At 40.8% G+C, this 57,671-nt stretch carries 49 protein-coding genes, 1 pseudogene and 1 riboswitch (1 of these 51 running past the window's edge); of the genes and pseudogenes, 33 read left to right on the forward strand and 17 right to left on the reverse strand.

The features are described 5' to 3' along the window. Window positions 1–367: 367 nt before the first annotated feature. Window positions 368–781: a divergent PAP2 family protein gene (locus tag MMO38_RS07930; protein WP_241323186.1), complete on the reverse strand. Its 414-nt coding sequence runs from the start codon at window positions 779–781 to the stop codon at window positions 368–370. A 19-nt stretch (window positions 782–800) separates the two neighbouring features. Then, window positions 801–1,679: a decaprenyl-phosphate phosphoribosyltransferase gene (locus MMO38_RS07935; RefSeq protein ID WP_241323187.1), complete on the reverse strand. Its 879-nt coding sequence runs from the start codon at window positions 1,677–1,679 to the stop codon at window positions 801–803. Window positions 1,680–1,705: 26 nt separating this feature from the next. Between MMO38_RS07935 and MMO38_RS07940 the strand changes: the two genes are divergently transcribed. Genes MMO38_RS07940 through MMO38_RS07950 form a run of 3 tightly spaced genes read left to right on the forward strand, consistent with a single transcriptional unit; the run spans window position 1,706 to window position 4,177 of the window. Beyond that, window positions 1,706–2,119, forward strand: a complete 414-nt coding sequence (locus tag MMO38_RS07940) for a GtrA family protein (RefSeq protein ID WP_241323188.1) — start codon at window positions 1,706–1,708, stop codon at window positions 2,117–2,119. Further along, entirely contained in the window at window positions 2,120–3,421 is a 1,302-nt protein-coding gene (locus tag MMO38_RS07945) for an FAD-binding oxidoreductase (RefSeq protein ID WP_241323189.1), read from the forward strand. Then, the gene (locus MMO38_RS07950; protein ID WP_241323190.1) at window positions 3,422–4,177 is read left to right on the forward strand and encodes an SDR family NAD(P)-dependent oxidoreductase; all 756 of its coding nucleotides are present in this window, start codon (window positions 3,422–3,424) and stop codon (window positions 4,175–4,177) included. A gap of 186 nt (window positions 4,178–4,363) precedes the next feature. Here the strand turns inward: MMO38_RS07950 and MMO38_RS07955 are convergent, their stop codons facing one another. Further along, the gene (locus MMO38_RS07955; protein WP_241323191.1) at window positions 4,364–5,083 is read right to left on the reverse strand and encodes an SDR family oxidoreductase; all 720 of its coding nucleotides are present in this window, start codon (window positions 5,081–5,083) and stop codon (window positions 4,364–4,366) included. Window positions 5,084–5,461: 378 nt separating this feature from the next. On the opposite strand from MMO38_RS07955, the gene MMO38_RS07960 reads away from it, so the two are divergent. Beyond that, window positions 5,462–6,229: a hypothetical protein gene (locus MMO38_RS07960; protein ID WP_241323192.1), complete on the forward strand. Its 768-nt coding sequence runs from the start codon at window positions 5,462–5,464 to the stop codon at window positions 6,227–6,229. Here MMO38_RS07960 and MMO38_RS07965 read toward each other — a convergent pair. The 3 genes and pseudogenes from MMO38_RS07965 to MMO38_RS07975 form a co-directional block, all read right to left on the reverse strand. Further along, a pseudogene (locus MMO38_RS07965) lies at window positions 6,197–6,699 on the reverse strand (GNAT family N-acetyltransferase). The gene MMO38_RS07960 and the pseudogene MMO38_RS07965 sit on opposite strands and share 33 nt — an antisense overlap. A 39-nt stretch (window positions 6,700–6,738) precedes the next feature. Next, window positions 6,739–6,936: a DUF3565 domain-containing protein gene (locus MMO38_RS07970; RefSeq protein WP_241323193.1), complete on the reverse strand. Its 198-nt coding sequence runs from the start codon at window positions 6,934–6,936 to the stop codon at window positions 6,739–6,741. Next, the gene (locus tag MMO38_RS07975) at window positions 6,937–7,389 is read right to left on the reverse strand and encodes a MarR family transcriptional regulator (protein WP_241323194.1); all 453 of its coding nucleotides are present in this window, start codon (window positions 7,387–7,389) and stop codon (window positions 6,937–6,939) included. Window positions 7,390–7,571: 182 nt separating this feature from the next. Between MMO38_RS07975 and MMO38_RS07980 the strand changes: the two genes are divergently transcribed. From MMO38_RS07980 to lpxC, 9 genes are all read left to right on the forward strand, one after another. Next, complete coding sequence (locus MMO38_RS07980; RefSeq protein WP_241323195.1) at window positions 7,572–8,054, forward strand: glutathione peroxidase; 483 nt, start codon at window positions 7,572–7,574, stop codon at window positions 8,052–8,054. A gap of 222 nt (window positions 8,055–8,276) precedes the next feature. After that, window positions 8,277–9,221: a glutathione synthase gene (gene gshB / locus MMO38_RS07985; protein WP_241323196.1), complete on the forward strand. Its 945-nt coding sequence runs from the start codon at window positions 8,277–8,279 to the stop codon at window positions 9,219–9,221. Window positions 9,222–9,449: 228 nt separating this feature from the next. Then, the gene (murG, locus tag MMO38_RS07990; protein WP_241323197.1) at window positions 9,450–10,547 is read left to right on the forward strand and encodes an undecaprenyldiphospho-muramoylpentapeptide beta-N-acetylglucosaminyltransferase; all 1,098 of its coding nucleotides are present in this window, start codon (window positions 9,450–9,452) and stop codon (window positions 10,545–10,547) included. Between the two features lie 14 nt (window positions 10,548–10,561). Beyond that, window positions 10,562–12,007, forward strand: coding sequence for a UDP-N-acetylmuramate--L-alanine ligase (murC, locus tag MMO38_RS07995; protein WP_004673448.1), 1,446 nt, complete (start codon window positions 10,562–10,564; stop codon window positions 12,005–12,007). Between the two features lie 34 nt (window positions 12,008–12,041). Further along, the gene (locus MMO38_RS08000) at window positions 12,042–12,968 is read left to right on the forward strand and encodes a D-alanine--D-alanine ligase (protein WP_241323198.1); all 927 of its coding nucleotides are present in this window, start codon (window positions 12,042–12,044) and stop codon (window positions 12,966–12,968) included. Between the two features lie 3 nt (window positions 12,969–12,971). Then, complete coding sequence (locus MMO38_RS08005) at window positions 12,972–13,829, forward strand: cell division protein FtsQ/DivIB (protein WP_005194055.1); 858 nt, start codon at window positions 12,972–12,974, stop codon at window positions 13,827–13,829. Between the two features lie 63 nt (window positions 13,830–13,892). After that, window positions 13,893–15,155, forward strand: coding sequence for a cell division protein FtsA (gene ftsA / locus MMO38_RS08010; protein ID WP_004673441.1), 1,263 nt, complete (start codon window positions 13,893–13,895; stop codon window positions 15,153–15,155). A 433-nt stretch (window positions 15,156–15,588) separates the two neighbouring features. Beyond that, window positions 15,589–16,764: a cell division protein FtsZ gene (gene ftsZ, locus MMO38_RS08015; protein WP_004673440.1), complete on the forward strand. Its 1,176-nt coding sequence runs from the start codon at window positions 15,589–15,591 to the stop codon at window positions 16,762–16,764. Window positions 16,765–16,966: 202 nt separating this feature from the next. Continuing rightward, window positions 16,967–17,869 (forward strand): UDP-3-O-acyl-N-acetylglucosamine deacetylase, encoded by a 903-nt coding sequence (lpxC, locus tag MMO38_RS08020; RefSeq protein WP_004673438.1) that lies wholly within the window; start codon window positions 16,967–16,969, stop codon window positions 17,867–17,869. A 98-nt stretch (window positions 17,870–17,967) separates the two neighbouring features. On the opposite strand, the gene MMO38_RS08025 is transcribed toward lpxC, so the two are convergent. Further along, a complete protein-coding gene (locus tag MMO38_RS08025; protein ID WP_005194054.1) occupies window positions 17,968–18,408 on the reverse strand; it encodes a hypothetical protein in 441 nt (146 codons plus the stop codon). Between the two features lie 106 nt (window positions 18,409–18,514). Between MMO38_RS08025 and MMO38_RS08030 the strand changes: the two genes are divergently transcribed. The 5 genes from MMO38_RS08030 (at window position 18,515) to MMO38_RS08050 (ending at window position 25,331) form a co-directional block, all read left to right on the forward strand. Next, entirely contained in the window at window positions 18,515–19,201 is a 687-nt protein-coding gene (locus MMO38_RS08030; protein ID WP_004673436.1) for a M23 family metallopeptidase, read from the forward strand. A gap of 206 nt (window positions 19,202–19,407) precedes the next feature. After that, entirely contained in the window at window positions 19,408–22,125 is a 2,718-nt protein-coding gene (gene aceE / locus MMO38_RS08035) for a pyruvate dehydrogenase (acetyl-transferring), homodimeric type (RefSeq protein ID WP_241323199.1), read from the forward strand. A 2-nt stretch (window positions 22,126–22,127) separates the two neighbouring features. Next, entirely contained in the window at window positions 22,128–24,074 is a 1,947-nt protein-coding gene (locus MMO38_RS08040) for a 2-oxo acid dehydrogenase subunit E2 (protein WP_241323200.1), read from the forward strand. Window positions 24,075–24,207: 133 nt separating this feature from the next. Further along, complete coding sequence (locus tag MMO38_RS08045; RefSeq protein WP_241323201.1) at window positions 24,208–24,489, forward strand: hypothetical protein; 282 nt, start codon at window positions 24,208–24,210, stop codon at window positions 24,487–24,489. Window positions 24,490–24,529: 40 nt separating this feature from the next. Further along, window positions 24,530–24,670: riboswitch (yybP-ykoY riboswitch) on the forward strand. An 85-nt stretch (window positions 24,671–24,755) separates the two neighbouring features. Then, complete coding sequence (locus MMO38_RS08050) at window positions 24,756–25,331, forward strand: TMEM165/GDT1 family protein (protein WP_241323202.1); 576 nt, start codon at window positions 24,756–24,758, stop codon at window positions 25,329–25,331. Between the two features lie 615 nt (window positions 25,332–25,946). On the opposite strand, the gene MMO38_RS08055 is transcribed toward MMO38_RS08050, so the two are convergent. Next, window positions 25,947–28,106, reverse strand: a complete 2,160-nt coding sequence (locus tag MMO38_RS08055; RefSeq protein WP_241323203.1) for a TonB-dependent siderophore receptor — start codon at window positions 28,104–28,106, stop codon at window positions 25,947–25,949. 284 nt (window positions 28,107–28,390) lie between these two features. Here MMO38_RS08055 and guaB point away from each other — a divergent pair, with 284 nt between their 5' ends. From guaB to recJ, 4 genes are all read left to right on the forward strand, one after another. After that, window positions 28,391–29,857 (forward strand): IMP dehydrogenase, encoded by a 1,467-nt coding sequence (gene guaB / locus MMO38_RS08060; protein ID WP_004673427.1) that lies wholly within the window; start codon window positions 28,391–28,393, stop codon window positions 29,855–29,857. A gap of 126 nt (window positions 29,858–29,983) precedes the next feature. Further along, window positions 29,984–31,321 (forward strand): phosphoglucosamine mutase, encoded by a 1,338-nt coding sequence (glmM, locus tag MMO38_RS08065; RefSeq protein WP_130160767.1) that lies wholly within the window; start codon window positions 29,984–29,986, stop codon window positions 31,319–31,321. Window positions 31,322–31,333: 12 nt separating this feature from the next. Beyond that, a complete protein-coding gene (gene pdxH / locus MMO38_RS08070) occupies window positions 31,334–31,990 on the forward strand; it encodes a pyridoxamine 5'-phosphate oxidase (protein ID WP_241323204.1) in 657 nt (218 codons plus the stop codon). Further along, window positions 31,991–33,691, forward strand: a complete 1,701-nt coding sequence (recJ, locus tag MMO38_RS08075) for a single-stranded-DNA-specific exonuclease RecJ (protein WP_241323205.1) — start codon at window positions 31,991–31,993, stop codon at window positions 33,689–33,691. A 44-nt stretch (window positions 33,692–33,735) separates the two neighbouring features. Here recJ and MMO38_RS08080 read toward each other — a convergent pair whose 3' ends face one another. Both MMO38_RS08080 and MMO38_RS08085 read right to left on the reverse strand, forming a co-directional pair. Then, complete coding sequence (locus MMO38_RS08080) at window positions 33,736–34,593, reverse strand: putative porin (protein ID WP_241323206.1); 858 nt, start codon at window positions 34,591–34,593, stop codon at window positions 33,736–33,738. A 203-nt stretch (window positions 34,594–34,796) separates the two neighbouring features. Next, window positions 34,797–35,579, reverse strand: a complete 783-nt coding sequence (locus tag MMO38_RS08085) for a putative porin (protein ID WP_004673417.1) — start codon at window positions 35,577–35,579, stop codon at window positions 34,797–34,799. Window positions 35,580–35,990: 411 nt separating this feature from the next. Between MMO38_RS08085 and prfB the strand changes: the two genes are divergently transcribed. The 5 genes from prfB to MMO38_RS08110 all read left to right on the forward strand — a co-directional run bounded on the left by prfB (window position 35,991) and on the right by MMO38_RS08110 (window position 40,846). Continuing rightward, window positions 35,991–37,086, forward strand: a protein-coding gene (prfB, locus tag MMO38_RS08090; RefSeq protein WP_155757036.1) for a peptide chain release factor 2 whose coding sequence is annotated in 2 segments (ribosomal slippage) — window positions 35,991–36,062 and window positions 36,064–37,086 — 1,095 coding nt in all. Because the reading frame shifts where the segments join, the coding sequence is not laid out codon by codon here. A 184-nt stretch (window positions 37,087–37,270) separates the two neighbouring features. Continuing rightward, window positions 37,271–37,573: a helix-turn-helix transcriptional regulator gene (locus MMO38_RS08095; protein ID WP_034595781.1), complete on the forward strand. Its 303-nt coding sequence runs from the start codon at window positions 37,271–37,273 to the stop codon at window positions 37,571–37,573. Window positions 37,574–37,627: 54 nt separating this feature from the next. Next, the gene (locus tag MMO38_RS08100; RefSeq protein WP_241323207.1) at window positions 37,628–38,692 is read left to right on the forward strand and encodes an alkene reductase; all 1,065 of its coding nucleotides are present in this window, start codon (window positions 37,628–37,630) and stop codon (window positions 38,690–38,692) included. Window positions 38,693–38,819: 127 nt separating this feature from the next. Further along, on the forward strand, window positions 38,820–40,139 hold the full coding sequence (locus MMO38_RS08105) for a 3-deoxy-D-manno-octulosonic acid transferase (RefSeq protein WP_241323208.1): 1,320 nt from the start codon (window positions 38,820–38,822) through the stop codon (window positions 40,137–40,139). Then, window positions 40,136–40,846 (forward strand): 16S rRNA (uracil(1498)-N(3))-methyltransferase, encoded by a 711-nt coding sequence (locus MMO38_RS08110; RefSeq protein ID WP_241323209.1) that lies wholly within the window; start codon window positions 40,136–40,138, stop codon window positions 40,844–40,846. The genes MMO38_RS08105 and MMO38_RS08110 overlap by 4 nt, the downstream gene beginning before the upstream one ends. On the opposite strand, the gene MMO38_RS08115 is transcribed toward MMO38_RS08110, so the two are convergent. Next, window positions 40,826–41,815 (reverse strand): mechanosensitive ion channel family protein, encoded by a 990-nt coding sequence (locus MMO38_RS08115; protein ID WP_241323210.1) that lies wholly within the window; start codon window positions 41,813–41,815, stop codon window positions 40,826–40,828. The genes MMO38_RS08110 and MMO38_RS08115 overlap by 21 nt on opposite strands. A gap of 454 nt (window positions 41,816–42,269) precedes the next feature. Between MMO38_RS08115 and acs the strand changes: the two genes are divergently transcribed. Further along, window positions 42,270–44,228, forward strand: coding sequence for an acetate--CoA ligase (acs, locus tag MMO38_RS08120; protein WP_241323211.1), 1,959 nt, complete (start codon window positions 42,270–42,272; stop codon window positions 44,226–44,228). An 88-nt stretch (window positions 44,229–44,316) separates the two neighbouring features. On the opposite strand, the gene sfnG is transcribed toward acs, so the two are convergent. Next, on the reverse strand, window positions 44,317–45,420 hold the full coding sequence (gene sfnG / locus MMO38_RS08125; RefSeq protein ID WP_241323212.1) for a dimethylsulfone monooxygenase SfnG: 1,104 nt from the start codon (window positions 45,418–45,420) through the stop codon (window positions 44,317–44,319). Window positions 45,421–45,447: 27 nt separating this feature from the next. Continuing rightward, complete coding sequence (gene msuE, locus MMO38_RS08130; RefSeq protein ID WP_121929007.1) at window positions 45,448–46,188, reverse strand: FMN reductase; 741 nt, start codon at window positions 46,186–46,188, stop codon at window positions 45,448–45,450. Between the two features lie 349 nt (window positions 46,189–46,537). On the opposite strand from msuE, the gene MMO38_RS08135 reads away from it, so the two are divergent. Continuing rightward, window positions 46,538–47,188, forward strand: a complete 651-nt coding sequence (locus tag MMO38_RS08135) for a response regulator transcription factor (RefSeq protein WP_005194029.1) — start codon at window positions 46,538–46,540, stop codon at window positions 47,186–47,188. Window positions 47,189–47,311: 123 nt separating this feature from the next. Here MMO38_RS08135 and omp33-36 read toward each other — a convergent pair whose 3' ends face one another. Next, window positions 47,312–48,208: a porin Omp33-36 gene (gene omp33-36 / locus MMO38_RS08140; RefSeq protein WP_262450922.1), complete on the reverse strand. Its 897-nt coding sequence runs from the start codon at window positions 48,206–48,208 to the stop codon at window positions 47,312–47,314. 711 nt (window positions 48,209–48,919) lie between these two features. Between omp33-36 and blaOXA the strand changes: the two genes are divergently transcribed. After that, window positions 48,920–49,759 (forward strand): class D beta-lactamase, encoded by an 840-nt coding sequence (gene blaOXA, locus MMO38_RS08145; RefSeq protein ID WP_241323213.1) that lies wholly within the window; start codon window positions 48,920–48,922, stop codon window positions 49,757–49,759. 332 nt (window positions 49,760–50,091) lie between these two features. After that, window positions 50,092–51,810: a GGDEF domain-containing protein gene (locus MMO38_RS08150; protein ID WP_241323214.1), complete on the forward strand. Its 1,719-nt coding sequence runs from the start codon at window positions 50,092–50,094 to the stop codon at window positions 51,808–51,810. Window positions 51,811–51,813: 3 nt separating this feature from the next. Here MMO38_RS08150 and MMO38_RS08155 read toward each other — a convergent pair whose 3' ends face one another. From MMO38_RS08155 to uvrA, 3 genes are read right to left on the reverse strand one after another with little or no spacing between them, the layout of a single operon-like run. Beyond that, window positions 51,814–52,425: a hypothetical protein gene (locus MMO38_RS08155; RefSeq protein WP_004683502.1), complete on the reverse strand. Its 612-nt coding sequence runs from the start codon at window positions 52,423–52,425 to the stop codon at window positions 51,814–51,816. Next, a complete protein-coding gene (locus tag MMO38_RS08160) occupies window positions 52,422–53,339 on the reverse strand; it encodes a hypothetical protein (protein ID WP_004683501.1) in 918 nt (305 codons plus the stop codon). The genes MMO38_RS08155 and MMO38_RS08160 overlap by 4 nt, the downstream gene beginning before the upstream one ends. A gap of 29 nt (window positions 53,340–53,368) precedes the next feature. Then, window positions 53,369–56,203 carry an excinuclease ABC subunit UvrA gene (gene uvrA, locus MMO38_RS08165; protein ID WP_241323215.1) on the reverse strand — a complete coding sequence of 945 codons (2,835 nt, stop codon included), beginning with the start codon at window positions 56,201–56,203 and terminating at the stop codon, window positions 53,369–53,371. Window positions 56,204–56,570: 367 nt separating this feature from the next. Between uvrA and MMO38_RS08170 the strand changes: the two genes are divergently transcribed. Further along, complete coding sequence (locus MMO38_RS08170) at window positions 56,571–57,173, forward strand: TetR/AcrR family transcriptional regulator (protein WP_241323216.1); 603 nt, start codon at window positions 56,571–56,573, stop codon at window positions 57,171–57,173. Window positions 57,174–57,176: 3 nt separating this feature from the next. Continuing rightward, window positions 57,177–57,671 carry the 5' portion of a zinc-binding dehydrogenase gene (locus tag MMO38_RS08175; protein WP_241323217.1) on the forward strand. The gene runs 483 nt beyond the window's last position, so the window shows 495 of its 978 coding nt (coding positions 1–495); the start codon lies at window positions 57,177–57,179; its stop codon lies off the right edge, out of view.

Genomic DNA, 57,671 nt, shown 5'->3' on the forward strand with positions numbered 1-57,671 from the left:
CAATTGGTTGTGCGGTAGATTTTGTGTGTAGGCTTCTTCATTTGAAAATTATATCGCTGAAAAACCCTTTACAGATAGGTTTGTGCAACAAAGCCTAGTCATAGCTAAATACCCATTGTGAATATAAGTAGTCATGCAATATTATTTTAAAGTCAAAGGAATATAAATTGCTGTGAATAAATACAATTACAATAAGGGTTAACAAGGAATATAAAATATATTCTTTGTTGCTTTTAATTAACGTGTTCATAAGTATGCTGCTACAAATTAATTATGAAATAACTATTAGATAACTAATGCTAAAATGGAGTAAATTGGTGACTAAACTAACATTTATGAGTTATATAGTCACAATTTAATATTTGATTTATAACGTGCTAGCTAAATATGCAACAAAACAACCAACCAGTACACCAGCTAAGATCTCAATCTTTGTGTGACCCATGCGTTCTCTTAACTGTTGATATTCAGGAGTATCTTTAGCTAATTGATTAATCGCCACCGCGTGTTTACCAACTGCACGTCTTAAGCTATTCGCATCTAACAGCACAATAAATGCGAGCGTGAGTGCAACCCCAAAAGCAGGTGTATCAATGCCTTCTTTAAGGGCAATAAGCGCAGCCATACTACTTACAATGGCACTATGATTACTCGGCAATCCACCATAGCCAATTAATCCAAAAGCCAGTTTTTTTGCTTTAATTGAATTAATAAGAAATTTTAGACAGCCAGCTACTAGCCAAGCCAAAAATGGGGTAATAAGGTAAATATAATAATTCACAAGATAATCCAAGATAAAGTTAAGCTGGCCATAATGTCCAAATACAACATGTTATCCATAAAACAACAGTCAATAAAATTTGCCAATCCTGAACGATTACGTCAGTCGGAGATTCCCCACCTTTTAAGGTTTCAACGATAAACCAGTAACGGAATAATCCAAACATTACAAAAGGGATTGTAATGATGAGTTGTGGCTGTACTGCCATCGTATATAAACTATAAAAAATGATTGCAGTAATGGCAGACATGCCCGCAAAGCGGTCAATCAAACTTACTGAATAGTGTGCAAGTACTCCACGTCCTTGTGAACCGCTTTGCACGAGTTCCTGACGACGTTTAATCGAAGCTAGATAAAGTGAAATACTTAATGTGGTAATAAACATCCAATCAGAGACAGGCACTGCAAGGGCGACCGCACCTGCATATACTCGTAATACAAAACCAAAAGCTACAATGAAGATTTCAATAACTGGTTCATGCTTCAGTTTAAAGGTATAGGCCCAATTCAGCAGTAAATATACGATGATTACGTAGATTACTTGCGGAGCAATGAGCCAAGAGAACCCTAAAGCAATATAAATCAAAGTTAATAAAATAATTGCACTTTGTGGACTTACCTGACCTGAGGCTAAAGGCCTTTTTTTGGACTTTTCAGGATGCGCCCGATCTTTTTCTATATCCTTTAAATCATTAACAATATAGACCGCTGAAGCAGCTAAACAAAATAAAAATGCCGCAAATAATACGGAATAAATCGACCCTAAATGTAAAAACTCACCTGCAAAAATTAAGGGTGCAAAAACAAAGCTGTTTTTGAGCCATTGTTTAGGTCGTATTAGTTTAATCAGTCCAGGGATTTCTGCTAGAAAAGACCGATCTTCTGCTATATCATACATTTGTTTTTCAGCGCTATTAAATATAAATGATGGATTCGATTAAGCTCGCATTGCTCTATACAGCATTTGCTATAATTGCAACGTTTTGCAATATTGTAGCACAAGATATTTCTAGTTACATTTATGTTGGAAATTTTTATATTTTTATTTCAATTTTTATTGGTACAGGTGTTGGCTTAGTTGTTAAGTATGTGCTGGATAAAAAATACATTTTTAAATATAAAACCCTAAATACAAAACATGATGGAAAGGTTTTTATGCTTTATACCATCATGGGTATTTTTACGACTATTATTTTCTGGGGCTTTGAGTTTGGCTTTCACGCAGCTTTTGGAACCAAAGAAATGCGTTACGTGGGTGGAATAATCGGTCTAATGATTGGCTATATTTGCAAATATTACTTAGATAAACATTTTGTGTTTCGTAAAGTTGAGGCATAAATGAAAAAGGTACAGGCTTGGGGCAGACTTTCTGACGCTGAACATCACATTATTCCTTTAATAACGCCTTCACAAACATACAAACAAATAAAACATGGTGCGTTCCCGGGTATCGCTCATGGTATGGGGCGTAGCTATGGCGATGTCGCATTAAATGGTAATGGTATTTTATGGCTGACGACAGCTCTGAATCATTTGATTTCTTTTGATTTAAATACTGGCATTTTACACTGCGAAGCGGGTGCTACATTACAAGATATTCATAGAACACTGATTCCGCAAGGTTGGATGTTACCTGTAACACCAGGAACACAAATGATTACCGTCGGTGGGGCCATTGCGAATGATGTACATGGCAAAAACCACCATGCTTTTGGCTCTTTTGGTGATCACGTTCTATACATTAAATTAATGCGTACTGATGGTGAAGTTATTGAGTGTTCAAAGACTGAAAGAGCAGATTGGTTCTATGCAACCTTAGGTGGGATTGGTCTAACAGGAATCATTTTAGAAGCAAAAATTCAGTTACGTTCAGTTCAAAGTTCATGGATTGACTCAGAAACCATTCCTTACCACAATCTAGATGAGTTTTTTGCACTCTCTGATTCATCAGAATCAGACTGGGAATATACAGTTTCTTGGATTGATTGTATGAATGGTGCGAATGCCAAAGGACTTTTTACAAGGGGCAACCTAGCAAGTGAATCAACTCATATAGAACCTAAAATTAACGATAAAACATTTCCAATCACTCCACCTATTTCATTAGTCAATAAACTCAGTTTACCTGTCTTTAATTTTGCTTATTTCCATGGAAATTCGCTAAAAAAACAGCCTCAAACCGTACATTACGAGCCATTCTTTTATCCGTTAGATGCCATGCATGAATGGAACAAAATGTATGGACCCAAAGGGTTTTATCAATATCAAAGTGTGGTCCCGAAAGAGATTGGCAAAGAAGTCACTCAAGAGATGTTAAACACCATTAAAAAATCGGGTGAGGGCTCATTTTTAGCTGTATTAAAAACCTTTGGTGATCGTGAATCTGGGGGATTGCTGAGTTTCCCAAAGTCTGGCGTTACTTTGGCGTTAGATTTCCCTAATCGTGGGGAAAAAACATTAAAGTTATTAAATGAATTGGATCATATTGTACAACAAGCACAAGGCCGCCTTTATTTAGCCAAAGATGCGCGTATGCCAAGATCACTATTTGAAGCGGGCTATCCTCGCTTTACTGAATTTTTAAAATATCGAGATCCAGGCATCAGCTCGGAAATGTCTCGTCGTCTATTAGGGGCTTAAATGTCAAATCAACCAAAAATCTTAATTGTGGGTGGAAGCTCCGCTATTGCCGAACATTGTGCCAGACTCTGGCTTAAGCAGCAGCCTTATGAAATTATTTTGTTAGGGCGAGACCAAGACAAGCTACAACGTGTTGCTAATGATCTTAAAGTCCGTACCCCGCAAGCTAACATCCAATTTCAGACCGTTGATTTTTTAAATGCGACAGCCATTCAGGATTGCATTAATACCATCAATCAACAGGGGAAAATCGATATTGCCCTAATTGCTCATGGTAATTTACCAGATCAAGATCAATGTCAAAATGATTTACTTCAATGCCAACAGGCAATCGAAGTAAATGCAATTTCACCTGTTTTATTTACTGAAATTATTGCTAAACATATGATTGAACATAATCATGGAAAATTGGCAGTAATTGGTTCAGTCGCTGGTGATCGTGGTCGTAAATCGAATTATGTGTATGGTGCATCGAAAGCGCTGATTGATAAATATCTACAAGGATTACAACATCGCCTAGCTTTAACGGGCTCTGATGTCACAGCAACTTTAATTAAGCCGGGCCCGACAGCAACCCCTATGACGGCTGGGATATCTGGTAAAGGCAAGCTTGCCTCGCCTGAACAAGTCGCTCGTGATATTGTGCAAGGAATTGATAAAGGTAAATTAACCGTCTATACGCCAGGTAAATGGGCGATCATTATGATGATTATCCGAAATTTACCTTTCTTTTTATTTAGAAAAATGGACATATAAATTATTTATAATTAAAAAGCTCAATAATATATTGGGCTTTTTAACTTATGTGTGTTTATCTAGAATATACGACGTTTGCACTCCAACATCGCCCTTGGTTTCTGATGACATATTTTTTTAGTTAAAACCCAAGTGCGACTTGTCATGAAAGATCATTTATATAGTCAGAACCTAAGCGTAAAAAAACTAAACATTCTGATCCAACATTGCAGGCATCAAGATTTCCTTAACACAGCTTGCTTTGCTGGTTGAAATAATAAAATTAATCGCATGAATAACATCTGCCAAAGGGATTAGTGAATATTCCGTTTCTTCTAAAATTTCTTCAACAGGTTTTTCGATCTCATATTCACTGGCAAGGTAGCCCAAGTTCAGTACACTTACCCCAATTAAATGTTCACGTAAGATTTCTCTGAGGGATTGAGCTATGCCTCTTAGGGCAAATTTGGTTGCGGAGAAAACAAGTTCTTTGCCGTTATGATTTTCAACGCCCCAAGTCGAACCGATCAGAATGATTTTAGCGTTATCAGATAGTTTTAGATTTTCAATGAGTGATTGAATGGATTGGATACAAGTAGTGATATTGGTATTAATGATTTGGTTGATTTCAGCGGCAGGAACGTCTGCAAAATTATAATTTTCGCTAAATGCCTGTTGTTCCCAAATGCCCACGTTGTAAATCAGCACATCAATTTTTTGCTGTCCAATCACAGCCTGTACATCACTTACAGCTTGTTCAGGTTTGGAAAGATCAGTACAGATCCAGTTTAAGTTTGGAATTTCTCGTGGTTGGGTGCGAGATACGCCATAGATGGTATCTGTTGACTTTGGTACAGTTTGAACAATGGCTTTTCCTAGCCCTTTACTGACCCCGTAAATGAGAAATGTTTTATTTGAATCACTCATCAATCTTTCCATGTATCTAAGGTTAAAACGCAACTATAAAAGCTCAACTTAGCTTGAGGTCAAGGGTTAATTTATAGAGTGAAATATAAAGATATTTTTCGTAAATATGTTGCGTTATTACGGGGGTATCAGCTTTTATATGGATGAAAAAAAATAACAGTTCTTTTTTCAGCTTATCTGATTGATTTTTAAAAAATTGAAGAGCGAATTTGTGGTATGTGATATCAGATAAACTGTTCTAGTGCGCTGAGTTCTAGAGCGTATTAAAGATTGATGCGAAAAGGAAACGATCAAGTATTTTGTATAAGGTATACTATTTTAATTTTAGGAAAAGTTAATAACATGAATGATGCAGAACTTAACAACTGAGGTAAAGATATGAGTTTATTAAATAGAGAATTTTTTCTAAAAATAAGCCCAGTGGGATATCTGCTTGTCTTTTTTATTACAGTCTTAAACTTAAGTCAATTTGCTTTGGCGAGTTCAAACAAACATCCTAATGACGATCATTTTGATATGTATGATGCAATAGATCTAATAGATCAAAAAAAATATGGCGATGCAAAAAATATACTTTTAAAAGAAGAAAAGAAAATAACAAGCATTTCTCAACTATGCACCATATACAATTCAATGCTCGCAATAGCATCAATTACTAATAATGATTCAGATGGATCTAGGTATGCTGAGTTATTAAAAAAATGTTACAAGGAGGGTAGCAATCCCTATGTTTTTTTGGAAGCTCGAGTCTCTTATTTTGAAGGGGATTACGAAAAGACGGATCAAATTATTGATAAGCTTTTAAAGAAAATTAGCAATGAATTGGTCGAAGGAGAAAAAATAGAACTTCATAATGTTATGGATAAAAATATACTTTCTTCTATATATGTACTAAAAGCCTCTATTTTGCTGATTAAAAATAAACCTGAAAAAGTTAAAAGAGAGGTGGTTTATTTTGCAAAAAAAGCTTATGAAGTTATGCCAATAGATGATAATAATGAATTTCTAGCTGCTGTTTATCGTCTTTATGGTGATACTGCTAAATCAAATTTACTTATAGATAAGAGTAATAATAAAACAAGTGAGTCATATGTTATAGATGCAATACTGAATTCAATTAAACAAAAAAAAGATACTATTAGATAGCTTATCACTATATTGCATATTATTTTTCAAGGCTTTGGGCTATTACCATATATTTGAAAACCAAGTTTCTTATAAAGATGAATGGCAGAGTTATTGTCATCAGCGACTGTAAGTAATATTTGTTCGACATGTTTATTACTATGTTCTATAACTGCTTGAAGTAGTTCATTTGCGATACCTTTGTTTTGAAATTCTGGTTGAACAAATAAACTTGATAGATAGGCTTTATGGGAAATTTTGGCGACTGTTTCTTGTGTTAACGTTGCTAAAGCGATGATTTCTTTTCCGTGATAAGCGCCAAATACTATTGAGTTTGATAAACAGTTCTGAAAAAAAGCTAATGGCTTGGTTACTTCTATTGAGTAACTAGAACCAAACATTTTTGGGGCGTTTAATAACGCTGCCAGTCGAATATTTCTAAAATCGTTAACATCACTTACATTTAAAATTTTAATCTCAATATTCATCATTTTTTCTTTTACAAAAAATTAAATTTAACATAAAACCTCTTATCCAGATTTTATCTCCTCACACTTTTTACATTCCAACATCACACCTAACTTTTCCTTACGCCCTTGTTCAGTCAAAACCCAAGGGCGATTTTGCCACGGTGGATCATGGTGCACATGTTGAGTGTGACCACAAGTCAGATCAGCTACGTAATGTCCTTCGTCATCTAAATGAAATCCAACAATGGCTTGTTGCATTTATTCACTCATACTTTCAAGTTTAGAATTTTCTAAACCCTTTAAAAAACGATGACAAAGATTATGGATCGCCACCAAATCATTCGGATCGACACCCAAAGAGCAGGCGAGTTTAAATGGAATTAAAGTGATTTCATCTTTTGCAGAAAGCGCTTTTTCCAGCAAGATGACTTTCTTCATCCGCTCATCTTCTTTAACCGCAACACGCTTTAAAAACTGTTTTTCTTCGAGTTTTTTAATAATTGGCGTGAGCGTTCCTGAATCAAAAAAGGTCTTTTGTCCAATTTCAGACAAAGTCACATTGTCCTTTTCATACAAAGCCAGCAGCACAATAAATTGCGGATAGGTCAGGTCGTATTCCTGAAGTAACGGGCGATATTGACGAATCATCGCATTGGTCGCGGAATACATCGCAAAACACACTTGATTATCCAAGTAAGAAATTTCAGTCATGCTTTACTCCTCAACACCATCATTATTGCTAGAGAACAGTATAGTTTGGAAATGCGGGAAAGTATATTGCGCATAATTAACTTGCACACAAGATAATTGTGTGCAATATTATTTGCCATGTAGCTGAATCACCGAAACAGCGACGTTGGATATTGCACATTTTTATTGAAGAGAGAACTGTTATGACGACAATTTATGATTTTCAGGCTGAGCTGTTAGAAGGCGAGCAAAAGGACCTTGCAGACTATCAAGACAAAGTTTTACTGGTGGTCAACACCGCAAGTCAATGCGGCTTAACCCCACAATTTGAAGGACTGGAAAAGTTATATCAAGACTATCAACAGCAAGGTCTCGTGATTTTAGGCTTTCCATGTAACCAGTTTGCCAATCAAGACCCATCAAGCAATGAAGAAATTGGCAGCTTCTGTCAGCGTAACTATGGCGTATCATTTCCGATGTTTGCCAAAGTTGACGTGAATGGGCCAACTGCACATCCTTTGTATCAATACTTAACTTCGGAAGCGAAAGGCATTTTAGGCAGTGCAAGCATTAAATGGAATTTCACCAAGTTCTTGATCAATCAAAATGGCGAAGTAATCAAACGTTACTCTCCAACGACAAAACCTGAAAAAATTGGCAAAGATATTCAAAAACTTTTGGCATAAGTTAGATAAAGTGTTGATGATTTGGAAATTACTGGTATTGAAATCATCTACCAGTAATTTTCTGATTTTTAATCAATGATCAATTCAGACCTGCTATATAGATCGTTGTAGAAGACTGAATAAAATAGATTTTTTTATAGTTAAGAATTACATAACTTGTTTAAACATCATCATTAAAGTTCGCTATACTTTTGCCAAGATTAAAAATACGAGCGTCAGATTATGCGTGTACTTGTAGTGATGGACCCGATTGAAACTGTGAATCTAAAAAAAGATTCCACCATGGCGATGTTATGGGCGGCCAGCCGTCGTGGACATGAGTTGGGTTATGCATTGCAACAAGATTTGTATATCGATCAAGGTAAAGCTTTTGGTTTGATTTCGCCGTTAAAAGTGTTTGAAGATTATGACCATTATTATGAGTTAGGCGAGAAGCAAAAAGAATCGATTGCTGCTTATGACGTGGTGTTGATGCGTAAAGACCCGCCGTTTGATATGAATTTTGTCTATAGCACTTATATCTTGGAACAGGCGGAACGTGAAGGTGCGTGGATTATCAATAAACCACAATCCTTACGCGACTGTAATGAAAAGCTATTTGCTACCCAATTCCCTGAGCTACAAGTGCCGACCTTGGTGACTTCACAACAAAGTTTAATTCGTGAATTTATTAAAGAACATGGTGATGTCATCGTAAAACCATTGGATGGCATGGGTGGTACAGGGATTTTCCGCTTATATCAAGATGGTGTGAATATTGGTTCAACTTTAGAAATGCTCACTGTATTGGGCACATGTCCAATCATGGCGCAGCGTTATATTCCTGAAATCGTGGAAGGGGATAAACGCATTTTGATGGTTAATGGTGAGCCAGTCCCGTATTGCTTGGCGCGTATTCCACAAAACGGTGAAGTGCGTGGCAACTTGGCTGCGGGTGGTTTAGGACAAGCTCGTCCGCTGAGTGAAAATGACAAAATGATTGCGGCAAAAGTTGGACCATTCTTGCGTGAAAAAGGTCTGGTTTTCGTCGGATTAGACGTGATTGGCAATTATGTCACCGAGATTAATGTCACCAGTCCAACCTGTATTCGTGAGATTGATGACCAATTTGGCACTGCCATTGCCGATGATTTATTTGCGGTGTTAGAAGCGGGTCGTACAAACTAATTTATTATCAATTTTTGACCGAATTGCCCATTTATTTTTTATGTTAATTTAGCAGTAAATGGGCAATTAGATGTAGACATCATCATGTTTTTAGCAAACAATTGCAAAAAGTATAGCTTTCTGTTGTAAACAAGTGAAATTCGCTTTTCGTGAATGAAACTTTAGGATTAAAATAACTGCCGAAAACAATAGACGATAACCTTCTTTTTTGAGTTGAAGAATTACACCGTGACCAATTCACCACAGAACAAACCCAAACATGTCTTGATGATGGCCGCTGGTACAGGTGGGCATGTTTTTCCTGCGCTTGCTGTTGCCAAACAACTTCAACAAGAAGGTTGTCAAGTCTCATGGTTGGCGACGCCAACTGGTATGGAAAATCGCTTACTCAAAGATCAAAATATTCCGATTTATCAAGTTGATATCCAAGGTGTGCGTGGCAATGGTTTATTACGTAAACTCACTGCACCTTTTAAAATTTTAAAAGCAACTTTAAGCGCAATGCGCTACATGAAGCAGCTCAAGATTGATGCTGTCGCTGGTTTTGGTGGTTATGTTGCAGGACCGGGTGGTTTGGCGGCACGTTTGCTGGGTATTCCAGTATTAATTCATGAGCAAAATGCCATTGCTGGTTTTACCAATACCCAACTGTCACGGATTGCAAAAACAGTTTGTCAGGCTTTTCCAAATACGTTCCCAAGCAGTGATAAAGTAGTCACCACAGGCAATCCTGTGCGAGCTGAAATCAGCGCGATTTTGAATCCGTCATGGCGTTATCAAAGTCGGGAACAAGAGCAGCAACCGATCAATATTTTGATTGTCGGTGGTTCATTGGGTGCACAAGCATTAAATGAACGTTTGCCAGAGGCTTTAAAAAAGCTCAATGTGCCGTTAAATGTATTCCATCAATGTGGTCAAAATCAGCAAGATGCAACGCGAAATCGTTATCAAGCTGCGCCTGCGAGTTTACATGTTGAAGTTCAGCCCTTTATTCAAGATATGGCCAAAGCCTATAGTGAAGCAGATCTGATTATCTGTCGTGCGGGCGCATTGACGGTTACTGAAGTCGCCACTGCTGGTCTGGCTGCGGTTTTTGTACCTTTACCAATTGCGGTAGATGATCACCAAACCGCAAACGCAAAATTCCTCGCAAATGTAGGGGCTGCCAAGATTTGTCAGCAAGCAGAGATGACGCCAGCAGCTTTAGATGAGCTGTTGGCGAGTTTACTCAACCGCCAGCTTTTATCTGAAATGGCCATTAAAGCACGTCAACAAGCACAACCGAATGCAACTCAGCATGTGGTTGATCTGATTAAAAAATTGTAATTCGAGTTTTATTTATGTCTCCAACAAATCCAAACCAAGCTAAAAAGCTGATTAAAGTGCCAGAGATGCGCCGTATTAAACACATCCATTTTGTGGGGATTGGTGGTGCGGGGATGTGTGGTATTGCTGAAGTGTTGGGTAACCAAGGCTATAAAATTTCAGGTTCAGACATTAAAGCCTCTAAGACCACAGCGCAACTCGAAGCCAATGGCATCAAAGTGTATATTGGTCATAGTGCTGAAAATATTAAAAATGCCAATGTATTGGTCGTTTCAACTGCAATCGATCCTGAAAACCCAGAGATCAAAGCCGCGATTGAGCAGCGTACGCCGATCGTGCGTCGTGCGGAAATGTTGGGTGAGTTGATGCGCTATCGTCACGGGATTGCTGTGGCAGGTACGCATGGTAAAACCACCACCACCAGTTTGCTGACCACCATGTTGGCTGAAGAAAACCTTGATCCGACCTATGTGATCGGTGGGTTGTTGAATAGCACAGGTGTAAATGCTGCACTTGGTGAAAGTCGCTTTATCGTGGCTGAAGCCGATGAGTCAGATGCATCGTTCTTGTATTTGCAACCGATGGCAGCCATCGTCACCAATATCGATGCGGATCACATGGATACCTATGACGGTAGCTTTGACAAGTTAAAAGATACCTTCATCCAGTTTTTACATAATTTACCGTTCTATGGCTTAGCTGTGGTCTGTGGTGATGATGCCAATATTCGCGAGATTCTTCCGCGAGTGGGTCGTCCTGTGATTACTTATGGCTTTGATGACGATAATGACGTTCGTGCCATTGATGTAGAACAAGATGGTATGCGTTCACATTTCACTGTGCTGCGTAAAGATCGTGAACCGTTACGTGTCACCGTCAACCAACCAGGCTTGCATAATGTGCTGAATGCATTGGCAGCGATTGGGGTAGCAACCGATGAGGGCGTTTCGGATGAGGCGATTTGTCGTGCTCTAGCAGGATTTAGTGGTGTCGGACGTCGTTTCCAAGTTCAAGGTGAATTTGAAGTCGGAGATGGCTTGGTGAAATTGGTGGATGACTATGGTCATCATCCTAAAGAAGTCGAAGCCACCATCAAAGCGGCACGTGCCAGCCATCCAGATCGTCGTTTAGTGATGATGTTCCAACCGCACCGTTATAGTCGTACCCGTGACTGTTTTGATGATTTTGTGGATGTGTTATCTCAAGTCGATCAATTGTTGTTATTGGAAGTGTATTCCGCAGGTGAAAAACCAGTGGTTGGTGCTGATAGTCGTGCTTTAGCGCGTAGTATTCGTTTACGTGGTCAGGTTGAGCCGATCTTGGTTGATCCAGTCGAAGGCAATTTACCAAGTGTTTTACAAAAAGTGTTACAAGCGAATGACTTGTTATTAACACAAGGCGCAGGTAACGTGGGGGCAATTTCGGTAGAATTGGCTCAGCATCGCTTGTATGCCAAATAATTGTATTTTGTATTAAAGTTTTAAGGATATAAACGTGTCAAATGCTGCAAAATTCGGCAAAGTTGCTGTGTTGTTTGGTGGGAAGTCGGCTGAACGTGCTGTGTCATTGGATAGTGGTCAAGCCGTTTTAGATGCATTGTTGCGTTCAGGCGTGCAAGCAGAAGCATTTGATCCACAAGATCGTAGTGTGACTGAATTGGTTGCTTATGATCGCGCTTTTATCGTGTTGCATGGTCGCGGTGGCGAAGATGGTCAGATCCAAGGGGTATTGGAATGGTTAAATATTCCCTATACAGGCACTGGGGTACAAGGTTCTGCGATTGGTATGGACAAGGTCAAAACCAAGCAAATTTGGCAAGGCAGTGACTTGCCAACAGCGCCATACCGCATTATTAGCAAAGCGACTGACTTGGATGCTGTGATTGCGGAATTGGGCTTGCCTGTGATTATTAAACCTGTGCATGAAGGCTCAAGTGTCGGCATGAGTAAGGTTGAGAAAGCAGAAGACTTTGCTGCTGCCATTGAAAAAGCAACACAGCATGATGCTGTGGTGATGGCAGAAAAATGGATTACGGGTCGTGAATTTACCATTTCATTTTTGAATGGTCAGCCTTTACCTGTAATTCGTTTACAACCGCCAGCAGATGTGGCGTTTTATGATTATGAAACTAAATATCAACGTAATGATGTTGAATATGGGATTCCTTGTGGGTTAAGCGAAGCTGAAGAGCAAAGTTTACAAACGCTTTGTTTACGTGCGTTCCAAGCTGTCGGTGCGGAAGATTGGGGGCGTATTGATGCCATGCAAGATGAGCAAGGCAACTTTTGGTTGTTGGAAGTGAATACCGTTCCGGGTATGACCAGTCATTCTCTTGTGCCGAAAGCAGCACAAGCCGTGGGTTATAGTTTCGATCAGCTCTGCGTTGCGATTTTAGAGCCAACCTTAACAAAGTCGGCTTAATTCATGGCTCAACTCCCTGCATCCATGCGCCGTAAATCACGGCCAGCGATTAGCTCTATCCACGAGAAACCGCCTTCACCTCAACAAAAGATGGTGAATGCGGGCGGCTGGGTGTTGCTGGTGATCGCATTTGCAGTGCTGGCGCTGGGTATTTATGGCTTGTATAAAGTCATGACTGATGCCACAGTGGCGGAATTGCAGGTCGTTGGTGCAAATTCAGAACAAGAAAACCAGTTATTGGTTCAGAAATTAACGCCGATTATTAAAGATAATTATTTCACTTCAGATTTAGAACTCATTCGAGATCAAGCATTAAACGTTTCATGGGTCGACCGTGTGGTCGTGTCACGAGCTTGGCCAAATGCAATTCGTGTGCGGGTGATGCCGCGTCATGCAATTGCGCGTTGGGGAACAGGGCGTTTGCTTAGTGATAATGGTGAAGTATTTAGCGAAGCTGTGCCAAAAGCACATCCAAATTTACCGCTTTTACATGGTCCGACCAGCCAATCCAAAATGATGATGCGTCGTTATAATGAAATTAATCAGCTGTTTCTGCCTGCTGATTTGCGTTTAAAAGAGTTGTATTTAACTGAGCGTATGACGTGGTTTATGCAGTTTGATTCGGGGTTACGTATTATTGTAGATCAAGATCAGACCATGAATAAACTACAACGCTTAAGCCATTTGGCACAAACGGATCTTAAACCTGTATGGCCCAAAATCTCGGCGATTGACTTGCGTTATCGGAATGGTCTTGCCATTCAATGGAGAAACGCAACACCGCCTAAGATCGTCAACGGTCAGTTTGTTGTAACGATTGATGACACAAGCCTTGCAGGTGCAATTCAGGCAAAGCCATAATACGTGGCTTGAAAACAACAGGCAGTTTGCCCGTACTACACAACAAAATATGGTATTCAAGTAATGAGTGAAACTGTTCCCTCAGTTGTTACGATTGATATTGGGACTCATAAGGTCACAGTTTTAATTGGTAAAATCCATGCGCCGGACAAGATTCAAGTCATTGGCATGGCATCCGCTCGTAACCGAGGTATGGTTAAGGGCAAGATTGTCAGTCTAGACAAGGTCATTGCGGCGATTAAAAACGCAGTATCCGAAGCTGAGGATATGGCGGAGTGCCGTATTCATAGCGCTTGGGTGTCTATTCCGAGTACAGAATTACAGAGTTTTTATGCTTCTGGTCGTACACCTGTGGCCAACCATGATCATATTATTACAACAAATGAAGTAGTCAGAGCGTTAGAGCTGGCGAAAGCCAGTCATGTTTCCCCAGATTATTATTTAGCAAGTGCAGTGCCACTTGGTTTTGAGTTGGGTGATTCGGCGGAATGGGTGCAGAACCCCGTCAATATGTCTGCACACAGTATGACGGGACATTATCAATTGATGATGATGCCAATTAGTACCATGCAAAACCTTGATCGTGCGATGAAAGGCGCGAATATCGGGGTGGAAAAAATGGTGGTGTCTTGCTTAGCAACCGCGGAAGCAAGTCTGCTCAAAGATGAAAAAGAATATGGCGTGTGTTTGGTAGATATTGGTGCGGGTATTACCAATATTGCGGTATATCTAGATGGACGTCTAGCGCTAGCCCGTACTTTGCAGCGTGGTGGTGAAAATGTAACGCGTGATATTGCTGCTGTTCTACAGACCACCACGGATGAAGCTGAGCGGATCAAGATACTGCATGGTTGTGTGGATCTGAGTGTGGTGAAACCTGATCATATGATCCAAGTACAGGGGATTGATGGCACGCAAACCATTAGTCGTATTGAACTTGCAGAAATCATCATTGCACGTTATGAGGAAATCTTTGCGCTGATTCGTGATGAATTACAGCATAGTGGTGCGATTCATGGTTTGTATCATGGTGTGGTGTTAACGGGTGATGCTTGTCAAATCGAAGGTATGGTGAATTTGGCACGACGGATGCTTGGTGTCTCTGCACATTTGGGCAATCCGCCGTTACAGGTCTATGCCGATGATCAGCATTTGCCAGCTTTGCGTCGCTCTATGTATGCCACTGCTTCAGGTTTGTTGATGTTTAGCCAAAGTGATTTGCAAGATGTGGTTGAAGAACCAGAGGAAGCTGCGGATCGTAGTTTTGTGGATCGGGTTGCCAATGGTTGGAATGCATTGAATAGCAAATTAAAGGCTATATTCTAGGGTTTGTTGAGATTTCACAGATGCTTGCGACAGTGGACATTTTTTAGCTGATTCAAGGCATGTTTTGCAAAAGTTAGTCATTCTAAATAAGCAGAACATAACGTAGTAGCGGCAAAAAATGTCCCTGTCCCGAAGGGTTATGACTAAAACTTCCGCAAACTTCGTTATGAAACTTGGCAAGGGGGCGCCATTGTCTTCGTTTCATGCCTCATTTTCGTGGTTTTAGTCAATAACGCAAGCTATGGTTGAAATCTCAACAAACCCTCAGTTGTAGTTATTTTTAGGAAAATTTGTTAGGAAGTTGTAATACTAAGTCACTCTACTTGACAAGTTGATGATTATTGCACAGCATCCTAAACATCAGTAGTTTTAAAAATCAGGGCAGTAACGGGCTGAAGTAACTGCCATTAATATATTAGGAAATCTAAAGGTCATGGCCTCATTTGAATTTATAGAAGATGAACTAGACGATGGCAACGGTCAAGCCCGTTTCACAGTGTTTGGTGTTGGTGGTGGTGGTGGTAATGCTGTTCAGCACATGGCGCAGTCTGATATTCAAGGTGTGAAATTTGTCTGTGCCAATACAGATAAGCAAGCACTTGACTCTATGAATGCACCATTCAAGATTCAATTGGGTGAGCAAAGCACGCGTGGCCTAGGCGCTGGCGCAAACCCAGAAGTGGGTCAGATTGCCGCAGAAGAAAGTCGTGAAGTGATTCGCCAACACCTTGAAGGCACTGACATGGTCTTTGTCACTGCGGGCATGGGTGGCGGTACAGGTACCGGCGCGGCGCCAGTGGTTGCTGAAGTTGCCAAAGAAATGGGGATTTTGACCGTTGGTGTTGTCACGACTCCATTCAACTTTGAAGGACGTCGTCGTCAAAAATCTGCGGAAAAAGGCATTGATGCTTTAGAAGCACATGTTGATTCTTTGATTATCATTCCGAACCAGCGCTTACTCAGTGTTTATGGTGATATTTCAATGAAAGATGCCTATAAAAAGGCAGATGATGTATTGCTAAATGCGGTTCGTAGTATCTTTGATCTGGTGGTCAATCGTGGTCACATTAACCTTGACTTTGCCGATTTAAAAACAGCGATGAGTACACGTGGCTACGCCATGATGGGTGCTGGTTTAGGCCGTGGTGAAGATCGTGCACGTCAAGCTGCTGAGCAAGCGATTCGCAGCCCGTTGCTTGATAATGTAAATATTATCAATGCCAAAGGCGTGTTGATCAATATTACGGGTGGCGATGATATTACCCTTCGCGAAACAGAAATTATTACCGATATCGTCAATCAAATCGTTGATTTGGACGATGGTGAGATTTTCTACGGTACGGTATTTGATCCAGATGCCCGTGATGAGCTTCGTGTCACCGTTATTGCAACGGGTTTAACACGCAATTCAGCCGAAGTTGATCATAAAAAACGTACGACTGCTACACATGCTTCCGCTCAAGCAACCCAAGCTGTTGATGAAGATGATGTTCCTGCGATCAATAAGCGTGCGAATGCAGAGGCTTCAGCCAATGCAGCGCCAAGTTCATCACCGTTGTCATCACCGATGAGCATTCAAGACTATTTGAAAAATCAGCAACGTAAATAGTCGAATAAAAAGATGGTTAAAAAGGGGTATTGATTACCCCTTTTTTTATTTTTTAGAATAAATGGGTCGTCATGTCGCTATTGCTTACGTTTTATTTCAGCTCTGATGAGATTTTCTTTGACAAGGCAATCCATTTATGAAGTGCCAAAAGACCCTAAATATGCTAACTTATAGCGGTTTTTGCAAATAAAGTTGGCATGGCATGTTGAAACAACGGACTCTCAAACGTGTGGTGAAAGCGAGCGGTATTGGTCTGCACAGTGGTCAAAAGGTGCTGATTAATTTTGTTCCACACCATATTGATGGAGGTATTGTCTTTCGCCGTATCGACTTAAATCCGCCAGTTGATATTCCAGCCGATGCTTTGCTGATTCAAGAAGCCTTTATGTGTTCCAATCTGGTCCGTGAAGACATTAAGGTGGGCACCATCGAACATGTCATGAGTGCCATTGCCGGTCTTGGGATTGATAATTTAATTGTTGAGGTATCCGCTTCTGAAGTTCCGATTATGGATGGAAGTGCAGGGCCATTTATTTATTTACTCATACAAGGTGAGCTTGCTGAGCAAGATGCGCCGAAAAAATTTATTCGAATTTTAAAACCTGTTGAAGCATTAATAGAAGATAAACGCGCGATTTTTACGCCGCATTCAGGCTTTCAGTTGAACTTTACCATTGATTTTGATCATCCTGCCTTTGCTAAAGAATACCAGTCAGCCACCATTGATTTTTCCACAGAAGTTTTTGTCTATGAAGTGAGTGAAGCCCGCACTTTTGGCTTTATGAAAGATTTAGATTACTTAAAAGCCAATAATCTTGCCTTGGGCGCGAGCTTAGACAATGCGATTGGGGTGGATGATACAGGTGTGGTCAATGAAGAAGGATTGCGCTTTGCGGATGAATTTGTCCGGCATAAGATTTTGGATGCAGTCGGGGATTTATATCTCCTTGGACATCAGGTCATTGCGAAGTTTGATGGCTATAAATCAGGTCATGCACTCAATAATCAGCTCTTACGCAATGTTCAAAATGATCCAAGCAGCTATGAAATTGTAACATTTGATGACGAGAAGAATTGTCCAATTCCGTATGTAAGTGTGACATAAGTCATTGTCTTTCAATGCCTATGTTATAATGTAACATGCTGAAATGAGAAGCACATCACGGAAAATAACAGCAGATTCCGTCACTTAAATTGAGTGGTTTACTTTTTATTGCTTGCCAAACGTAGTAAAGCTTGGCTAAGCTTAGGGTCGCTCACATATTCAGCGGCGCTACGCAATAGCTCTTGGGTCTCTGATGTAAGTACTTTTGATGAGGGGGATGGTTGTTGAGGTGCAATAACTTTGTGTCTTAAACGAACTTGAATTTTTCGTAAATCATGAAGTCCTTGGAGTTGAGCTAACTGCGCAACATAGTGGCTTTGCAAATAACTGAGTTGACTAATCATTGCTTGATTTTCACCGGTTATGATCAGAACACCATGTTGATAACAAACAACTTGCCATTGCTCTGGTTGGGGCAGTAAAGGTTGAATAATTTTCGTAAGTTGTGTCCATTGTGTGACTTGCGTCGTTAGAAACGTTAAGTTTCCAGTTTTTGTACGTTGTCCTTTCTGTTGAAAAACGTTGCTAGGTTCAGACATGTCAACTTCCTTCGAGGAGATATGCCCATCTTAAGCGTTTATTTTGGCTGTTATCAAGGAAGAGATGATAAAGGGACTTTTTAAGGACGGTTTCAAGAGGTTTTTTATGCATCATACGCGTCGTATTTTACTGGCATTTTCATTGGCGGCTTCAGCTGCTTCAGTTGCTTTTGCAGACTATCAAAATATCAATCAAGCAAATGCTGCTGATCGTTTAGAACAGTTATCAAATACCTTAGCTCAAGGTTCTTATACCCACCCTGATGATATTGATTTACCTGCTGTATCCAATGTATCGGTTAAATTGCGCGAAAAAACCATTGAATTGAATAATGCAAGCATTGAGAAAAAATATGGTCGCCAAGACAGCGGATCATCTTTCTCAGCGGGTACAGGTCATTCTTGGTTGGTGAGTCATCCACTACAAGAAGGCCGAGTAAGTTCCACTTGGGGCAATCGCACCTTATTGGGTTCGACCCGTCATCATTCAGGTGTTGATATTGCGGCACCATCAGGTACACCTATCTATGCAACTGGTCCTGGTGTTGTGACCAAAGCAGGTTGGGGTACAGGTTACGGTCAATATGTTGAAATTGACCATGGCAGCGGTTATGTCACACGTTATGCACATGCATCACGCTTAATGGTGAGTGCAGGTGATCGTGTTGGCGCTGGTGAGCATATTGCCAATGTCGGATGTACAGGCCGTTGTACTGGACCTCATTTACATTTTGAAGTTGTGAAAGATGGTCAACGCAGAAACCCTTCAACTTACCTTGCAATGTTGCCTTAATGTAATTTATTAACAGTTGTATATAAATATTTAAAGAAAATCGCCTTTATTGGCGATTTTTTATGTTTTATGTTTGATTTGGGTCAATGACTATTTAGGAAAAAAATATTAAGTGCTTTTGTATTCATTTAGGGCAATACCTTTATGAAGCCAAAACATGATAAATATAGCAACAACAATATAACTTAAGGGAAAAGGTGAATTATATGGCGTTTTATGGCGACTCTGACGCGCAGGAAACCCAAGAATGGCAAGATGCTTTTGATTCGGTATTGCAGCACATGGGCACGGAGCGCGCTGCTTTCTTACTGGAAAAGCTTTATCAACGGGCGATTGCGAAACACGTTCCAATTCAACGCTTAAATACACCTTATCTCAATACGATTTCAGTTGAAGAACAACCTGCGATGCCCGGCGACCAAGATATGGAACGCCGTATTCGTGCATTGATTCGTTGGAATGCCTTAGCAATGGTACTTCGTGCGAATAAAACAGGTGATGATTTAGGTGGACACTTGGCGAGCTTCGCATCAAGTGCAACATTATATGACGTAGGTTTTAACCATTTCTTCCGCGCAAACAGCAATAACTTTGGCGGAGATATGATTTATTACCAAGGACACTGTGCTCCTGGTATTTATGCACGTTCATTCCTTGAAGGACGTTTAACTGAAGAACAGTTAAGTAATTTCCGCCGTGAAGTTGGCGGTAACGGTTTACCAAGCTATCCACATCCGTATTTAATGCCGGACTATTGGCAATTCCCAACTGTATCAATGGGTCTTGGTCCAATCATGTCGATCTACCAAGCACACATTCAAAAATATTTGATGAATCGTGGTTTGATTAAAGAAGAAGATCGTAAAGTCTGGGCATATCTTGGCGATGGCGAGATGGATGAGCCAGAAAGTACGGGTGCAATTTCACTTGCTGGTCGTGAAAAGCTTGATAACCTAATTTGGGTTGTGAACTGTAACTTACAGCGTCTCGATGGTCCTGTACGTGGTAACGGTAAAATTATTCAAGAATTAGAATCTTTATTCCGTGGTGCGGGCTGGCGTGTCATTAAAGTGGTGTGGGGTCGTCATTGGGATCCTCTACTTGCTCAAGATAATTCAGGCGCTTTAAAAGCGGTAATGGAAGAAACAGTTGATGGTGAGTACCAGCGCTATCAAGTGAAAGGTGGTGCATATACACGTGAGAAATTCTTTGGCAAGTACCCAGAAGCTGCGGAACTTGTAAAAGATTTAAGCGATGAAGACATCGATAATCTTAACCGTGGTGGTCATGACCCGTACAAAGTTTTTGCTGCCTATGCAGAAGCAATGAAAGCCAAAGGTCAACCAACCGTTATTCTTGCGAAAACGGTTAAAGGTTACGGTTTGTCTGAGGAAATTGAAGCGGTGAACAAAACTCACCAAATCAAAAAAATGCAGGTCGACTCTTTGAAATATGTACGTGACCGTTTTAACCTGCCATTTACAGATGATAAGTTAGAAGAGCTTCCATTCTACCGCCCAAGTGAAAACTCTCCAGAAATGAAGTATATGAAGGCGCGTCGTGAAGCATTAGGTGGTTACCTACCTGCACGTCGTAAAGAGAGTGAAATTTTAGCGATTCCTGAATTATCTGTATTTGATGCTGTATTAAATGGTTCAGGTGGTAAAGAACAATCGACCACGATGTTGATGGTACGTTTAATTTCTGCCTTACTGAAAGAAAAAGCAATTAAAGACCGCGTAGTACCAATTGTTCCAGATGAAGCGCGTACTTTTGGTTTAGAAGGCATGTTCCGTCAGCTCGGTATTTATGCTGCTCACGGTCAAAAATATACCCCAGAAGATCAAGAACAGCTCATGCATTACCGTGAAGCAAGTGATGGCCACATGCTTCAAGAAGGAATTAACGAAGCGGGTGCGATGAGTGCATGGGCGGCGTTAGGTACCAGTTATTCAACCAATAACTTGCCGATGATTCCAATGTACATGTACTACTCAATGTTTGGTTTCCAACGTATTGGTGACATTGCATGGGCTGCTGGTGATGCACAGGCACAAGGTTTCTTACTTGGTGCTACTGCTGGCCGTACTACACTGAACGGAGAGGGTTTACAGCACCAAGATGGTCATTCACATATCTTGGCGAACACAATTCCAAACTGTGTATCTTATGATCCATGTTTTGGTTATGAGTTAGCTGTAATCGTTCATGACGGTTTACAACGTATGTATGTAAACCAAGAGCGCGTGTTCTATTACCTAACTGTAATGAACGAAAACTACGAGCATCCTGCAATGCCAGAAGGCGCTGAGGAAGGCATTAAACGTGGTATGTACTTGTTCGAAAATGATGAAAAAGCAACTGTCCAATTACTTGGTTCAGGTGTCATTCTTCGTGAAGTGATTAAAGCTGCGAAAATCTTACGTGATGAGTATCAAATCCACTCAAACGTTTGGAGTGTAACGAGCTTCAATGAGTTGTCACGTGATGGCATGGCATGTGAAGAATACAACCGTTTACACCCGCTTGCTGAAGAAGTGAAAGAATCTTGGGTATCTAAACAATTACGTGGTACAGAAGGTATCGTCGTTTCTGCTACAGACCATATGCGTGCGTACAGCGAACAAATTCGTGCATATCTTCCTGATGGTCGTCCATTTGTTGCATTAGGTACAGATGGTTATGGCCGTTCAGATACACGTGCGAACTTACGTAGTTTCTTTGGTGTTGATGCTGCGCATATCGTTGTTGCGACGTTGAAAAAATTAGCTGACGAAGGTGAAGTCGATGCCCGTTTAGTTAAAGATGCAATTTCTAACTTTGAGTTAGATACCGATCGTCCAGTGGCTTGGGCTCCACAAGCGCATCCAGAAGTTCAGGCAGTTGCTGAATACCATGAAGCGCAAACAGGTGAGGGGAAATAATCATGCAAATCCAAGCACCTGATATTGGCGTAGATAAGGCTCTTGTTGCAGAAATCTTGGTAAAAGTGGGTGATCACGTTGCAGTTGAGGATAGCCTTTTGGTTCTAGAATCAGACAAAGCAACGGTTGAAGTACCAAGCACAGCCGCAGGGGTCGTCAAAAGCATTTTGGTAAAACAAGGTGACGAAGTCACAGAAGGCGTTGCACTGATTGAGCTTGAGGAAGAATCTCAAGCTGCACAAGAGACGGCTACAGAAGCACCAAAGTCTGAAAGTCCGAAAGCGGAAGCGCAACCTGAGAAAACTGAAACTCAACCAGCGCCTGTGGCGGCTCAAACAGCGACTGCGACGCAAGTGGTTGATGTGAAAGTGCCTGACATTGGTGTTGAAAAAGCATTGGTTGCAGAAATTTTGGTCAAAGTTGGTGATCAGATTGAAACTGAGCAAAGCATCGTAGTGGTTGAGTCAGACAAAGCCACAGTAGAAGTGCCAAGCTCGGTCGCAGGTGTGGTTGAATCGATTCAGATTAAAGAAGGTGACAGTGTTAAAGAAGGGGTTGTATTGATTCAAGTCAAAACAACAACCACTGAAACTGCGTCAGCACCGCAAGCTGAACCTGCTGAAGCTGAAGCACCTGCCTCAACCAGCATTACAACAGGTGAAGTTGAAATCACAGTGCCTGATCTTGGTGTAGATAAGGCGGTTGTTTCTGAAATTTTGGTCAATGTCGGTGATCGTGTAGAAGCACAACAAAGTTTATGCGTGGTCGAGTCGGACAAAGCTTCGGTTGAAGTACCAAGTTCATCTGCTGGCATCGTAAAAGCCATTCATGTGTCATTGAATCAAGATGTGCGCCAAGGGATGCCGTTGGCAACGGTTGAAGTCAGTGGTCAGGCAATTGCGCCAGCCGCAACAAAGACCCAGACCACTCCTTCGGCAGAGCCTAAAGCCGCGGAAAAACCGCAGCCCGCAGTGGCGGCATCAGCGCCTACTGCTGCAACACAAACAGATAAGTTAACTAAAGCACAAGAAGCAGACAATGCCAAGGTTTATGCAGGGCCTGCCGTGCGTAAGTTGGCACGTGAATTGGGTGTGGTACTTGGGCAAGTCAAAGCTTCGGGTGAACATGGTCGAGTAATGAAAGACGATGTTTTTGCATATGTAAAAACTCGATTGACCACAGCGCCAGTAAGTCCAACAACTCAAGCTGCACCAGCGGCTTCTGGTTTGCCAGCTTTACCTGACTTTAATGCCTTCGGTGGTGGTGAAGTAAAAGCGATGACGCGCTTGCAGCAAGTCTCTGTGCCGCAGTTGTCATTGAATAACTTTATTCCCCAAGTTACACAGTTCGACTTAGCGGATATCACTGAGTTAGAAGCGTGGCGTGGTGAACTCAAAGATGGTTTCAAAAAGCAGGGTCTTAGCTTAACTATCTTGGCATTCATTGCCAAAGCGGTTGCACACTTGCTGAAAGAAGAGCCTTATTTTGCTGGACACTTGGCGGATGATCAAAAATCAGTGCTATTGCGTAATGAAATTCATATGGGCATTGCAGTTGCAACGCCAGATGGATTAACCGTTCCTGTATTGCGCAATCCTGACCAGAAATCGATTAAGCAAATTGCCACTGAGTTGGCTGAGCTGAGCCAAAAAGCGCGTGATCGTAAGTTGTCACCGAAAGATTTACAAGGTGCGAACTTTACTATTACCAGCTTAGGTTCAATTGGCGGTACGGCATTTACACCACTGGTCAACTGGCCTCAAGTTGCAATTTTGGGTATTTCACCTGCAACCATGCAGCCAGTCTGGAATGGCAAAGATTTTGATCCGCGACTAATGCTGCCACTATCGTTATCTTATGATCATCGTGTGATTAATGGTGCGGATGCGGCACGTTTTAGTAATAAGCTCACCAAGTTGTTAAAAGATATTCGCAGTTTATTGCTGTAAATATTTTGAATGTAGAGAGCCTCGCTTATGCGGGGTTTTCTTTTTGGGAAATTTAAAATATCAGACTTTATTTCAGCGCTGTTTTATTTAGAATAAATCATCAGGATTCAATACGCTTAAACAGGAAGTAGAGATGCTCGCGATTTATAAAGTGATGTTACCGCTCGTGTTGATTGCTTTTGTGCTGATGGGATTGTGGGTGAGTTATTTACATTTTCCTTGGGAATGGATTCTTTATGCGGTAATGGGTTTAGAGGTGTTACTTGCGACCGTGGCGATGACAATGGAATATCAAGCGCAGCATGCTGGCAGCACCAGCGGTTGGGGAAGTATGGGTATTATTGGCAGCAGTGTCGTTTTTGCATGCCTATTGGGGCTTTTTAGATGTGTATTGTGGTGGTATCAAAAAATCTAAATTTAGAGATTTTAAATAGGATATGGATTTGTTAGAATAAAATCACTTCATTGGGGAGTAGCCGCTCTTTACGCAAAGTAAAGAGGTGATGATCAACATAATTGTTCAACAGAACATGGTCATCATAGCAAAGAACCAAAAACAGCTTTTTAGCTGTGCTTTTGTTGGCAAGACCTTTGATTTATCACTCTGCAATCAATCTATTTGATTTTGGCTAGCAGGAGGGATAGGTCATCGGTATATTTTGCTAGCCAGAGCATTCAACAATGTATGAATTTCTCATCTCGACTTCTATCGTTGCCCTTGCAGAAATGGGCGATAAAACTCAACTTCTGGCTTTATTGCTTGCCGCACGTTTTCGTAAACCGATTCCGATTCTGATTGCCATATTATTGGCGACATTGATTAATCATGGTTTATCGGCTGTCCTTGGGCAATGGATTACCACCGTACTGAGTCCTGAAATCTTATTGTGGATTCTTGCCTTGGGTTTCATTGGGATGGCGATTTGGATGTTGATTCCAGATGAATTGGGTGATGAAACAGAAAATATCAATAAATGGCAAAAATTTGGTGTGTTTGGTGCAACATTTATCTTATTTTTCTTGGCAGAAATCGGCGATAAAACCCAAATTGCAACGGTCGCATTGGCGGCTCGTTTTGACAGTATTTTTTGGGTCACGCTCGGCACAACCTTAGGCATGATGATTGCCAATGCACCTGCGGTATTTATTGGTAATAAATTGGCTGAACGGTTGCCGATTGCTTTGATTCATAAGATTGGCGCAGCAATTTTCTTAATTATCGGTTTATCGGCTTTGGTGCAGCATTATTATTTATAATGTTTAACATGAGAAAGAGCAACGCTCACGTGTGTATCACGTGAGTTTTTAGGATTTTATGCGGATAAAGACCTTACAAATCTTTTGCATTTAAACCTAACTTTTTTAGGATTTCAGCGATCAAGGATAATGATGATTGAGCCTGTGAATAAAATAAATGAGAGACGCTATTTTTATCAAATTTTGATTGGAACGATTTTGGGTTTTGTCATTTTAGGTGCGGTGACGATTTTGTTCCGAACATCGCATGATTATTTAATGTATACGAAATGGAAATATTATGGAGAACCTGTAAGGGGTTGCTCAGATATTTATAAGCTTACGGAGGCGGATAGAGATACAAGAAATCTAACATGGACAATACAATATCGCTATTTAAGCAATGACATGTTTTTGACAGTTTTACGACCTAACACCTCTATAACCTGTACTTATATTTCTAAGGGACAGTATTAAAATTATTTTCATCATAGAAAATGAAAACCACACTGAAATTTGTTGCACTTCGTTATTGAATGAGCCTTATGTCGGACTCAGGTTATACATACTCACTTGTTCAGAACAAGTTACAATTTTTGAGTCCCCCCCTCTTTGATAAAGGGGGACTCTATCCGATTAATATTTAAACTTCACCGTAAAGTTAATCTGACGTGGATTGCCTAAAGTAATTAGATTCTCATTCAGCGCACCAGCATAATAATCTTTGTCAAACATATTGCGGATCGCCAATTGTGCACCCCAATGTTCGGCATCGTAACCCGCTTCAGTATCGAATAAAGTGTAGCTTGGGATATCCACAGCTAAGCCATTGACGCTTTTCTTCGTTTCACCTCGCAAACCAGCACCCACATACCAGCCTATATCAGAATTCGGTTCAAAACGATAACGGGTAGAAAGACTGTAGCTGTGTTTGGGAATATTATCGATCCGCAATCCGATATTATCGGCTACGGTATCTTTGCTGGTTTCAGCGTCAGGTGTATACGTATAAGCGGCTGTGATTTTGAGCTGATCAAAGAGCTGAGCGGCGATTTCAGTTTCGACCCCACGTGTCATTTGTTCGCCACGTTGCACCTTAAAGCCTGAGTTGATTGGATCGCTGACAGAAACATTTTGGCGGCGTAGGTCAAACCAAGCAATGCTACCTTGAATCCGCTGATCTGGACTTTGTAGTTTTAAGCCAACTTCAATTTGTTTGCCCTTTTCAGGCCTAAAAGTATTGTCATAAAAATCAGTTCCTGTTGTAGGCAAGAAGGATGTTGCATAACTGACATAAGGTGCAACCAGATCGTTAATGCTATACAAAAGGGAGGCATTGCCAGTAAATGCATTATCAGATTGTGATGTCTCAGTATTTTTGACCAAATTGGTGCTGCTGGTTTCTGCCCAATCGTGACGTCCTGCAAGATTTAAAACCAGTTGTTCATTCAGTTGAATCCGATCACGTATATATAAGCCCGTGTATCTGAGGCGATTGATATCATGATTGGTTGGCGTTTCAGGGCAATCCACAGTGGTGTTATATTGTGGCGCATATAAATTCAAATTGCCGACTGTACAGCGATTATTGATGTAATCACTTTTTTCTTGCATGGCATCGACACCAACCGTCAATTCATGTGCCATATTGGCAAGCTTAAATGTTTTCTGTAGCTGATTGTCGATTGCAAAGTTTAGATTATCCACATCTTGATAGCGTCCCTGACGCTGAATGGTGGTGTAATCAATTTTCCCATTTTTATCTTTCGCCCAAAAGTTTTTACCTGTTGCTGCAAACACTGCTGGACCAAGCATTTCAGTTTTTTGTATTGCAAAGTTTTGCTTGAATTGCCAATCATTTTCAAACCGATGAGCAAAATTATAACCTACACGGTAAACATCCGCATCGTAACCACCATGTGCAGGTTCACTGATAAACAATTTACTGTTCAATGAGCCATTCGGGTTCGGCAATAAAGTGCCCATAACAGGCAAGCCTTGTTGGCGCATATATTCACGATGTTGATAACTGGCAATCACCGATAAATCCGTATTTTCACCTAAATCAAAATTATAAGAAGGTGAAATATAATAATTTTTAAAATAGACAAAATCAGTTGGATCGTTTTGATCCGCAACTCGGGCATTGATACGAAAAGCACCTTTATCGCTATTATTCGGGCTGTAGTTGAGATCAAATGTACCTTGTTTGAGTTGATTTGAGCCATAGGTCAATGTACCGCGATAGAAACTTTCTGCTTGGGGGCGCTTGGTCACCATATTGACCATGCCACCCGGTTGTACCAAACCAAAATTGACCGATGCAGGACCTTTTAAAACTTGGACTTGATCCATGCCTGAAATTTCGGTGGCAACGAAAGTGCTTTGTCCTTGGCGTAATCCATCAATAAACACCTGATCTGATGAGTTTTGTCCGCGAATAATAAAATCATCCCAGCCACGTCGTCCAAGTTGTCCTGATACTACACCCGCAACACCATTGATGGCTTCGGCTAGCGTAGAGGCTTGTTTCTGTTCTAATTGTTCTTGGGTAATTACACTGACGGATTGAGCTGTTTTAAATAAAGGGACATTTGACTTTAAAACAGAGCTGGCTTTTTTGGCAACGTAGCTAGAAGTAAGCTCTTGTTGTGCCTGAATTTCGATTGTGGGCAGGATATTGGTTGATTCGCTACTTTGGGGAGTCGCAGTTGCTGCATGCGTTGTGGTCATCGCTGTAAAAACAGCAAGCGCTAAGAGGGTGGGTGAAGATGGGAGTCGTTGCGATGGTCGCATAAGTGGGTCAGCCTAAACAAGCAGAAGTTGAATTTGATAATGAGAATTATTTTATTTAAAAAAGTATTCTTTTTAAATGTCCAAAACATTTATTTTTAAATTGAGTGAGCAGGCAATTTGTCTCTAAAAATGATCGGAAATGTGTGGTGGTGACCGGTGTGGCATGCAGAATTGTGGGCGAAATAGCAAAGATTTAATGGTGTAAAAATTATTTCATCATAGAAAATGAAAAATACAGCGAAATTTGTTTATAATAGCTCACGGAAATTACCAGTGAGATTGTTATGCTGACCATCGTTCAAGAAGCGTTAACCTTCGATGATGTCTTATTACTTCCTGCCTACTCAACTGTTCTCCCAAAAGATGTCTCTCTAAAGACACGATTAACTCGCGGAATTCAACTTAATATCCCTCTCGTTTCGGCTGCAATGGATACAGTGACTGAGTCACGTATGGCGATTGCGATGGCACAAAATGGTGGTATTGGTATTTTGCATAAAAACATGGATATTGCAGCACAAGCCGCTGAAGTACGCCGTGTGAAAAAATTTGAAGCGGGGATGGTGAAAGATCCAATCACTGTTACACCTGAAACCACTGTTCGTGAATTGATTGCGATTACGCAAGCCAATAACATTAGTGGCGTGCCAGTAGTGAAAGATGGCAAAGTGGTTGGGATCGTGACAGGGCGTGATACTCGTTTTGAAACCAATCTTGAGCAACCTGTAAGCAACATCATGACAGGTCAAGACCGCTTAGTGACGGTTCTTGAAAGCGAATCGAAAGAGAATATTCAAGCACTTCTTCAGAAACACCGTATTGAAAAAGTATTGGTGGTTGATGAAAATAATGCGCTGAAAGGTTTAATCACGGTTACTGATTTCCGTAAAGCTGAGCTTTATCCAAATAGCTGTAAAGACGAACTCGGTCGTTTACGTGTGGGTGCTGCGGTTGGTACAGGTGCAGAAACACCTGCACGTGTAGAAGCGTTGGTCGAAGCTGGTGTGGATGTGATTGTTGTAGATACGGCACATGGCCACTCTGCTGGTGTGATTGAACGTGTGCGTTGGGTTAAACAAAACTTCCCGCAAGTTCAAGTGATTGGCGGCAATATTGCCACTGGTGATGCAGCATTGGCATTACTTGATGCTGGTGCAGATGCTGTGAAAGTCGGTATTGGCCCAGGTTCAATTTGTACTACTCGTATCGTTGCAGGGATTGGCGTTCCTCAAATGTCTGCGATTGATAATGTCGCCAGTGCTTTGAAAGGTCAGATTCCTTTGATTGCTGATGGTGGTATTCGTTACTCAGGCGATATGGCGAAAGCGATTGCTGCGGGTGCAAGCACGATCATGGTAGGTTCACTCATGGCGGGTACTGAAGAAGCGCCGGGTGAGGTTGAATTTTTCCAAGGGCGCTACTATAAAGCCTATCGTGGTATGGGTTCATTAGGTGCGATGTCTGGTGCTTCAGGTTCGTCTGACCGTTATTTCCAAGATGCCAAAGCAGGTGTAGAAAAGCTTGTTCCTGAAGGTATTGAAGGTCGTGTACCTTATAAAGGTCCAATGAGTGCGATTGTGCATCAAATGATGGGTGGTTTACGTTCATCTATGGGCTATACAGGTTCAGCGGATATCGAAGCAATGGCGCAAAACGCGAAGTTTGTGAAGATTACCTCTGCGGGTATGCAAGAATCACATGTGCATGACGTGACGATTACCAAAGAAGCACCCAACTATCGTATTGGTTGATTTTTGGTAACTGTTTAGATTGAAAAACCGTCAGTTCACTGACGGTTTTTTTGTTTTGGTGTAAAGTGAACAACATGAAAAAGATATGGTTACAATCCATATAAAAGATAAGAAAGTGAGTAAATAATGAGTTATTTTGGTACTGATGGAATTCGTGGCAAATTTGGAGAAATGCCAATTACTCCTGAATTTGCATTAAAACTAGGTTTTGCAGCTGGAAAAGTATTAAAACGCACCAGTCCGAAAAATAAGCCAATTGTTGTTTTGGGGAAAGATACACGCTTATCTGGTTATATTTTAGAGGCGGCTCTACAAGCAGGTCTTAATGCAGCAGGTGTATATGTACATCTATTAGGTCCATTACCGACGCCAGCCATCGCTCATTTAACCCGTGCTCTACATGCCCATGCTGGGATTGTGATTTCAGCATCCCACAACCCTTATTATGACAATGGCATTAAGTTTTTCTCGAGTGAGGGTAAAAAGCTTCCCGATGCGTTGCAAGAGCAAATTAACCAAGAATTAGAAAATGATCTTCAAATTGAGGACAATGCGAGTTTAGGAAAAAGCGTTCGGGTAAAAGATGCCAATGGACGTTATATCGAATTTTGTAAGTCGACCTTCCCATACCATTTTGATTTGCGTAATTTAAAAATTGTGGTGGATTGTGCCAATGGCGCTGCTTATAGCGTAGGACCTTCAGTATTCCGTGAGTTGGGCGCTAAAGTGATCTCGATGTATAACGAACCAGATGGTCTAAATATCAATGAAAATTGTGGTTCTACTCATCCTGAACATTTACAGAAAGCAGTTGTTGAACATAACGCTGATCTAGGTATTGCTTTTGATGGTGATGCCGACCGTGTGGTGATGGTAGATAAAAATGGTCAGTTGATTGATGGTGATCATATTCTATATATCCTAGCGACACAGGCGAAAAATAAGCCTACAGGGGTGGTTGGAACAGTGATGAGCAACATGGCACTTGAGTTGGCATTGCAAAAAGCCAATGTCGGTTTTGTGCGTGCGAGTGTAGGTGATCGTTATGTTTTACAAGCGCTTGAAGAAAATGACTGGGTGATTGGCGGGGAGCCATCAGGTCATATTCTGACACTGGATAAGAGCACCACTGGTGATGCAATTATCGCAGCATTGCAAGTGTTAACAGTGATGGTCGAACAAGGCAAAGCTTTACATGAGTTGGTCGAGGGTTTTGACTTATTCCCACAAATACTGGTCAACGTGCGTTTGCAGCAGATGATTGATCCATACTCGATTCCTGCTTTAGTTGCTGAGTTTGAAAAAGCTGAACAACAATTGAAGGGGCGTGGGCGACTTTTGATTCGTAAATCAGGAACTGAGCCAGTGATTCGGGTGATGGTTGAAGGTGATCAACAACAAGAAGTTGAAACTTTAGCGCATCAATTGGCTGATGCAGTACGCGCTCAAGCCCAAGTTGCATAGCGGAGAGTCGGCATGAGTGATGTGATTAAAGACTTAAGTGAATTACGTTTAAGTTATGAACAAGGTGAGTTACACGAAGCACAGATTAGTGATCATCCTCATCTTCAGTTTTTAAACTGGTTTAATCATGCTCTGGCTGCACATTTACATGAGCCGTATACCATGTCTTTGGCAACGGCAAATGCCCAAGGGCGACCACATGTGCGTACCGTATTGTTACGTGGCGCCACGGAAGCAGGCTATGACTTTTATACCAACTATGACAGTCAAAAAGGTGTAGACCTTGCTGAGAATCCTTTTGCCGAATTGTTATTTTATTGGCCGAGCTTAGAGCGTCAGGTACGGATTAGTGGTCAGGTGATCAAGATTTCTGAACAAGAGTCAGCCGAGTATTATCACAAACGCCCACGTGATAGTCAGATTGCAGCCCATATCAGTACACCGCAAAGTGGGCGAATTGCCAGTCGTGACGAGTTACAGCAACGTTTCCAAGACTTGCAGCAGCAGATCGGTGAGCAGGGTGAACTTGCCAAGCCAGAATTTTGGGGTGGCTATCGTTTAGTGGCTGACTATTATGAGTTCTGGCAGGGACGACCGAATCGGTTACATGATCGTTTGAGTTATGAAAAACAAAATGGACTTTGGGTTATCCAACGTTTGATGCCATAAATGACCAAAATGCAGATTCAACAAAGGCCTTTTTTGACACGCCCTGAACAGTTTCAGGGCGTACCGTCATTTATGGCTGAAATTTTAGCGAGACGAGGGGTTCAATCCGAACAAGAACTTGAGCTAAAGCTAAAGCATTTACTTTCACCCAATTTAAAAGGCTTAGATACTGCCGTTGAACTGATTGATCATGCGATTGATCAGCACAGAAAAATTGTCATTATTGGCGATTATGATGCTGATGGTGCAACCAGTACGGCGTTGATGGTCTTGGTATTAAGGGAGATGGGTGCAGACGTTGAGTATCTCGTGCCCGACCGTTTTAAATATGGTTACGGGCTTACCCCAAAGATTGCTGAGCTGGCGCAACAAAGCTATCAGCCTGATTTGTTGATTACAGTCGATAATGGTATTTCCAGCCATGCAGGGGTAGAAACAGCACAAGCATTGGGAATGCAAGTGATTATTACCGATCATCACTTGACCACAAAAGTGACGCCAAATGCAGAGGCGGTGGTTAACCCAAATCAATTGGGTTGTGATTTCCCGAGTAAAGCATTGGCCGGCGTGGGTGTTGCTTTTTATGTGTTGGCCAAACTAGCTAGTGCTCGCACTCAGCTGGGTAAAAGTAGCTGTAAAGTCACCCAATATTTAGATTTAGTCGCACTCGGCACCTATGCGGATGTGGCAACTTTGGACTATAACAATCGTATTCTGATTGATACAGGTTTAAAGCGCATTCAGCAGCAACAATGTCGTGCAGGAATTTTGGCTTTACTGGATATTGCCAAACGCGATGCCGCAACATTGCGCGCGCAAGATTTAGGGTTTGTCATCGGACCACGAATTAATGCGGCTGGGCGTATGGAAAGTATGCGTATCGGTATTGAATGCTTGTTAGCACCAGATCTGGCAACGGCTTATCCGATCGCACAACAACTGAATCAACTGAATATCGAACGTCGTCAGGTTGAAACTGAAATGAAGCAACAAGCATTAACGGCTTTGCAACATATTCAGCTTGAAACCGAACATCTGCCAGCAGCTTTGGTGATGTTTGATGAGCAATGGCATCAAGGTGTGATTGGTATCGTCGCTGGGCGGCTAAAAGAACAATTTTATCGCCCAAGTTTAGTATTTGCCCCTGATGAAGATGGTATTCATATCAAAGGATCTGCGCGTTCCATCGATGGGATTCATATCCGTGACATGATTGAACAAGTGGCGGAACAGCGCCCTGACTTGGTCAGCCATTTTGGTGGCCATGCAGCAGCAGCAGGCTTGACGTTGAAAAAGCAAGATTTTGATGAATTCAAAATAGTATTTACCCAGTCTGTCGCTGAAATGGATGATGATTTATTTCAAGCGACATTGTGGACGGACGGTCAGTTAGTTGATTCAGCTTTACATTTGTCCACATTGGATTGGATCGAACAACTTGGACCTTGGGGGCAAAAGTTTCCGTTGCCTCAGTTTGAAGGTCGCTTTAAAGTGATTGACTATCGCTGGTTGAAAGACCAACATTTGAAATTAAAAGTTTCACTTGGGCAGCAATCTGTTGATGCAATTGCTTTTAATGCAGTTGATCGTTTTGAATTTAATCCGATGTTAGGTTATGTCGACTTGGTTTATACCCTAGAACGTAATATTTATAATGGAAATACCAGTTTGCAATTGCAAGTGGTGCATTTAACACAATAAAAAAGCCGCTTTTAATAGCGACTTTTTTATATTATTTTTTAGAATTAGAAACGGAATGTACCGTTGATGCCAAAAGAATCTGCGCCATCAATTGTGGTATAGCCAACACCAACAGCAACTTGTGGTGTAAAGAATTTTTGGGCGTGAATGTTGAAAATACTATCTGAGTCATCAGCAGTCGAGTCTGCAAATGAAATGCCTACACTCAGTGTAGGGTCTAAATAAAGATCAGCAGCCAAGCGGTAAGTTGTTTCATCACCAAAATAACTTTGTGCTTCAAAGTTAGTATAGTAACCACCAACTTGAGTGACATATTTGGCACGCAAAGTCACTGCAGTATCATCATCTTCGCCTGAAACGGTAGCAGAATTCATGAAATTGGTAATAAAACCATATTGTGCAAGTTGTACTGGATTCAGACTCTTAGATAAATCAGCAACTCCTGCTGCCAATAATAAACCATTGATAGGCAAGAATCCTGCCTCAAGCGCATAACCATTATGTACTTTTGAGTCTGAACCAAATAATGGAACTGTGACTTTGGTGTTGGTACGGTATAAGGCACCCGATACATAGAATTGTGTATCAGGAATAAAGACTTCACCTGTTACACCAAGACTATTAAATTGTAACTCGATTAGATCTTCATCATCTTCAAGTTTGTTATAAGCAAAACCCCCACCGATATTAGAGGCTTTATTCAAAAACGCTGCTTCTGCTAAAGGTGCATTGCGGGTTTGTATTGGGCTGAAATAGTATTTTCCTGTAATCGTCGCGCCGTTACCTTTGCCATCATCCATGTCGATATGTTCGTAGGCAATGGTTGATTCTGTTTGATAGGCATTCGCATTCAATGCAAAAACAGATGTAAAAATTGCTGTGACTAAACTGAGTTTTTTCATATGGAGTCCCCATTCATTAAAATAATTGCTTTATTAATATTTTGTAACAGCGGTAGTTTAATGAAAAAAGGACAAACGTCAACAGACCCTAAATAAATGGTCAAATAAACAGTGATTTTTTGGTTGAGATATAAATTAAAAATGCCCTGAAAATAAATTTTCAGGGCATTTGAGTATAGATTTAGAGTATGTAGCTATAGATATTAGAAGCGGTATTTTGCTGCAACGCCAAATGTATTGTAGTCATTTTTGGCAACAGTTCTATCTTTACCGAAACCAACACGTCCTTCTAAACTCATTTGTTGGTTAAAGAATTTACGTGCATTTACGCCAAATTCACGTTGTTTTGATAGGTCATTGTCGTAGTAATCAGCACCGACACTTAGGGTTTTATCAATATAGTAGTCAGCTGCGAGATTAAACTCATCCAAATCACCGAATGCTGCGCCTGCCTCTAAGTTGATGTCATTTCCACCCACTTGAGTTACGTATTTAGCACGAATGGTTGGATCAACACCATCATCAAATTTGTTGTCATAGCCTTTCGCACCGACTGCAAGCAACAAACCTGGTGCTGGTAGATAACCGACTTCAGCACTGTAATAAGTGGTCTTGATATCTCGTGCCTTATCCAGCTTTAACGTGTTACGGCTAACATCACCGCTAAGATAAAAATCAGAGTTAGGAACAAAGTATTCGACACCGACACCATAAGTATTGTCGTCAGTCGCGCCTTTATCTTTCCAAGACGCTTCAGCACTTACATTACTTGCTCGATCTAAAAATGCAGCTTCGGCAAGTGGTGCATTACGGGTTTGTACAGGGTTGAAATAATATTTACCATTAATCGCGAAGTCACTGCCTGAACTACCTTTATCAGGGTCGATATAACCTACCGATGCGCCAACTTCAGCTTGATAAGCATGAGCAGTTCCTGTTACTGCAAGTGCAGATAAAAGTGCTGATGCAATTGCTAATTTTTTCATGGTTATGCCCCTTTGAGATAATGAACCGAATGAAATTTAGATTACATGTTTTGTTACAACTTCCAGTCTAGGCTAAAAACAGGGTGCGTCAATCCTAAGTCGGTAAACAAATGGTACGAATGTAAGTGAAGTGTAATTTAGTTTGTTTAATATATTGATTTTAATTGATAAATATTAATGTTTTGATTTATTAAAACTTAGGGTGGATTGTGTGTTTTGGTATTTTTCGTGTAATTCATAAACACTATTGTCGCTAAATGTGTCGTTTAAGAATAATAAAATCAATAAGGAAAAAAGGATTATTTTGAAATCAGCAATAAGGAAATCTGTTCGAATCACAGAGGCTGTGTAGTGTAAAACACTTATGTTAAAATGATCGATTGAGTGAAAAAACATTGTGAGACGAGACGCGTGGAAATTAATCCGTATTTAAACCAATTGAAAGATTTATCTGATCGTAGCCAAACACTACGGGGGTATCTTTGACTACGATCTAAAGGCTGAGCGTTTAGAAGAAGTTTTAAGAGAGTTAGAAGACCCTGAGATTTGGAATGATCAAAGCCGCGCGCAAGCCATCGCTAAAGAAAAGGGCAGTTTAGAAAATACGCTTGGGGTGTTTGACCGTTTGGCGGAACAGCTTGATGATGCCAAGGCAATGCTTGACCTCGCTGTTGAGGCGGATGATGAAAGCTTATTGCTTGATGTGCAAAGTGAATTAGACAGTGCTGAAACAGCATTGGCCAATCTTGAATTCCGTCGTATGTTTAGTCATCCAATGGATCCAAATCCATGCTTCCTCGAAATTCAGTCAGGCTCTGGCGGTACTGAAGCGCAAGATTGGGCATCGATGCTGTTACGTATGTATCTGCGTTGGATCGAGCGTCACGGTTTTAAAGCTGAATTGATGGAAGTGTCTGACGGTGATGTGGCAGGGATTAAATCTGCAACCATCCGTGTTGATGGTGAGTTTGCGTATGGTTGGTTACGGACAGAAACGGGTGTACATCGTTTAGTACGTAAATCACCATTTGATAGTAACAATAACCGTCATACATCTTTCTCTGCTGTGTTTATCTCTCCTGAGATCGATGACAATATTGAAATTGATATCAATCCATCCGATGTCCGCACGGATACTTATCGTGCTTCGGGTGCAGGTGGTCAGCACATTAACAAAACGGATTCTGCGGTGCGTTTAACCCATGCACCAACAGGGATCGTAGTTGCTTGTCAGAACCAGCGTTCACAACATGCGAACCGCGACCATGCTTGGAAACAGTTACGTGCCAAACTCTATGAGTTAGAGATGAGTAAACGTAATGAAGCTGCGCAAGCCTTAGAAGACTCAAAGTCAGATATTGGTTGGGGCAGTCAAATTCGTTCTTATGTTTTAGATGATTCACGCATTAAAGACTTGCGTACAGGTGTGGAAAACTCAAACACCAAAGCGGTTCTCGATGGTGATCTAGATAAATTTATCGAAGCAAGTTTAAAGCAGGGTCTATAAACCTCTTTCCTAAAAAGAGACTTTGGAAAATTAATTTAAACGGCAAGCTCGTTTAGCAAGAGGTGGTTAATCGGAAAAATATGATATTAATATCGAAAAAAATAGATATTAATATTTGAAAATTTCGATATACTGATTCTAGGTGCTGAACGAAGCTTCGCTTGTTGAGAAACGTGGTGAGTCTATGGATATTGATGTTATAAGCAAGGCCCTAGCCAATCCATTACGACGACAAATTTTGCAATGGTTGAAAGAGCCTGAGCGATTTTTACCCGTTGAACAATGTGGTGGTAGTTTTGAACGTGGCGTATGTGCAGGGCACATCGAACGTTTAGGCAAAGTTGCGCAATCGACGATGTCGAATCATTTGTCTGTATTACAGCAGGCAGGTTTGATACAGGTTGAAAAATATGGGCAGTGGTCATATTTCACGCGTAATGAAGCTTTGATTCAGCAATACATCGAACATTTAAAACAAACACTTTAAACGGTATTAAAGGTGAACCTTTAATACGCTGATAAAAGTGAAGTTGAGGCGATCATGGCTGAACTAAATTCTGCGTTACAAGTAGGTGATTTTACGATTAAAAATCGCTTGGTTTTAGCACCGCTTACCAGAGCACGTAGTGGTGAAGAGCGTATTCCAAACGATTTAATGGTGGAGTATTACCAACAACGTGCCAATGCGGGCTTAATCATTACTGAAGCAACAGTGATTAGTCCTAAAGCAGCGGGTTATGCCAATACGCCAGGTCTATGGTCACAAGAGCAGGCTCAGGCGTGGCATAAAATTGTAGATGCTGTGCATGCGCAGGGTTCAAAAATTGTGGTTCAGCTCTGGCATGTTGGGCGTATTTCACATCCAGATTTATTGGAGGGCGATATCCCCGTTGCGCCAAGTGCGATTCAACCTGCGGGTGAAGTGAGTTTACTTCGTCCTAAACGTCCATTTGTGACGCCTCGTGCTTTATCTCATGAAGAAATTCAAGAGATTGTTGCACAATATAAAAATGCCGCCGAACTTGCTAAAGCCGCTGGCTTTGATGGGGTTGAACTACATGCAGCGAACGGCTATTTGATCGACCAATTCTTGCAAAGTGGTACCAATCAACGTGATGATGAATACGGTGGTTCAATCGAAAACCGTGCACGTTTATTGTTGCAGGTGGTGGATGCTTTTATCGAAGTATGGGGTGCTGGCCGAGTCGGCATACATCTTGCGCCGCGCGGTGATTCACATGATATGACGGATGAAAATCCGTTAGCAACGTTCGGTTATGTGGTTGAGCAACTGGATCAACGTAATGTTGCCTTTATTTTCACTCGTGAATATGAAGCTGAAGACAGTTTAATGCCCGCTTTGCGTCCAAAGTTTAACGGTGTTTGGATTGCCAATGAAAAATTAACGCCTGCATCGGCGAAACGTATTTTGGCAACAGGGCAAGCAGATGCAGTCTCATTTGGGTTGGCTTATATTGCAAATCCTGATTTATTAGACCGCTTAGAGCATGATCTTCCCTTAAATCAGGTGAATTTTCAAACGTTATATGCTGCTGATGCAGAGGGTTATACCGACTATCCTGCATTTGAAAAGTTAGAAGCGTAATTCGTTTGATAAATTACTCATGTCATTAAGGTTTGTTGAATATCAATGAACCCTAAAAAAATGGCATGAGTTTTTTGTTTAAATTCCGCATAATGAGCTGAAATCAAATAGTGAATCATGGTCTCGAATGGCGCAGGAAAAATCAGCACAGCAAACCCCATTTTGGTATAACTTTTTATTGGCTTGTCTCAAGCCGTTATATCGTTGGAAAATAAAACAACGTGCTGAAAGTGATGCGCTATTTCAACAAGAATGTATTGAGCGTTTTGGTCCCTTTCAACCGCCTAAAAATCTGCATGCAATGTGGTTTCATGTAGTCTCGGTGGGTGAAACCAATGCAGCGCAGCCGTTAATCGAACATTATTTAAAATTAGGTCATCCCATTTTGGTGACCAATACCACTAAGACAGGTCAAGCCCGCGCAAAATCCCTGTTTCTAAAAGCACCTTATCTGGATTTATTTCAAGCCGTCTATTTGCCTGTCGATCAAAAGCCTTTGCTCAAGCAGTTTTTTGCACTGTATCAACCGAAAATTCTAGCGTTAGTCGAAACTGAAATCTGGCCAAATTTAATTGCAGCAGCACAGCAGCACCAGATTGCTTGTATTTTATTGAATGCTCGACTATCAGAAAAATCAGCCAAAGGCTATGCCAAGGTGAGACGATTAACCCAGCCGATGTTGCAGCAACTCACGTGGATGTTGGCACAAGATTCCGCCACCTTAGCGCGTTATGTTGATTTAGGTTTAGATCAAACCAAGAGTCAAGTGGTGGGAAATATTAAGTTTGATATTACCGCATCAACTGATTTTATTGAGCAAGCAGAACAACTAAAACAAGATTGGCAATTGGCAGATCGGCAAATTATAACTTTAGCCAGTACGCATGCGCCTGAAGAAGAAATTTTACTGAAGCAGCTTCAACCACATTTAAATTCAAACCCAAATTTACTCTGTATCGTTGTGCCACGTCATCCTGAGCGTTTTGATGAAGTCTATAAAGTTTGCCAAAATCTAAATTTAAATACGCAGCGTCGCAGTTTAGGACAGCGTATCGAGGCGAATACCCAAGTTTTTCTAGCCGATAGTATGGGTGAAATGTGGTTATGGTATGCCATGAGTCAGGCGTGTTTTGTTGGTGGTTCACTTAATGAACCCGGTGGCGGGCACAATATTTTAGAACCGATGGTGTTGAATGTGCCCACGGTCATAGGCCCTCGGTATTTTAATTTCCAAAGCATTGTCGATGAATTCGTTATAGCACGAGGAATTTTGGTCGGGGAAAATGCTGAACAGGTGACAGCACAGCTTCTCGGCTGTTTGGATGATTCAAAGCAACGTCAGCAACTCATCGAACAGGCTCAAGTGGTGTTGCAACGCAATCAAGGTTCGTTGCAACAGCATATTCAACTGCTCGATCACTATTTGAAAGCAACAGATGCACCATGAACATCGTTTTACTTGAACCCTCTCAAACAGCTTGCGCAGAGCAATGGTTGATTGAAAATCCACGTCAATTACAACATTTAAAACAGCATGTTCAATTGAATATAGGCGATACTTTAAAAATCGGTATTCGTCATGGTCAGCGTTATCTCACTGAAGTTTTGAATATTTCAGAGCAAAGGATTGTGTTGAAGCCGATTCAGGTGGAGGACGTACCTGAAAAACTTCCTGTGCATTTGATTCTGGCGTTACCGCGACCGAAAGTATTGCGTCGCATCATCATGGATGCGGTCACACTGGGTGTGGAGCGGATCAGCTTGATTCATAGTTATCGGGTAGATAAAAGCTATTGGCAAAGCCCATTTTTGCAACAACTGAATGACTATGTCACTTTGGGTCTAGAGCAGGCAGGCGATACGGTTGAGCCTAAAATTCAGATGTATAAACGCTTCAAACCTTTTGTAGAGGATGTGCTGCCAAGTTTGATTAGCGCCGAAAAACCTGCCTATGTGGCGCATCCTTATGCAGACCAGTCGATGCCGCATGCCATTCAACAGGCATGTACTGTGATCGTTGGACCCGAAGGTGGTTTTATCCCGTATGAGATTGAGCTGCTCAAAAAAAATGGTTGCCAAGCGATGCGCTTGGGCAACCGTATTTTACGTACAGAAACCGCTATTTCTTATATTTTAGGTCGTTTGATTATCTGAGGGCTTTATGTTTGTTGGAAGTTGAGCGATTTGGTTTGACTGAACCTTAAATTCTTGGATCGGATAAGGAATATTAATTCCTTGGGCACTAAAGGCCTGTTTAACCTGTGCTTGTATCATACTTGAAGAGGACAGAATATCGGTTTCAGTGGTGTTAATCCACCAGCGCACTGTGAGGTTGACAGAGAAATCCGCCAGTGCAGTTACATTCACTGAGAACGTTGGATGGCTCAGTACCGTACGTTCATTGTTGAGAATATCCAACACGATTTGTTTGGCTTTTTGTTCATCATCATCATAGCCAATCCCCACAACAAATTCACAGCGTCGTTGCTGATAAGCCGTATTGACGGTAACGGGGCTTGTATAGACCGTGGCATTTGGAATTACGATCCGACGGCCATCATAGGAGCGTAAAAATGTGGCTCGAATTTGAATATCTTCAACCGTTCCCTCCATGCCACTTACGATAATGGCATCGCCAATTTTGAATGGTTCACCTAGTAGAATCAAAATGCCAGACAACAAATTTTGAAAAATATCTTTGAAGGCAAAACCAATGGCAACTGAGCCAATCCCTAAAGCACCGACGAGTTGACCTGGAGTAAAACCTGGAATTGCAATTACAAGTGCGATCAGGAAACCTAAAAATAGGATAAAAGTTGTGCCCACCCGATGTAGAACAAGGACTAAATTTTGTCGAGCGTAAGAGCGATTACTGAGGGTTTTATCGACAAAGAGTTTAAATAATTTGGTCAGTAACCAAAACAAAATAAAAGCAATAATGGCTAAGCCGATATAAGGTAGGCGTTCCCAAAATACCAGCACCATTTTATCGATAGCAGTGTATGTATCTTGGTATTTTTCTGTATACCCCAACATAGTCTGAGTGGTTTTTTCACTGGCCCGATGAATCATTTCTTCAGTATCATGGGCTACATCTGTTATAGTTTTTTGTTCATTTGCCAAGGGGAAGTCTCTATTTAATTATAAGGTCTGATTAAGAAAGTTATCATCTTGGTGAATGTATGGTCAACATGGACGAAAAATTTACTAACAGCTTTAGCGGTTTATTTTATAACGAAATCATCGTAATCGTTTATGATTATTGTTGGAAAAAATGTTGCTGAATAGACGATCCTCATGGTCGGTATTTCTGATGATTCGCGCGCTTAAGCGTGGGTCAATGATCAAAATAACGATCAATTTTGAGAATAAAAACCATCGACAAGTCGTTCATATTTAAATTATTTTAAATAAATTTTCAAACTAGATTGGGTGTATAACAACAATACTCCTACGACCAAAGCCGCATTGTTTACTCGTGTATATGCTCGCCATACTGCAAGAAAGCACAAGCATACCCAAGAAATAGATGTGTACATCTAGGGTGTGAGATAAAAGACCAAGGAAGTAATAAGTTATGAAAGAAATCTACCCAGTGCCTGAAAAATTTAAAGAAACGGCAAGAATTTCGGAAACAGACTATTTCAATCGCTATCAATATTCTATTGAACAGCCTGATGCATTTTGGGCAGAAGAAGCACAAAATATTGATTGGATTAAACCATTTACCCAAGTCAAAAATACCAGTTTTGACCCAGATCATTTCAAAATTGAATGGTTTGCTGATGGTGAGCTGAATGTCTCTGCTAACTGTCTGGATCGTCATTTAAAAGACAATCCATTAAAGCCTGCCATTATATGGGAAGGTGATCATCCATCACGTCATAAAATTATTTCATTCGCTGAATTGCACGATGAAGTTTGTCGTTTTGCCAATGTTCTCAAGAAACATGGGATAGTTAAAGGTGACCGTGTCGTTTTATATATGCCAATGGTGCCTGAAGCTGCGATTGCCATGTTGGCATGTGCGCGTATCGGTGCTGTACATTGTGTGGTATTTGGTGGCTTCTCACCGGACTCTTTGGCCAGCCGAATTGACGATAGCCAAGCGAAATTAGTCATTACTGCCGATGCTGGGATGCGTGGTGGCAAGATCATTCCGTTAAAAGAAAATGTGGATGCTGCATTACAGATTCAGGGTACGGATAGCGTTGAACATGTAATTGTGGTACATCGCACGGGCAATCCAATTCAGTTCAATGAAGCACGTGATTTGTGGTATCACCTCGAAATCATGGAAGTGGATGAACACTGCCCACCCGAACCGATGAAAGCGGAAGATCCACTATTTATTTTGTATACCTCTGGCTCTACAGGTAAGCCGAAGGGCGTATTACATACCACTGGTGGTTATTTGGTGTATGTAAATACCACGTTTAGAGAAGTGTTTGATCTTAAAGAAGATGATGTGTACTGGTGTACGGCCGATGTGGGTTGGATTACAGGACATAGTTATTTACTGTATGGACCGTTGTGTAATGGCACGACAACGGTCATGTTTGAAGGTATTCCACAATATCCAACTTGGGCACGTATCGGCCATGTAATTGATAAGCATAATGTCACCATTCTTTATACTGCACCAACCGCGATTCGCGCCATGATGCGAGAGGGTGATGCTTATGTTCGTGAAAGTGATCGTAGTAGCCTTCGTTTATTAGGCTCAGTGGGTGAACCAATTAACCCAGAAGCATGGAATTGGTATAACGAAGTGGTCGGTGAAGGCCGTTGCCCGATTGTGGATACATGGTGGCAAACAGAAACAGGCGGTATTTTGATTTCACCATTACCAGGTGCCACTGCATTGAAACCAGGTTCAGCAACTCGACCAATGTTTGGGGTTCAGCCTGCTTTGGTGGATGGTGAAGGCAATGAACTTGAAGGTGCCAATGAAGGTAACCTTGTTATTAAAGATTCTTGGCCGGGTCAAATGCGCACCATTTGGGGTGATCCTGAACGCTTTATTGAAGCGTATTTCTCGACCTTCAAAAATAGCTATTTCACAGGTGATGGCGCACGTCGCGATGCAGATGGCTATTACTGGATCACAGGTCGTGTCGATGACGTACTCAATGTCTCTGGACATCGTCTAGGGACTGCTGAAATTGAAAGTGCACTGGTGGCCCATGAAGCAGTTGCTGAAGCGGCTGTGGTTGGTATGCCACATGATATTAAGGGGCAAGGCATTTGTACCTTTGTGACGTTACAAGCGGATGTCTCTGAGTCTGAAGAGTTACGTAAAGAGTTGGTCAATTGGGTGCGTAAAGTCCTTGGTCCAGTGGCAACGCCAGATGCCTTGCATTGGGCGCCAGCTTTACCAAAAACTCGTTCGGGTAAAATCATGCGTCGTATCTTGAGAAAGATTGCAGCGAATGAATTGGATAGCTTGGGCGATACTTCAACCCTTGCTGAACCAGCGGTGGTTGATGCCTTAATTGCAACAGTGTATCCAACAGCCAGCAGTGTTGAAGGATAAATAGAAAAAGCCCCCAAGCCGAGTCTTGGGGGTAGTTTTTTGCGCCACAACCTTTTATTTTTCTTATTATTCAAAATACCATTTAAGTTTAAGCCGATTTAGCAGTTAGTTGATTTCGTTGTTCTTGTTCCAACTGTCGCACCAGAGGCAGTACTTTCTCTCCAAAATATTCAACTTCTTCAATAAAATGCAGAAAACCAGACAGCACAAGATCTACGCCCACATGTTTTAACGCCACAATGCGTTCAGCGATTTGTTGCGGTGTGCCGATTAAATTGGTTTTAAAGCCATCGTTATATTGTACTAAATCATCGAAAGTTGATTTTGCCCAATTACCTTCGCCTTCTGGTGCAGCTGCACCTGCTTCACGGGTTGCATCTCCAAAAGCATTGACTGCCTCTACATTTGCCTTAGCGATGATTTCATTCAGCACAGCATGTGCTTCTTGCTCTGTATCGCGGGCAATGATAAATGCATTCACTCCGATCTTCACTTGTCGATGGGCAAGCTTGGCTTTGTGACGAACGTCGTCGACCTGTTTTTTGATTTCTTCAATGCTATTGCCATTGGTAAAATACCAGTCTGACACGTGTGCGGCCATATCTCGCGCAGCACGTGAACTCCCTCCTTGGAACACTTCAATAGAAGGTTTCTGCAAAGGTTTTGGTTTTAGGGTGTAGTTTTTGAATTGATAATATTTCCCTTCAAAGCTGTAATCGTCCGTGCTCCAAATGCCTTTGAGTGTACGAATGAATTCCTCAGAGCGGACATAACGCTCATCATGTTCAGGCCAAGGCTCGCCTATTGCATCGAACTCGCCACGAAACCATCCACTGACGACATTAATCGCAACACGGCCTTGGGTGAGATAGTCAATAGTCGCTAGTTGTTTCGCTGCAAGTACAGGCTTCCATGGACCAGGTAAGATGGCAGCAATCACTTTAAGTTTTTCGGTCTTGGCTAATAGCGCATGACTAAAGCTGACCGATTCATGTTGATTTTCTGCGCCATAGCCTGCAGTGAAACGAATTTGGGTTAGCGCGTATTCAAAACCGCTTTTCTCGGCAGCTTGTGCTAGACGGATATTATAGTCATAGCTCCAATCGGTACGTTGTTCGATATTGCTGACCACAAGTCCACCACTGACATTAGGGACCCAATAAGCGAACTTAATTGCTGATGTTGTTGTCATTTTTCTACCCTCTAGACATTTTTGATTTTATGCGACGTGGGTTAAATTCTTTGTAGACTTGGGGTGCAAGCGAGATTCGGCTGCATCTAAGTCTGGAACGGCCGCAGATGGTAAAACCTCTGCTTGTTCAATCTGCTTGTTAATCCCTAAGTTTTGATTGGCCTGTTCGGTTTTGGCTTTGATCACGGCAGCGCGTTGTCCTTTGGCTGGCGCCCATTCGAGAATCGGTAACGCACGTGCCACGGCTAAGGTCACGCGATCAGACAACTGTTCACTTTTGACGGTATATTCTGGTGTGAAATCACGATCAGTTGCATAGACCCCAATCGGTAAGGTTTGCGCTTGAAAGAAGCTAAACAAAGGACGCAATTGATGCTCTAGCACCAATGCATGACGATCACTGCCGCCTGAAGCAGCCAATAAAACTGGAACATCGACCAACGCTGTTTGTTCGACGAAATCAAAGAAGTGTTTGAATAATCCTGTGAATGAAGCACGATAAACAGGTGTACCAACAATCAATGCATCAGCCGCCTCTACCGCAGCCAAGTCATCTTGTACCCGTTGGGGTAATTGATTTCGATAAATTGCACCACCTAATAACGGCCCAATTTCGCTAAGTTTTACAAAATGTACTTTGATATGAATGGCTTCTGCAAGCTCATCCAGAATGGCTTGGACGAGGCTCTCAGTCTTTGATGGGCTATTTAAACCCCCAGAAACAGCAACGATATTGAGGGGAGTAGAAACTGCATTACGATTGGACATAGTGATTGCCTAAATAAAAGTTCATTACCAATGGCTTTTATTTATCTATATCGCTGCACCACAGTAAAATAAGGAAATGCTGCAAGCTTATCTGATTTAAAGATATATCGCTCAATCGCACAACATTGGAAATTCACAGTGGTTTAATTCTATGTTTCTCCTCAAAATTTTGAATGTTAAATTTGATTTGATCTGATTTATACGAATATCTGATTTATTTTACTGGAAAAGGGAATAAAAAATGTCAGAGTGCTTGACCAATGGTTTATTTAAAAATAGGCTTAGATAGGTTAATTTTAATAAACACCGTACAGTGACGTACTAAAACAGCAGATTGCTTATAGCGCTTATGAATATTTTAATTGTAGATGATCACCCTCTCTTTAGACATGCTTTAATTCAAGCGGTTCGTTACAGTTTGCCACAAGCGCAGATCCAAGAAACGGCTGATGTAAACGAATTCTATAAGCGTTTAGAACAGGGTGCAGAACCAGATTTAGTGTTACTCGATTTAAATCTACCTGGTGCTTCGGGTTTCTCTGCTCTGGTCTATGTGCGGGCGCAATATCCTGCCATTCCGATCATAGTGGTATCAGCGCATGAAGAGGCTTCGATTATTCAGCGTGCCATCGCACATGGGGCAATGGGTTATATTCCGAAGTCATCACATCCAAGTCATATTGGTGAAGCTATTAAGCATGTGTTAGAAGGGGAAATCTGGTTACCGCCAAGTTTACCGAAACATGCTGGTTTTGACCCAAGAGCCGCCGATGAGACAGCTTTGGCAGAACGTCTGCAATCACTGACCCCCCAACAATTCCGTGTGCTTATGATGGTCGCTGAGGGGCTGTTGAATAAACAAATTGCCTATGAGTTAGAGGTTTCAGAAGCCACCATTAAAGCGCATGTGACTGCGATTTTTCGTAAATTAGGCGTACAAAACCGTACTCAAGCCGTATTAGCCATTGGTGCATTAAATATTGAAGACAAAAAGATGTAATTCAATATAAAGATAAAGGTGCGATACTTTATTTCTCTTTGATCTTTAAAAATAAAAAACCAGTTCAAATGAACTGGTTTTTTATGATGTATCGTCTGCTCTATATAGAGCATAGATTCAATATTAGAAACGGAACTTCGCGTTTACGCCAACAGTTTGCGTATCTAAGTCAGCATTTACTGCATTTGCATTTACGTAGCTTGCACCAACAGCAACCGCTGGAGTGATGAAGTAGTTTACGTTCGCGCCCCAAGCAGATTTGATTGGAGAGAATTTGTCACTTGCTGGGTTAGAGCTTGCACTTACTTCTGCATAAGAAGCACCAACGCTTAACTTAGGCGTTAGGTAAAGGTCAGACTTTAATTCATATGCAGTTGTATCGCCATAAACAAGACCAGCTTCAAAGCCTACAGCCATGTTTGTACCGTCGATGTTACCTACATATTTAGTACGTGCAGTAATTGCATCTTGGTCTTCGCCAATCACTAATGGTTGAGCGACTGATTTTACGATACCGCTTGAAAGTACGCTGTTTGCATCTAAAGCAAATTGGTCAGCAATGTTTGTATAACCAACAGCAACTAAGAAGTTAGGAGTAAGCATAGTACCAACTTCTAATGCGAAGCGGTCACCATTGTCTTTTTCGCCGTCAACTTTAGATTTAGTGTGGCTATAAGATGCGCTTGTATATACCGGTAGGTATGGTGTAGGGATGTAAGCTTCACCTTTTGCGCCATATGATTGAGTTTCAGAAGTTACAACTTCATCACCATCATGTTTAGTATAGCTATAAGCAGCAGAAACATTAGATGCGTGGTTTAAGAACGCAGCTTCAGCTAAAGGACCTTTAGAAGCGTCTACATCTTTGAAGTAGTAAGTTGCTTGTCCAGCACCAGTAAAGTTTTTGTCATTTACAGTTGTATCTAAAAATTCAGATTGACCTTGAACTTCAACTTGATAAGCATTAGCACCGGTCATGGCTAATAATAAAGCAGTGGCTAAACCGAGTTTTTTCATAATAATTTCCAGCTTTAACAGTGATTGAGTTAAGTTGGACTCATTGTATTGTAACAAAGTATGATGTCAATGTCATAAATCTAAGCCTCCGACGAAGTGTGAAGCCTAAATTGAAGTTTGTTCAAAAAACAAACAAAAGCGAAGTTTGTTGTCAAACTTTAATAATATTTATAATTAACAAATAGATATGACTGGTTGATGTTAAGGTTGTAGATCATTTTTGAGGACTGTACGAGAATTATTTAATTGGTTAATTCGATTGATATGATCGTTTTTTACATTTAATGTGTGCTGGCTTGTGTCATAATTTTGCCATTAAAAGTGTGTTTTGAGCATATTTTTTTAATAATTTTGCGATGAACTATACAAAAAATAGCGAATAATTTTTGATGAAATCATGATCAATTTAAAACTGAGAAAGAAATGATTTAAAGATTAAATCTGATTTACCGATTAAGTTTTTAAATGTAATTTGTTTAATCAGTTTTACATTGTGAGGTATAGTTCACATAATGTGAAGCAAGAGATAGGTAATTTGCATTTTACGATCTCGGAACATTTTCTTTGTGTATTTGTAGTTTACTAGCTCAGCTTTCCCCAAGGTTGAGCTTTTTTTTGTCTGTTCATTTCCTATTATAGATGAGATAACAATACAGAGCGAATAATACAAAAGGTTTATAGTAATCAAATCTATACTCGACTTCTGCTTTTCTTATGCCAAAAATACTAAAACATCTTAGCCTTTGCGCATCTGTAATGATTGGACTGACGTTGCTAGGTTGCCAAAATTTGCACGCCCCAACTCAAAGCGCCGTGTCAAAAAAACATGACCAAACCGAGATCGCTTCTTTATTCCAACATGCTCAAACTGTTGGCGTATTTGTTACATATGATGGGCAAACACTTCAAGAATATGGCAATGCGCTGAGTCGATCGAATACGGCTTATATTCCAGCCTCAACCTTCAAGATGTTAAATGCTTTGATTGGGATACAGCATCACAAAAGTTCGCCAAACGAAGTGTTTAAATGGGATGGCAAAAAGCGTGCTTTTGCGAGCTGGGAAAAAGATTTAACCTTAGCTGAGGCGATGCAGGCATCGGCAGTGCCTGTTTATCAAGAGTTGGCTCGACGTATTGGTTTAGAGCTGATGGCAAACGAAGTGAAACGAGTGGGCTTTGGCAATGCTGAGATCGGAACGCAAGTCGATGATTTTTGGTTGGTTGGCCCACTGAAGATTACCCCCGTTGAAGAAGTTAAATTTGCTTATGCTTTGGCTCATAAGCAGCTTGCATTTGATCAATCTGTGCAGGAACAAGTGAAACAGATGGTTTTGGTTGATGAAGTTAAAGGAACCAAAATTTATGCCAAAAGTGGTTGGGGTATGGATGTAACGCCGCAAGTAGGTTGGTGGACAGGCTGGATTGAGCAACCGAATGGGCAGGTGATTGCATTTTCTTTAAATATGCAAATAAATAATCCTAAGCAGGGCGATGCGCGTAAAGCGATTGTTTATCAGGCATTACAACAATTGAAATTGTTAGAGACGCAATAAAATCTTTTTCTTAAAAAAAGCCCAACTTTAACGAAAAAGTTGGGCTTGGAAATAGGATGTTTATACTTGGGGGAGAAAACATCCTAGAGGGTTAAAAGTTCAGATTCAGATATTGCTTGGCTTGATTAAATTATGTGCGGACAAGCCTGATTTGTGAAATTGATAATTTTTATCTTTAGAATCTATTTATTCAATAGTCTTGCTGCTAGGTGATTTGATCAATGATATTGAGAAAATTGAAAAAGTTGCTGTGGTTGAGAAAACACAGGTAAAATCATTTTTTGTTTAAAAATACATCGGAATGGCTTTTTTGAAAAAGACAAGGTGGGTTAATGGGGCGTAACTTAAGGCGCGTTAAATTACGTTCAGAACAAATCAGCCTTCGACTTTTTGTTTGCATGGCGATTATTATTTTATCCATTCTATATATTTCTATTCCTTTAATTCTTAATAGTTTTCAAGAATATAATAAAACAAATCAGGTTTTGAGTGAAATCACCAGCTTACGTGCATTAGTCCAAACAGCGAATAAGATTTCCAGAGAGCGCGGACCTGCAAATAAGGTTATGTCGAGTACATCAGAAGAAATAGTAAAAAATAAACAGGAATTGGCAGAGTTTAGATTAGTCGTTGATGAGCAGATTAATGAAACAGTATCTATTTTAAATCAAGCAGGTTTTAATTCAGTAGCAACACAGCTCCAAACTAATTTGAAAGTAAAATTAGAGCATGCGCGTAAAATCGTTGATGCTTATGCGGAAATACCACAGTCTCAGCGGACATCACCGCAACTAGATCATGCCATTTTAACAATGTTCAGTGTTTGGGATAACAGTCGTGAGCTTCTTAATGAGTTGATGGCGCAGTCGAAAAGTAAAGACAGTAAGATGTCGAACTATTTTATTTCAATATTGATTCTAACGGATATGCGTGATCAGGCAGGACGAGTTGCATCTAATGTTATGGCACCGATTACTTTTTCTGAAAAAATTTCTGATATAAACCGTGCAAGGACTTTGCAAACGGAGCATCAGGCTAGATATCTTTGGTCCTTGGTTGATGTCATTCAACCGCAATATATGAAAACTTCAGATTACATTCGATTACACCAACGTGTAAGAACGGAGTTCTTAGAGCAAGGATTACCTATCATCCGTAGATTATTGGATGAAAGTCAAAATAATCAAACGTATTTTTTAACAGGGACGCAACTGACAGAGCAAATTGTTGATAAATACACCACCGTCATCGATCTACAAAAGTATATTTTGGATTACAGTGTGCTTATCGCAACGCAACAGAATAAAAATGCCAAACAACAGTATTTTTTTACACTATCTATTTCAAGCTTATCATTATTAATTGCTTTATTTACGATGATCTATACCAAGAGAAAGGTGTTTAGCCCTTTGATTAAAGCACGTGAGATGATTTTGGGTTTATCGGATACGATGCATGAACCACCTTCTCGTCAGAAATCAAAACATGAGTTTTATACCTTGTTTGAAGCGATTAATAAATTAAAAGTCATGCTTAAACAGCGTGATTTGATGGAGTCGCAACTCAAGCAAATTGCAAATACCGACACGCTTACGGGTGTATCAAATCGGTTGGCATTAGAAGAATATATTAATGATTTGACTGCTAAGCCCAATGCACTATCTCAAACATGTGTGTTTGCGATCGATATTGATCATTTTAAATTCGTAAATGATCAATACGGGCATCTGGTTGGCGATGAGGTGATCGCAATGGTTGCAGAACAACTTAAGCAAAATGTACGTGCTTCTGATCTTATCGTGCGTTATGGCGGTGATGAGTTCTTGGTAGTGATTGAAAGTATTCAAATGGAGGCAGCGAAAGCGATTGCGGAAAGTATTCGCTTAGGGATTGCTACGCAAAATATCGTTGTTACAAGTCTGGGGAAGGCGATTCAGGTTTCTGTCAGTATTGGAGTGGCTATTGGTGCAGAGAGTTGGTTAGAGCTTTTGGAAAAAGCAGATCAATCGTTGTTAAAAGCGAAAGCCAGAGGTAAGAATGTAGTGGTATAATTATTATCGATTGATTATTTTTCTAAATTTTGTAATTAAATCATAACATTCGACTTGATTTAATTCACGGCGATGATACTCGATATACTTTTCGTCTTGAAGTTCTGATGTGCCGAAAACATAAGCTATGTGTGCTTGATGCTTTAGTGTAGTCATCAATGAAATAGCGTAAGGTGAAATTAATTCACTTTTATGTGCTTGGTGTGATTTTAAAGAATAAGTATCACCTGCATTATAAATTGTCTCACTATCTATAAAAAGAAAACTAAGAGTTTCTTGATCTTTAATAATTGATTGATTGCCATTATAGCTTGTTTGATACACGGAGCATCGGAGACCTTTATTTTCCTTGGAATATTCGAAAATAGTATTTTTTAATGATCCGTATAAAATATAACTTTCAAGATCGAAAAGATGAGTGTGAATTGTGAAAGACTCCTGAGATAAAAGATTTTTATCCCAAAAATGTAATCTTATATCGCTACTAGCTCCTGTAGAAATTCTACAGCAGTAAAATCCCAAAGGATGTGTCGTAATTTTTAGTCTATTATCTAAAATAAACTGAAAAAGTTGCTCTGCATCAATATCTGTTTTGTGATTTATTTTGAAATTCATGAATATGGATCTGAAGGAGAATTAACTTTACATGCTATAGAATTATAATCTATAGCTAATTTTTGTGTATCAAAGTTAAAATAATTTTTGATTAATAACTCGATACAACATTTTCTAAGATTCTGATCTAATTCTATATTTGTTTCATTAGATAAATCAATTTTTTGGCTATGTTTTGAAATAACTCGAATATCTTCTAGATATGAATCATAAAAATAAGACCCTTTCGATGCAGATAACGCACTCGCCATAGGGTCTTCTTTAGTAACAACAGCTACTTCATCTGAAATATCAAACCTAAAAGATGAAAAAGTATCAAGATAAAACAATCTAACATCTAATAGTGGCTCACATTTGGAATATTTGAGAGCACTAATAGTAGACGCTAGGATTTCTTCTTGAACAATTTTTTGTGTCCACTGTTGTTTTGAGCCAGATTTTAAGCCACTACGGTAGATAGCATAATCTTTACAAAGTCTTTCATTTAATGGATTGAGAAGGTATATATCAATTGTACGTCCTAAACTATCTTCTCGAGCATATTTAGCCAATATTGGTAATGTCATTGCTCTAGTAAAGCGCCCACATGTACCTTTATAAATCCATTTTTTGGTTGAAAATGTATTTTGTTTAAGTAGTTGATTTATCTCTTTAGGCTCAATCACAGATATGGTTGACTTAAGATGTTTTTTAGGTGTGATAAACCAGATGAAATAACTAATAATGATAGTAATAAGAAAAGAAGCTATTAAAGTGTCTAATAGAATTCCTATAAATTTAGCTAAAGTTATTTTTTCATTTTCATCTATGAATGGTAATAAAAAGAAACGAAACAAAGTATATGTACAAAGACAAAGTATCACCATAACTATGAATGTTCGATGGTGATACTTTTTTAAAAAAATTTCTTCCATGTTAAATCTATATTTAAAAGATGTTCTTACTATATCAATAACATCGGCTTTAAGAAACGACCTGTATGCGACATTTCAACCTCAGCCACTTGCTCAGGTGTGCCTTCAGCGATGATTTGACCGCCACCCGAACCGCCTTCAGGTCCTAAATCAATCACCCAGTCGGCAGTTTTGATCACATCCAAATTATGCTCAATTACTACAATGGTATTTCCCTTGTTGCGTAGCTCATACAAGATGTCGAGTAGCTTGGCGATATCATGGAAATGTAGACCAGTGGTTGGTTCATCCAAGATATATAAAGTTTTACCTGTATCTCGTTTTGCCAACTCACGTGCCAGTTTAACCCGTTGTGCTTCACCACCTGAAAGTGTGGTTGCGGCTTGACCTAAACGAATATAACCCAGACCGACTTGCATTAAGGTATCTAAGCGACGGTGAATCACAGGAATCGCACTAAAGAACTCTGCAGCATCTTCCACGGTCATTTCCAAAACATCAGAAATGTTCTTGCCTTTATAACCAACTTCTAAAGTCTCACGGTTATAACGTTTGCCATGACAAGCATCACACGGCACATACATATCAGGTAAGAAATGCATCGCCACCTTGATCATGCCATCGCCCTCACAGGCCTCACAACGTCCACCTTTGACGTTAAACGAGAAACGACCTGCACTATAACCACGTGCTTTGGCTTCAGGCGTTTGTGCAAATAATTCACGAATTGGAGTGAATAAACCTGTATAAGTCGCAGGGTTCGAACGCGGAGTACGTCCAATCGGGCTTTGGTCAATATCAACCACTTTATCGAGATGCTGCAAACCATCAATCGAATCGAATTTTTCGGCAGTCAGTGTGGTTGCGCCATTCAGCTGAGTTGCAGCCAAAGGCAATAAGGTACGGTTAATTAAGGTCGATTTACCTGAACCCGAAACGCCAGTGACACAGGTCATGATGCCCAATGGAATAGTGAGATCGACATTTTGTAAGTTATGACCACTTGCCCCAGAGAGTTTGATAAATTCGTCTGGGCGTGGTGACAGGGTACGTTGCTTAGGTATCTCGATTTTCAGTTTGCCTGAAAGATACTGACCTGTAAGCGAGTCTTTATTGTTGGCAATTTCATCATAGCTGCCTTCACCGATAATGACGCCGCCATGTATTCCTGCACCTGGTCCAATATCAATAATATGGTCGGCAGCACGAATGGCATCTTCATCATGTTCGACCACAAGCACGGTATTGCCTAAGTCACGTAAGCGAACCAAAGTCTGCAACAAGCGATCATTATCGCGCTGATGTAGACCAATCGATGGTTCATCCAGTACATACATGACACCCATCAAGCCTGCACCAATTTGCGAAGCCAAACGAATACGTTGTGCTTCACCACCAGAGAGGGTTTCTGCTGAACGTGCCAGACTCAAATAATTCAAACCGACACTGACCAAGAAATGTAAACGCTCACGAATCTCTTTAAAGATTTTATCGGCGATTTCACCTTTTGCACCCTCAAGATTCAGGTCTTGATAATAATTTTCAGCATCACCAATCGACATTTTAGTGATTTGGGCAATTGTTTTATCTTTGACACGCACGTGACGAGAGATTTCATTGAGACGCGAACCATCACAAGCATCACAGGCGGCATTAGATAAATATTGCGCCAGATCATCACGTACATAATTTGATTCGGTTTCACGATAACGACGTTCTAAATGCGGCAATACACCTTCAAAGGCTTGAACACGGTTGTGTTTACGACCACGCTCATCGATATAACTGAGGTCGATCTTCTCTTTGCCTGTGCCTTGTAAGAATTTCTTTTGTGTGTCTTTATCCAGCATATTCCACGGTTCATCTAAGCCAATGCCAAAATGATCTGCGACTTTTTGCAACATGGTGTAGTAATACGGACGCTGTCTATCCCAACCTCGGATAGCCCCTTGGCTAATCGCGAGTTCAGGATTTGGAATCAGTTTATCTGCGCTGAAATGACTGCGTGTGCCTAGGCCATCACAGACAGGGCAGGCACCAAATGGATTGTTAAACGAGAATAAACGCGGTTCAAGTTCTGCCACAGCACGATCACATTTAGGGCATGAATGTTTGGCTGAAAAAACACGTTCAGGGTGTTCTCCATTCATCCATGATAAAACGGCAATGTCACTACCTAAACGCAGTGCTGTTTCAAAAGACTCTGCGATACGATTGCCTAAGTCATCACGGACTTTAAAACGATCCACTACCACTTCAATGGTATGTTTTTTCTTTTTATCCAGTTCAGGTGGGCTATCAATATCAATAATTTCGCCGTCGACACGTGCACGGACAAAACCTTGACCTTGTAATTGTTCAAACAGTTGAGTGTATTCACCTTTACGTTCACGTACCACAGGCGCAAGCAACATCAGTGCGGTGCCTTCTTCTAGCGCTTTGACCGCATCGACCATTTCTGAAACGGTTTGTGCCACCATCGGGAGGTCATGTTCAGGACAATACGGTGTGCCGACACGCGCATATAGCAAACGCAAATAGTCATAGATTTCAGTAATCGTGCCGACAGTTGAGCGAGGATTGTGGCTCGTGGATTTTTGCTCAATCGCAATTGCAGGCGATAAACCTTCAATGGAATCAACCTCAGGTTTTTCCATTTGCGAAAGGAATTGGCGTGCATAGGCCGAAAGCGATTCAACATAGCGACGTTGGCCTTCAGCATATAATGTATCAAATGCGAGCGATGATTTCCCTGAACCTGAAAGCCCTGTGATCACCACAAACTTGTCACGTGGAATATCGAGTGACACATTCTTTAAATTATGGGTACGTGCACCTCGAATACGGATATGACTTTGGCTCATTAAAACATCTCAATAATATGCAAATAGAAAATCAAACGACGTTGAACATTGATGTCATGCATCATCAATTATTCAATTTAAATGCAATGCTGGAAGATTCAGTACATCTAAATTTAAAATAATTTCTGAGCAGCATCTTACTGTTGAACAGGTCTTATATGATAGCGCCTTAAAATTGTTCAAGTGGTATAAAAATATTTAAAACGACAAATTGTGACGGTTAGACCACATTTATAACCACTGTCTCACGCTAACCGAGTTGTATTTTTATCATTCATTGCCACAGATATCTACAGCTAAGGTGTAGGCGAAGAAAAATACATAACTTTACTAGACGACTGGTCTAATATTAATTTATAGTATGGACATGAAACGATCAATGAAGAGTGAAGCAACTCGACAACACATTTTAGATACCAGTTTTGAATTGGTACTGCGAAAAGGTTTTGTCGGCGTTGGCTTACAAGAAATTTTAAAAGCCTGTGATGTGCCGAAAGGTTCGTTCTACCATTATTTTGCTTCAAAGGAAGCCTTTGGTTGTGCTTTGTTAGAGCAATATATGGCTGACTATAAAGTACGAATGGAACAACTTTGGCAGCAGAGCGAATCAAGTGCTTATGCACGGTTGATAGCTTTGTGGCAGGCGTGGATTGACGATCCTATTTATGGCAGTTGGGCAGAGAATTGTTTAATTGTGAAACTCGCGGCAGAGGTTTCTGATCTATCAGAAGACATGCGACAGATTTTGAACTTAGGTGTGCATCGGCTTACGCAACAGCTGGCTTTATTGCTGCAAGAAGGGCAACAGCAAGGTTCGATTCCGACACATCTTGACCCATTCAAAACAGCTCAAGTGATGTACCAACTATGGTTAGGTGCTGCATTGATGACCAAATTGGCACAGGACAAAGCACCATTACATTTGGCCTTAGAAACCACGCAACAGCTGTTACAACCGATACAGGAATAAATTATGCAAAGTATTATCCATCATCAATTTGGCGAACCCGTAGACGTTTTAGCGTTAGGTGATATGCCTCAACCTGAACCCAAAGCGGGTGAAGTACGTATCAAGACCATCATGTCTCCGATGCATAATCATGATGTTTGGACCGTGCGTGGTAGTTATGGCTATAAGCCGACCTTACCTGCTATTGGGGGTAGCGAAGCAGTGGGCATTGTCGATGCAGTCGGTGAAGGCGTTGATCAAAGTAAACTCGGTCAACGTGTAGCAGTTGCTGGTGTCCATGGAAGTTGGGCTGAATATTTTATTGCTCCTGCACACAGTATCATTGCTTTAAACGATGCGATTGATGATGAAACAGCAGCACAATTGATCGGGATGCCGATTAGTGCCTTGATGTTATTAGATTTCGTGAATGTTCAAGCAGGACAATGGTTGATTCAAAATACCGCCAATGGCGCAGTCGGTAAAACAGTTGCCATGATTGCACAGGCACGTGGTTTA

This window comes from Acinetobacter sp. NIPH 1852, assembly GCF_022549455.1.
Taxonomy (GTDB): domain Bacteria; phylum Pseudomonadota; class Gammaproteobacteria; order Pseudomonadales; family Moraxellaceae; genus Acinetobacter.

Coding starts and splice junctions, on each gene's coding strand:
- MMO38_RS08100 (WP_241323207.1), top strand. CDS start 37,628: ATGGCTGAACTAAATTCTGCGTTACAAGTAGGTGATTTTACGATTAAA.
- MMO38_RS07980 (WP_241323195.1), top strand. CDS start 7,572: ATGACGACAATTTATGATTTTCAGGCTGAGCTGTTAGAAGGCGAGCAA.
- sfnG (WP_241323212.1), bottom strand. CDS start 45,420: ATGACAACAACATCAGCAATTAAGTTCGCTTATTGGGTCCCTAATGTC.
- blaOXA (WP_241323213.1), top strand. CDS start 48,920: ATGCCAAAAATACTAAAACATCTTAGCCTTTGCGCATCTGTAATGATT.
- MMO38_RS08155 (WP_004683502.1), bottom strand. CDS start 52,425: ATGAATTTCAAAATAAATCACAAAACAGATATTGATGCAGAGCAACTT.
- MMO38_RS08080 (WP_241323206.1), bottom strand. CDS start 34,593: ATGAAAAAACTCAGTTTAGTCACAGCAATTTTTACATCTGTTTTTGCA.
- glmM (WP_130160767.1), top strand. CDS start 29,984: ATGAGTTATTTTGGTACTGATGGAATTCGTGGCAAATTTGGAGAAATG.
- MMO38_RS08040 (WP_241323200.1), top strand. CDS start 22,128: ATGCAAATCCAAGCACCTGATATTGGCGTAGATAAGGCTCTTGTTGCA.
- MMO38_RS07950 (WP_241323190.1), top strand. CDS start 3,422: ATGTCAAATCAACCAAAAATCTTAATTGTGGGTGGAAGCTCCGCTATT.
- MMO38_RS08110 (WP_241323209.1), top strand. CDS start 40,136: ATGAACATCGTTTTACTTGAACCCTCTCAAACAGCTTGCGCAGAGCAA.
- MMO38_RS08170 (WP_241323216.1), top strand. CDS start 56,571: ATGAAACGATCAATGAAGAGTGAAGCAACTCGACAACACATTTTAGAT.
- MMO38_RS08150 (WP_241323214.1), top strand. CDS start 50,092: ATGGGGCGTAACTTAAGGCGCGTTAAATTACGTTCAGAACAAATCAGC.
- MMO38_RS08005 (WP_005194055.1), top strand. CDS start 12,972: ATGGCTCAACTCCCTGCATCCATGCGCCGTAAATCACGGCCAGCGATT.
- pdxH (WP_241323204.1), top strand. CDS start 31,334: ATGAGTGATGTGATTAAAGACTTAAGTGAATTACGTTTAAGTTATGAA.
- MMO38_RS07970 (WP_241323193.1), bottom strand. CDS start 6,936: ATGCAACAAGCCATTGTTGGATTTCATTTAGATGACGAAGGACATTAC.
- MMO38_RS07945 (WP_241323189.1), top strand. CDS start 2,120: ATGAAAAAGGTACAGGCTTGGGGCAGACTTTCTGACGCTGAACATCAC.
- MMO38_RS07940 (WP_241323188.1), top strand. CDS start 1,706: ATGATGGATTCGATTAAGCTCGCATTGCTCTATACAGCATTTGCTATA.
- guaB (WP_004673427.1), top strand. CDS start 28,391: ATGCTGACCATCGTTCAAGAAGCGTTAACCTTCGATGATGTCTTATTA.
- MMO38_RS08095 (WP_034595781.1), top strand. CDS start 37,271: ATGGATATTGATGTTATAAGCAAGGCCCTAGCCAATCCATTACGACGA.
- uvrA (WP_241323215.1), bottom strand. CDS start 56,203: ATGAGCCAAAGTCATATCCGTATTCGAGGTGCACGTACCCATAATTTA.
- MMO38_RS08105 (WP_241323208.1), top strand. CDS start 38,820: ATGGCGCAGGAAAAATCAGCACAGCAAACCCCATTTTGGTATAACTTT.
- MMO38_RS08025 (WP_005194054.1), bottom strand. CDS start 18,408: ATGTCTGAACCTAGCAACGTTTTTCAACAGAAAGGACAACGTACAAAA.
- MMO38_RS07935 (WP_241323187.1), bottom strand. CDS start 1,679: ATGTATGATATAGCAGAAGATCGGTCTTTTCTAGCAGAAATCCCTGGA.
- MMO38_RS07960 (WP_241323192.1), top strand. CDS start 5,462: ATGAGTTTATTAAATAGAGAATTTTTTCTAAAAATAAGCCCAGTGGGA.
- msuE (WP_121929007.1), bottom strand. CDS start 46,188: ATGTCCAATCGTAATGCAGTTTCTACTCCCCTCAATATCGTTGCTGTT.
- aceE (WP_241323199.1), top strand. CDS start 19,408: ATGGCGTTTTATGGCGACTCTGACGCGCAGGAAACCCAAGAATGGCAA.
- MMO38_RS08050 (WP_241323202.1), top strand. CDS start 24,756: ATGTATGAATTTCTCATCTCGACTTCTATCGTTGCCCTTGCAGAAATG.
- lpxC (WP_004673438.1), top strand. CDS start 16,967: ATGTTGAAACAACGGACTCTCAAACGTGTGGTGAAAGCGAGCGGTATT.
- MMO38_RS08135 (WP_005194029.1), top strand. CDS start 46,538: ATGAATATTTTAATTGTAGATGATCACCCTCTCTTTAGACATGCTTTA.
- gshB (WP_241323196.1), top strand. CDS start 8,277: ATGCGTGTACTTGTAGTGATGGACCCGATTGAAACTGTGAATCTAAAA.
- ftsA (WP_004673441.1), top strand. CDS start 13,893: ATGAGTGAAACTGTTCCCTCAGTTGTTACGATTGATATTGGGACTCAT.
- MMO38_RS08160 (WP_004683501.1), bottom strand. CDS start 53,339: ATGGAAGAAATTTTTTTAAAAAAGTATCACCATCGAACATTCATAGTT.
- MMO38_RS08045 (WP_241323201.1), top strand. CDS start 24,208: ATGCTCGCGATTTATAAAGTGATGTTACCGCTCGTGTTGATTGCTTTT.
- ftsZ (WP_004673440.1), top strand. CDS start 15,589: ATGGCCTCATTTGAATTTATAGAAGATGAACTAGACGATGGCAACGGT.
- recJ (WP_241323205.1), top strand. CDS start 31,991: ATGACCAAAATGCAGATTCAACAAAGGCCTTTTTTGACACGCCCTGAA.
- MMO38_RS07955 (WP_241323191.1), bottom strand. CDS start 5,083: ATGAGTGATTCAAATAAAACATTTCTCATTTACGGGGTCAGTAAAGGG.
- acs (WP_241323211.1), top strand. CDS start 42,270: ATGAAAGAAATCTACCCAGTGCCTGAAAAATTTAAAGAAACGGCAAGA.
- MMO38_RS08055 (WP_241323203.1), bottom strand. CDS start 28,106: ATGCGACCATCGCAACGACTCCCATCTTCACCCACCCTCTTAGCGCTT.
- MMO38_RS08030 (WP_004673436.1), top strand. CDS start 18,515: ATGCATCATACGCGTCGTATTTTACTGGCATTTTCATTGGCGGCTTCA.
- MMO38_RS07975 (WP_241323194.1), bottom strand. CDS start 7,389: ATGACTGAAATTTCTTACTTGGATAATCAAGTGTGTTTTGCGATGTAT.
- MMO38_RS08085 (WP_004673417.1), bottom strand. CDS start 35,579: ATGAAAAAATTAGCAATTGCATCAGCACTTTTATCTGCACTTGCAGTA.
- murC (WP_004673448.1), top strand. CDS start 10,562: ATGTCTCCAACAAATCCAAACCAAGCTAAAAAGCTGATTAAAGTGCCA.